Source organism: Flavobacterium caeni, from assembly GCF_900101895.1.
In the GTDB taxonomy this organism is placed as follows: Bacteria; Bacteroidota; Bacteroidia; order Flavobacteriales; family Flavobacteriaceae; genus Flavobacterium; species Flavobacterium caeni.
Genome location: NZ_FMVF01000014.1, coordinates 34305 through 91975, shown reverse-complemented (window position 1 = coordinate 91975; position 57671 = coordinate 34305). Strand labels below are relative to the sequence as shown.

52 protein-coding genes (1 of these 52 only partly in view) are annotated in these 57671 nt (G+C 50.3%); 19 read left to right on the top strand and 33 right to left on the bottom strand.

The window, feature by feature from the left end; translation table 11 throughout:
- The 5 genes from BLP55_RS13335 to BLP55_RS13315 form a co-directional block, all read right to left on the bottom strand.
- Positions 1 to 115: the 5' portion of a hypothetical protein gene (locus BLP55_RS13335; protein WP_091145290.1), read on the bottom strand. Its footprint begins 308 nt before the window's first position; the window shows 115 of its 423 coding nt (coding positions 1-115); the start codon lies at positions 113 to 115; its stop codon lies off the left edge, out of view.
- Between the two features lie 18 nt (positions 116 to 133).
- A complete protein-coding gene (locus tag BLP55_RS13330; protein WP_091145287.1) occupies positions 134 to 1078 on the bottom strand; it encodes an NAD(P)H-dependent flavin oxidoreductase in 945 nt (314 codons plus the stop codon).
- 14 nt (positions 1079 to 1092) lie between these two features.
- On the bottom strand, positions 1093 to 2700 hold the full coding sequence (locus tag BLP55_RS13325) for a S8 family serine peptidase (protein WP_091145285.1): 1608 nt from the start codon (positions 2698 to 2700) through the stop codon (positions 1093 to 1095).
- A 93-nt stretch (positions 2701 to 2793) separates the two neighbouring features.
- Positions 2794 to 3984 (bottom strand): tRNA 2-thiouridine(34) synthase MnmA, encoded by a 1191-nt coding sequence (gene mnmA / locus BLP55_RS13320; RefSeq protein ID WP_091145282.1) that lies wholly within the window; start codon positions 3982 to 3984, stop codon positions 2794 to 2796.
- Between the two features lie 317 nt (positions 3985 to 4301).
- Positions 4302 to 5045 (bottom strand): toxin-antitoxin system YwqK family antitoxin, encoded by a 744-nt coding sequence (locus tag BLP55_RS13315; protein ID WP_091145327.1) that lies wholly within the window; start codon positions 5043 to 5045, stop codon positions 4302 to 4304.
- 115 nt (positions 5046 to 5160) lie between these two features.
- Here BLP55_RS13315 and BLP55_RS13310 point away from each other — a divergent pair, with 115 nt between their 5' ends.
- Positions 5161 to 6537: an alpha/beta hydrolase-fold protein gene (locus tag BLP55_RS13310; protein WP_170826872.1), complete on the top strand. Its 1377-nt coding sequence runs from the start codon at positions 5161 to 5163 to the stop codon at positions 6535 to 6537.
- Between the two features lie 38 nt (positions 6538 to 6575).
- On the opposite strand, the gene yidC is transcribed toward BLP55_RS13310, so the two are convergent.
- The 7 genes from yidC to guaA all read right to left on the bottom strand — a co-directional run bounded on the left by yidC (position 6576) and on the right by guaA (position 15510).
- Entirely contained in the window at positions 6576 to 8483 is a 1908-nt protein-coding gene (gene yidC / locus BLP55_RS13305; protein WP_091145275.1) for a membrane protein insertase YidC, read from the bottom strand.
- Positions 8484 to 8516: 33 nt separating this feature from the next.
- Positions 8517 to 10130: a CTP synthase gene (locus tag BLP55_RS13300; protein ID WP_091145270.1), complete on the bottom strand. Its 1614-nt coding sequence runs from the start codon at positions 10128 to 10130 to the stop codon at positions 8517 to 8519.
- Between the two features lie 158 nt (positions 10131 to 10288).
- Entirely contained in the window at positions 10289 to 10519 is a 231-nt protein-coding gene (locus tag BLP55_RS13295) for a DUF3820 family protein (RefSeq protein WP_091145266.1), read from the bottom strand.
- 212 nt (positions 10520 to 10731) lie between these two features.
- Positions 10732 to 11133, bottom strand: coding sequence for an OsmC family protein (locus tag BLP55_RS13290; protein WP_091145263.1), 402 nt, complete (start codon positions 11131 to 11133; stop codon positions 10732 to 10734).
- A complete protein-coding gene (locus BLP55_RS13285; RefSeq protein WP_091145260.1) occupies positions 11133 to 13160 on the bottom strand; it encodes a PBP1 and LysM peptidoglycan-binding domain-containing protein in 2028 nt (675 codons plus the stop codon). Before BLP55_RS13285 ends, BLP55_RS13290 begins: the two co-directional genes overlap by 1 nt.
- A 28-nt stretch (positions 13161 to 13188) precedes the next feature.
- A complete protein-coding gene (locus BLP55_RS13280) occupies positions 13189 to 13965 on the bottom strand; it encodes a LysM peptidoglycan-binding domain-containing protein (RefSeq protein WP_091145256.1) in 777 nt (258 codons plus the stop codon).
- Positions 13966 to 13980: 15 nt separating this feature from the next.
- The gene (gene guaA / locus BLP55_RS13275) at positions 13981 to 15510 is read right to left on the bottom strand and encodes a glutamine-hydrolyzing GMP synthase (RefSeq protein ID WP_091145254.1); all 1530 of its coding nucleotides are present in this window, start codon (positions 15508 to 15510) and stop codon (positions 13981 to 13983) included.
- A 203-nt stretch (positions 15511 to 15713) separates the two neighbouring features.
- Here guaA and BLP55_RS13270 point away from each other — a divergent pair, with 203 nt between their 5' ends.
- The 7 genes from BLP55_RS13270 to BLP55_RS13240 all read left to right on the top strand — a co-directional run bounded on the left by BLP55_RS13270 (position 15714) and on the right by BLP55_RS13240 (position 21522).
- Positions 15714 to 16439, top strand: coding sequence for a MotA/TolQ/ExbB proton channel family protein (locus tag BLP55_RS13270; protein WP_091145250.1), 726 nt, complete (start codon positions 15714 to 15716; stop codon positions 16437 to 16439).
- Positions 16429 to 16821 carry an ExbD/TolR family protein gene (locus BLP55_RS13265; protein ID WP_091145246.1) on the top strand — a complete coding sequence of 131 codons (393 nt, stop codon included), beginning with the start codon at positions 16429 to 16431 and terminating at the stop codon, positions 16819 to 16821. Before BLP55_RS13270 ends, BLP55_RS13265 begins: the two co-directional genes overlap by 11 nt.
- A 73-nt stretch (positions 16822 to 16894) precedes the next feature.
- Positions 16895 to 17266, top strand: a complete 372-nt coding sequence (gene crcB / locus BLP55_RS13260) for a fluoride efflux transporter CrcB (protein ID WP_091145243.1) — start codon at positions 16895 to 16897, stop codon at positions 17264 to 17266.
- A 263-nt stretch (positions 17267 to 17529) separates the two neighbouring features.
- Entirely contained in the window at positions 17530 to 18555 is a 1026-nt protein-coding gene (locus tag BLP55_RS13255; RefSeq protein WP_091145240.1) for a DHH family phosphoesterase, read from the top strand.
- Positions 18552 to 19124, top strand: a complete 573-nt coding sequence (gene gldI, locus BLP55_RS13250; RefSeq protein ID WP_091145236.1) for a gliding motility-associated peptidyl-prolyl isomerase GldI — start codon at positions 18552 to 18554, stop codon at positions 19122 to 19124. Before BLP55_RS13255 ends, gldI begins: the two co-directional genes overlap by 4 nt.
- The gene (locus tag BLP55_RS13245) at positions 19124 to 20239 is read left to right on the top strand and encodes a peptidylprolyl isomerase (protein WP_091145233.1); all 1116 of its coding nucleotides are present in this window, start codon (positions 19124 to 19126) and stop codon (positions 20237 to 20239) included. Before gldI ends, BLP55_RS13245 begins: the two co-directional genes overlap by 1 nt.
- A 29-nt stretch (positions 20240 to 20268) precedes the next feature.
- A complete protein-coding gene (locus BLP55_RS13240; RefSeq protein ID WP_091145228.1) occupies positions 20269 to 21522 on the top strand; it encodes a peptidylprolyl isomerase in 1254 nt (417 codons plus the stop codon).
- Between the two features lie 27 nt (positions 21523 to 21549).
- Here the strand turns inward: BLP55_RS13240 and BLP55_RS13235 are convergent, their stop codons facing one another.
- Positions 21550 to 21990 (bottom strand): hypothetical protein, encoded by a 441-nt coding sequence (locus BLP55_RS13235; protein WP_091145323.1) that lies wholly within the window; start codon positions 21988 to 21990, stop codon positions 21550 to 21552.
- Positions 21991 to 22073: 83 nt separating this feature from the next.
- On the opposite strand from BLP55_RS13235, the gene BLP55_RS13230 reads away from it, so the two are divergent.
- Positions 22074 to 22541, top strand: coding sequence for a GldL-related protein (locus BLP55_RS13230; RefSeq protein WP_091145224.1), 468 nt, complete (start codon positions 22074 to 22076; stop codon positions 22539 to 22541).
- Here BLP55_RS13230 and BLP55_RS13225 read toward each other — a convergent pair.
- Together BLP55_RS13225 and BLP55_RS13220 are read right to left on the bottom strand one after the other, a co-directional pair.
- Positions 22504 to 23094, bottom strand: coding sequence for a GNAT family N-acetyltransferase (locus BLP55_RS13225; RefSeq protein ID WP_091145220.1), 591 nt, complete (start codon positions 23092 to 23094; stop codon positions 22504 to 22506). The genes BLP55_RS13230 and BLP55_RS13225 overlap by 38 nt on opposite strands.
- Positions 23095 to 23235: 141 nt before the next feature.
- Positions 23236 to 24414 carry an AIR synthase related protein gene (locus tag BLP55_RS13220; RefSeq protein ID WP_091145215.1) on the bottom strand — a complete coding sequence of 393 codons (1179 nt, stop codon included), beginning with the start codon at positions 24412 to 24414 and terminating at the stop codon, positions 23236 to 23238.
- Positions 24415 to 24991: 577 nt separating this feature from the next.
- Between BLP55_RS13220 and BLP55_RS13215 the strand changes: the two genes are divergently transcribed.
- Together BLP55_RS13215 and BLP55_RS13210 are read left to right on the top strand one after the other, a co-directional pair.
- The gene (locus tag BLP55_RS13215) at positions 24992 to 25561 is read left to right on the top strand and encodes a YdeI/OmpD-associated family protein (protein ID WP_091145211.1); all 570 of its coding nucleotides are present in this window, start codon (positions 24992 to 24994) and stop codon (positions 25559 to 25561) included.
- A 17-nt stretch (positions 25562 to 25578) separates the two neighbouring features.
- On the top strand, positions 25579 to 25935 hold the full coding sequence (locus BLP55_RS13210) for a DUF2200 domain-containing protein (protein WP_091145208.1): 357 nt from the start codon (positions 25579 to 25581) through the stop codon (positions 25933 to 25935).
- Here the strand turns inward: BLP55_RS13210 and BLP55_RS13205 are convergent, their stop codons facing one another.
- The 3 genes from BLP55_RS13205 to BLP55_RS13195 form a co-directional block, all read right to left on the bottom strand.
- Entirely contained in the window at positions 25936 to 26724 is a 789-nt protein-coding gene (locus BLP55_RS13205) for an OmpA family protein (RefSeq protein ID WP_091145204.1), read from the bottom strand.
- Between the two features lies 1 nt (position 26725).
- On the bottom strand, positions 26726 to 27610 hold the full coding sequence (locus BLP55_RS13200) for an OmpA family protein (protein WP_091145200.1): 885 nt from the start codon (positions 27608 to 27610) through the stop codon (positions 26726 to 26728).
- 95 nt (positions 27611 to 27705) lie between these two features.
- Positions 27706 to 29892, bottom strand: coding sequence for a glutamine synthetase III family protein (locus tag BLP55_RS13195; protein ID WP_091145194.1), 2187 nt, complete (start codon positions 29890 to 29892; stop codon positions 27706 to 27708).
- A 199-nt stretch (positions 29893 to 30091) separates the two neighbouring features.
- Between BLP55_RS13195 and BLP55_RS13190 the strand changes: the two genes are divergently transcribed.
- From BLP55_RS13190 to BLP55_RS13180, 3 genes are all read left to right on the top strand, one after another.
- Complete coding sequence (locus BLP55_RS13190; protein WP_091145188.1) at positions 30092 to 31051, top strand: TerC family protein; 960 nt, start codon at positions 30092 to 30094, stop codon at positions 31049 to 31051.
- Between the two features lie 106 nt (positions 31052 to 31157).
- Entirely contained in the window at positions 31158 to 32165 is a 1008-nt protein-coding gene (locus BLP55_RS13185; protein WP_091145184.1) for a glycoside hydrolase family 130 protein, read from the top strand.
- Positions 32166 to 32180: 15 nt separating this feature from the next.
- Positions 32181 to 34538, top strand: a complete 2358-nt coding sequence (locus BLP55_RS13180; protein ID WP_091145182.1) for a glycosyltransferase — start codon at positions 32181 to 32183, stop codon at positions 34536 to 34538.
- A gap of 28 nt (positions 34539 to 34566) precedes the next feature.
- On the opposite strand, the gene BLP55_RS13175 is transcribed toward BLP55_RS13180, so the two are convergent.
- A complete protein-coding gene (locus tag BLP55_RS13175) occupies positions 34567 to 35082 on the bottom strand; it encodes a hypothetical protein (RefSeq protein WP_091145179.1) in 516 nt (171 codons plus the stop codon).
- Between the two features lie 126 nt (positions 35083 to 35208).
- On the opposite strand from BLP55_RS13175, the gene BLP55_RS13170 reads away from it, so the two are divergent.
- On the top strand, positions 35209 to 35697 hold the full coding sequence (locus tag BLP55_RS13170; RefSeq protein WP_091145176.1) for a low affinity iron permease family protein: 489 nt from the start codon (positions 35209 to 35211) through the stop codon (positions 35695 to 35697).
- 14 nt (positions 35698 to 35711) lie between these two features.
- Here the strand turns inward: BLP55_RS13170 and BLP55_RS13165 are convergent, their stop codons facing one another.
- Complete coding sequence (locus tag BLP55_RS13165) at positions 35712 to 35954, bottom strand: hypothetical protein (protein WP_091145173.1); 243 nt, start codon at positions 35952 to 35954, stop codon at positions 35712 to 35714.
- A 191-nt stretch (positions 35955 to 36145) separates the two neighbouring features.
- On the opposite strand from BLP55_RS13165, the gene trhA reads away from it, so the two are divergent.
- Positions 36146 to 36838 (top strand): PAQR family membrane homeostasis protein TrhA, encoded by a 693-nt coding sequence (gene trhA / locus BLP55_RS13160; protein WP_170826871.1) that lies wholly within the window; start codon positions 36146 to 36148, stop codon positions 36836 to 36838.
- A 35-nt stretch (positions 36839 to 36873) separates the two neighbouring features.
- Here trhA and BLP55_RS13155 read toward each other — a convergent pair whose 3' ends face one another.
- The 3 genes from BLP55_RS13155 to BLP55_RS13145 form a co-directional block, all read right to left on the bottom strand.
- Positions 36874 to 37179: a hypothetical protein gene (locus BLP55_RS13155; protein WP_091145167.1), complete on the bottom strand. Its 306-nt coding sequence runs from the start codon at positions 37177 to 37179 to the stop codon at positions 36874 to 36876.
- Positions 37180 to 37303: 124 nt separating this feature from the next.
- A complete protein-coding gene (locus BLP55_RS13150; protein WP_170826870.1) occupies positions 37304 to 37708 on the bottom strand; it encodes a response regulator in 405 nt (134 codons plus the stop codon).
- An 88-nt stretch (positions 37709 to 37796) separates the two neighbouring features.
- Entirely contained in the window at positions 37797 to 38480 is a 684-nt protein-coding gene (locus tag BLP55_RS13145) for an alpha/beta fold hydrolase (protein WP_091145162.1), read from the bottom strand.
- Positions 38481 to 38602: 122 nt separating this feature from the next.
- Here BLP55_RS13145 and BLP55_RS13140 point away from each other — a divergent pair, with 122 nt between their 5' ends.
- Positions 38603 to 39604 (top strand): LLM class flavin-dependent oxidoreductase, encoded by a 1002-nt coding sequence (locus tag BLP55_RS13140; protein ID WP_091145158.1) that lies wholly within the window; start codon positions 38603 to 38605, stop codon positions 39602 to 39604.
- Between the two features lie 5 nt (positions 39605 to 39609).
- Here BLP55_RS13140 and BLP55_RS13135 read toward each other — a convergent pair whose 3' ends face one another.
- Positions 39610 to 39906: a winged helix-turn-helix transcriptional regulator gene (locus tag BLP55_RS13135; RefSeq protein WP_091145154.1), complete on the bottom strand. Its 297-nt coding sequence runs from the start codon at positions 39904 to 39906 to the stop codon at positions 39610 to 39612.
- Positions 39907 to 40058: 152 nt separating this feature from the next.
- On the opposite strand from BLP55_RS13135, the gene BLP55_RS13130 reads away from it, so the two are divergent.
- A complete protein-coding gene (locus BLP55_RS13130) occupies positions 40059 to 40964 on the top strand; it encodes a ClpXP adapter SpxH family protein (protein WP_091145319.1) in 906 nt (301 codons plus the stop codon).
- A gap of 113 nt (positions 40965 to 41077) precedes the next feature.
- Here the strand turns inward: BLP55_RS13130 and BLP55_RS13125 are convergent, their stop codons facing one another.
- The 5 genes from BLP55_RS13125 to BLP55_RS13105 all read right to left on the bottom strand — a co-directional run bounded on the left by BLP55_RS13125 (position 41078) and on the right by BLP55_RS13105 (position 49708).
- Entirely contained in the window at positions 41078 to 44470 is a 3393-nt protein-coding gene (locus tag BLP55_RS13125) for a T9SS type A sorting domain-containing protein (protein WP_091145150.1), read from the bottom strand.
- Between the two features lie 171 nt (positions 44471 to 44641).
- Entirely contained in the window at positions 44642 to 45370 is a 729-nt protein-coding gene (locus tag BLP55_RS13120) for a helix-turn-helix domain-containing protein (RefSeq protein WP_170826869.1), read from the bottom strand.
- A 15-nt stretch (positions 45371 to 45385) separates the two neighbouring features.
- Complete coding sequence (locus BLP55_RS13115) at positions 45386 to 45646, bottom strand: hypothetical protein (protein ID WP_091145142.1); 261 nt, start codon at positions 45644 to 45646, stop codon at positions 45386 to 45388.
- A gap of 66 nt (positions 45647 to 45712) precedes the next feature.
- Positions 45713 to 46237: a hypothetical protein gene (locus BLP55_RS13110; protein WP_139149673.1), complete on the bottom strand. Its 525-nt coding sequence runs from the start codon at positions 46235 to 46237 to the stop codon at positions 45713 to 45715.
- Positions 46238 to 46288: 51 nt separating this feature from the next.
- Entirely contained in the window at positions 46289 to 49708 is a 3420-nt protein-coding gene (locus tag BLP55_RS13105) for a methylmalonyl-CoA mutase family protein (RefSeq protein ID WP_091145136.1), read from the bottom strand.
- Between the two features lie 245 nt (positions 49709 to 49953).
- Between BLP55_RS13105 and BLP55_RS13100 the strand changes: the two genes are divergently transcribed.
- A complete protein-coding gene (locus tag BLP55_RS13100) occupies positions 49954 to 51249 on the top strand; it encodes a TIGR00341 family protein (protein ID WP_091145133.1) in 1296 nt (431 codons plus the stop codon).
- Positions 51250 to 51326: 77 nt separating this feature from the next.
- Here BLP55_RS13100 and BLP55_RS13095 read toward each other — a convergent pair whose 3' ends face one another.
- The 4 genes from BLP55_RS13095 to BLP55_RS13080 form a co-directional block, all read right to left on the bottom strand.
- Positions 51327 to 51836 carry a helix-turn-helix domain-containing protein gene (locus BLP55_RS13095; protein ID WP_139149672.1) on the bottom strand — a complete coding sequence of 170 codons (510 nt, stop codon included), beginning with the start codon at positions 51834 to 51836 and terminating at the stop codon, positions 51327 to 51329.
- Between the two features lie 114 nt (positions 51837 to 51950).
- Positions 51951 to 54350 carry an EcoAI/FtnUII family type I restriction enzme subunit R gene (gene hsdR, locus BLP55_RS13090; protein WP_091145128.1) on the bottom strand — a complete coding sequence of 800 codons (2400 nt, stop codon included), beginning with the start codon at positions 54348 to 54350 and terminating at the stop codon, positions 51951 to 51953.
- Entirely contained in the window at positions 54347 to 55591 is a 1245-nt protein-coding gene (locus BLP55_RS13085; protein WP_170826868.1) for a restriction endonuclease subunit S, read from the bottom strand. The genes hsdR and BLP55_RS13085 overlap by 4 nt, the downstream gene beginning before the upstream one ends.
- The gene (locus BLP55_RS13080) at positions 55591 to 57048 is read right to left on the bottom strand and encodes a type I restriction-modification system subunit M (protein ID WP_091145315.1); all 1458 of its coding nucleotides are present in this window, start codon (positions 57046 to 57048) and stop codon (positions 55591 to 55593) included. Before BLP55_RS13080 ends, BLP55_RS13085 begins: the two co-directional genes overlap by 1 nt.
- Between the last annotated feature and the right edge of the window lie 623 nt (positions 57049 to 57671).

Below are 57671 nucleotides of genomic sequence, written 5' to 3'. Positions count from 1 at the left end.
CGTTGGCATCTTTTTCCATGACACTAAAACCGGTGGTCATGAATTTATAGGTTTGGGCTTGGCTTTGCAGCGCAAATGCAATCAACAGTACCGCTAGAAATTTGAGTTTAGACATAGTTTTCGCTTGGATAAATTAGACTTCGAGTTGCAGCAATTCCTTTCGCGCCGCTTCAAACTCGGCGATGACGTCTTCGATGATTTGGGCCGCAGGTTTGATGTCGCGGATCAAGCCCGCAATTTGCCCGATCTCGAGTTCACCCTCGACCAAATCGCCCTCAAACATGCCGCGTTTGGCCCGGGCCCGCCCGAGCAACTGTTGCAGCGATTCGACCGTAGCGCCCTGGGCATACAGCGCCTGGACATCGTGGTAAAATTTGTTCTTGATGAGCCGCACGGGCGCCAATTCCTTGAGTGTGACATGGGTTTCGCCTTCGCCCAAAGAAACTACGGTTTGTTTGAACGCGTCGTGCGCCGACGATTCGACCGAAGCCGCAAACCGACTGCCCATCTGGACACCGTCGGCACCAAGGGCCATTGCCGCCAACATGCCTCTTCCCGTAGCAATACCGCCCGCCGCGATCAGCGGAATCTGTATTTTTTCGCGCACCATCGGGATCAACGTAAGTGTTGTGCTTTCTTCGCGTCCGTTGTGTCCGCCGGCTTCGAAACCTTCGGCCACTACTGCATCTACACCAGCTTCCTCGGCCTTGAGTGCAAATTTCGAACTGCTCACCACATGCACCACGGTGATGCCGTTGCTCTTGAGGAATTCGGTCCAGGTCTTGGGATTGCCCGCCGACGTGAACACGATTTTGACGCGCTCGGCCACGATGATGTCCATGATCTCCTGGATGTTCGGATACAACATCGGCACGTTAACGCCAAACGGTTTGTCGGTGGCTTTTTGGCATTTTTGGATGTGCTCGCGCAAAACATCTGGATACATCGAGCCCGCGCCAATCAGCCCCAAGCCCCCAGCGTTGCTTACTGCGCTCGCCAATTTGTAGCCACTGTTCCAGATCATCCCGCCTTGGACAATCGGATAGCGGATACCGAAGAGCTGCTTAATCGAATTCATCAATAGGTTTGGATTTATTTTTTGAGCAGTTTGCCGCGTTGCGAGAAACCGTTCGATTCGAGTTGGTAAAAATAGACGCCCGATTCGAGTTGCCCCAATCCGATAACGTCTTTGTCGGCAATGTATTGTTGCAACACCTGTTGGCCGATGCTGTTGTACAGCGTAAGTTGCGCCATGGCGGGCAACCGGACGTGCAGGTCGCTGCCCACGGGATTCGGATAAAGCGCCACTACATTTTGTTTCGGAAACACCTGCGTACCCAACGCTTCTTCGAGCGCATCGGCAAAATTGGGGATGCCGTAACCGATGTCGTCATTCGGATTGTTGTAGATGCTCGCCGACTGTTTGACATACTGCACCAACTGGGCGTTGGTCATTTGCGGCACGGCCTGCCAGAAACTGGCCACCATACCTGCAATGATCGGACAAGCGAACGATGTTCCGTTGGCCGTGGAAATATCGCCCAATACGTTTGACACCACGGCAAAACGTCCCTGCGCCGAAACATCGGGTTTGACACGACCATCGAACGAAGGCCCGTGCGAACTAAATGTCACGTAGTCGCCTTCCGGATCGACAGCACCAACCGCCAACGCATGGGTTGCATCGGCTGGCGCGGTGATGTAGTACCAGTCGTTGTTCCCCGAATTCCCCGCCGAAACAACACATACGATCCCGCGGCTGAACGCAAAATTGACGCCTTGCGAAATAAACGCGGTGACCCCGTCCATTTCTTCGTACGTATGGTTGTAATCGGCATTGTCGAAATTGGAATAGCCCAACGAAGTCGTGATGATGTCGACCCCCAAACGATCGGCCTCTTCGGCAGCTTCGACCCACAACGATTCCTCGAGCGGACCTTCGTTGTTGCCGTCTTCGGTGATGTACAAATAGTAACCTGCGTCGGGTGCTGTGCCCACCAATTCGCCTTCCTGATAGCCCCCCATCGTAGACAGCACGAGCGTCCCGTGCGAAATACCGGTGTAAAAATCAGGGTTGCGGTTTACGTAGTCGTAGCCGCCCAGGATCAAGCCGTTTTCACGCAACCGTTCGAAAGGCAAGGCCGTATCGACACCTGGAAAACCGCCGTCCATGACCGCGATGATCTTGCCCGCACCCGTATAGTCCTCTTGGTGCAGCAAATGGCCGTTGAGCATTTCGATTTGGTTGCCCGATTCTCCGTAATCGAAATCGACCGTGGTATCGAACGTCTTGTTGACCCTTTGTGCATTCGAATAAGCCGGTGCCACGCGATCGCCTACATTAAGCGATGGATTGGCGTAGCGGATGTGGTCGACAAACGCCAGATTGGACAGCGCCGCGATTTGCGGTTGCGCGCCGCGTACGTGCACCGCATTGTACCATTTGGACTTGGCCATGACCTCTATGCCTGTCGCATTTTCGACCTGATCGATGTAGGGTTGGTGTACCGGAACATCGAGAAAATCGACCGCAATCCCTTGCGCCGTACGCCGGTCGAGCGACCTTTGCGTAAGCATCGAAAGCGGGTTGCTCAAATAGGTGGCCGATTCGGGTTTGGCGTTAAAAAACACCCAGGCGTCTTCCTGCGCCCACGCCGGCAACGAGGCCCATACCAACAAAAAAAGGACTGTTTTTTTCATGGTTCCAATATTTTAGTCGTAAAGCTACAAAAATAGTTGGTAACCGATTCCATGCTCGGGAAGCAATTTTTTCGGCTTGGTTTTTCCCGCTGTTTATTCGGAAATGACACCCGAACCTACGAGCTCATCACCTACATACCAGGCGCAGAATTGCCCCTCGGTAATGGCCGATTGCGGCTCGTCGAAGGCCACGTACAAACCATTTTCAAATTGGTGCAGCGTCGCATCCTGCAATTCCTGGCGGTAGCGGATACGCGCCTTGACCCGCATCGTTTGCCCGCTGGCGAGTGTCAGGTCCTGGCGCACCCAATGCACTTCTGGTCCGTCGATGTAAAGCGCCTTGCGGAACAACCCCGGATGATGGTGGCCCTGCCCTGTATAGATGGTGTTGGTCTCGACGTCGGTGGCGATGACAAAAAGTGCTTCGGGGGTACCGCCCACGTTGAGGCCTTTGCGTTGGCCGTTGGTAAAATAGTGTGCGCCCTGGTGCTTGCCCACCACTTTTCCCATACTCTCGGAATAACGAATCGGAGCGGCCTGGACGGCCAATTGCTCCTGGATTGACCCCTCGGCTGGTTGGTCGTTTGTATATACAGGCTGGTTCGCATCGACTTCTACGATCAAACCATCCTTGGGTCGTAATTTTTGTTGCAGGAATTCGGGCAGACGCACCTTACCGATAAAGCACAACCCTTGCGAGTCTTTCTTTTCGGCGGTCACCAAGTCCATTTCGGCGGCAATCGCGCGCACCTCGGGTTTGGTCAGTCCGCCGATCGGGAACAACGCTTTGGACAGCTGTTCTTGTGAAAGCTGACATAGAAAGTACGATTGGTCTTTGTTCTTGTCGATGCCCGATAGCAATTGATAGACAGGCTTGCCATCGACTTCAATCTCGCCTTTTCTGCAATAATGCCCCGTGGCCACATAGTCTGCACCCAGCGACAACGCAATTTTCATGAACACATCGAATTTGATCTCGCGGTTGCACAACACATCGGGGTTGGGCGTACGTCCTTTCTCGTATTCGGCGAACATGTAATCGACGATGCGCTCTTTGTACTGCTCGCTCAAATCGACCGTCTGGAACGGGATGCCTAATTTCTCGGCCACGAGCAGGGCGTCGTTGCTGTCTTCGAGCCACGGACATTCGTTGGAAATGGTAACCGAATCGTCATGCCAGTTCTTCATGAACAGCCCGATGACCTCATACCCTTGTTGTTGCAACAGATAGGCCGCAACGCTTGAATCTACACCTCCCGAAAGTCCGACGACTACTCTTTTCATTTTGGAATTGAACGATTTAAAGATAAAAAGATTGAAAGATGGCTTTAAATCGGCACAAAGGTAGTCGAATATTTAAAAGCGAAAAGTTAAGGCGATCGTAATTTTAAATGGCGCGATCAATAGCAAAGGCTCATCGGCTCATACGGACGCCATCAAAACTTTAACAAAATGTACAGAAAATCTGCTTGCATGGTATTCCTAAATTCCGTTGGGGTATACTTCCAATGCCCCCTTCCCTAGAGCTAAGATACCATATACACCAATAAGTCCCTTACAGAAAATCTATAATTCTCACTAGAAACACCGTAGCCAAAAAATCACTGTGTCGGATCTTTTTTCGGCCGGCTCGGTTTGCGGCGCTTCTTAATCACATCCATGTTGTCTTTCTTGACGAGTTTGCCGTCTTTGTAAAATTCCCAATACCCAATCTTTTTTCCATCCTTGAAAACGCCTTTCGAGACCAACTTTCCCAACGGATCAAAATAAGAAGCCGGCCCGTCGAGTTGCCCTTTTTTGTAGTTGGAGTCCTCGAGCAATGTACCTTTCATCGTATAGGATTTGTACGGCCCGTCTTTGAGGCCGTTGATGTAGTGCGCTTCTTCGGCCAGATTCTCTTCGCCTGGGACCCCCGATCCGCGATAGTAAACTGTGCGCTTGCCGTGCAATTTTCCCGCCTTGTAGTTTTCGAGCGTCATGATATCGGGCAGGTTCTCGTGGTAGTATTTCCACTGGCCTTCGTACAATTTATTGACCTCCTTACCTTCGGACACCTTGTATTTGCCATCTTTGTAGAAAATCGTGTAGGCCGATCCGTCTGGTTTGAATTCGCGTGTGGCCACGACGGTTCCCGCCTTGGTATCGTCAAAGAACTTAAACGTGCCTACTTCCTTGCCGTGCTCGAACGTGCCTTCATAACGTGGACGCTTCGACTCGGCATAGGTGCCTTTCCAAAGACCGTGTTTTTTGCCTTGGGCATCGTTTTGGTTTACCTGTTGCGCCGATACAGAAACGGCAAATAAAAACAAAACGATGGCGGCCAGTCCCTTGCTATGCTTGATCATACTAGATGTTTGCTTCGGATTTTTGACAAATTTACATTTTTTGTCGGGCGACATTCACTTGTTAACGGCGTTTTAGCAAACAAATTATCGTAACTTTATGCAAAACCTTCAGAAAATGAAACAGCTCTATGTATCGTTTGCCGTCCTGTTTACAGCGTTGTGCGCCGCGCAGGTCACGTTACGCGTCACGTCGATCCCGTCGAATACACCCGATGGCGCTTCGATTTACCTCGCGGGAACCATGAACTCCTGGAACCCCGGGAATGCCTCCTACATTTTGCAGCCCGATGGTCTGGGCGCCTATCAGTTTACGATTCCAGAAGGTACCGGAACGGCGTTGTACAAATTTACGCGCGGTTCGTGGGCCACGGTCGAAGGCAACGCCTCGGGCGGATTCTTGCCCGACCGGAGTTTTACGTTCAACGGCGCGCCGCAAACCATCGACCTGACCATCCTTTCGTGGGAAGACCTTGGCGCGACTTCGGGCAGTACGGCGGCACCGAATGTGCAAATCCTGAGCAATTCGTTCTTTATACCGCAGCTCAACACCTCGCGCAAAATCTGGCTTTATCTTCCGCCCGATTATGATTCGACCACCAAGCACTACCCCGTTTTGTACATGCACGACGGCCAAAACCTGTTCGACAATGTGACGTCGTTTTCGGGCGAATGGGAAGTCGATGAAACACTCAACACCTTGTTCAACGCAGGCGATTATGGCGCAATAGTCGTCGGGATCGACAACGGAGGCGGCGCACGGCTCGACGAATATTCGCCTTGGGTCAACGCACAATACAATGAAGGCGGTGATGGCGAAGCCTACATGCAATTTCTGGCCGAAACGCTCAAACCTTACATCGATGCCAACTTCAGGACGCGTCCCGAACCGCAATTCAACGCACTGATCGGTAGCTCGATGGGCGCGCTGATCTCGATGTACGGCGCCTGCGAATACCCCGAGCTGTTCGAAAAAGCGGGCTTGTTCAGTCCGGCCTTTTGGTTCGCACAAACCGAGCTGGCCAATTTTATCGCAAACGAGGCCACTGGCTTTTCGGGTATGCGCGCCTATTTTGTATGCGGACAAAACGAATCGGCGACGATGGTTTCGAACATGGACGCGATCCGCAGCAGCTTGATTGCCGAAGGCGTAACCGCATCCGAAACCTTTTCGCTTGTCGATCCGGCGGGTACCCATTCGGAAAGTTTTTGGCGGGCCAAGTTTGGTGCGGCCTACCAATGGTTGTTTGCCGATACGGTTTTGTCTGCACCACAACATACGATCGATACTATCTCGATGCGCCAACTGGCCAACGGGATCGTTTTTGCCAAAGGGCTGGATGCGCCAATCCAATGTACGCTGCTCAACACGGCAGGCCAACAGGTTGGATCGCTACGGGTTGAAAACGGCAAAAATGAACTACCCGAGCTGTCTTCGGGCCTCTATCTGCTAAAGCCCGAACACGGAAAGCCTTTGAAAGTTTTTGTGAGATAAGACAATAAAAAAATGCCTCCGCGTTGGAGGCATTTTCTTTACTTTTTCTTTTGGTTTTGTTGGGCCTTTTGCGTTTCGGCCTGTTCCATCAACTCCTGCATCTTCTTTTGGAACTTGCTCTGCTTTTGCGGCTTTTGCTTGTTTTCCTGAATCTGCGCATGGATCTTTTGCTCGTCTACCACATATTTTTTGATGACGATCATCACGGCGATGGTCACCAGGTTCGAGATAAAGTTGTACAAACTCAAGCCCGATCCGTAGTTGTTGAAGAAGAACAACATCATCAACGGAGAAATGTAAATCATGATTTTCATGATCTTGCCCATGTCGGGCATGCCTTCCTGCGGCGGCTGGCTCATGGCTTGGTCGCCCGTGGTCATCTTCATGTAGAAGAAAATCGCGACGGCCGCCAAAATCGGGAACAACGACACGTGGTTGCCATAGAACGGGATGTAGAATGGCAAATGCGCCACGGCATCGAATGACGACAAATCGTCGGCCCAAAGGAAGCTCTTCTGGCGCAATTCGATCGCGGCCGGGAAAAACTGGAACGATGCATACATGAAAGGCAACTGGATCAGCGCCGGGATACAACCCGCCATCGGGTTCACGCCCGCCTTGTTGTAAAGCTTCATAGTTTCCTGTTGCTTTTTCATCGGATCTTTGGCAAACTTCTCGTTAAGCTCCATGATCTCTGGGCGCAACACCTTCATCTTGGCCTGCGACAGGAACGATTTGTACGTGATGGGCGACATGGCAATCTTGATCAGGATCGTAAAGATGATGATTGCGATACCGTAGGCGATGAACGAGCTCAGGAACCCGAACAACGGCACAAAGATGAATTTGTTGATCCACCCAAAAATACCCCATCCAAGCGGAATGATTTCGTCGAGGTTGCGGTCGTATTTGTTGAGCAATTGATAGTCGGCCGGGCCGTAGAACCAGTTCATCTGGTAGTTGATCTCGCCTGTGTTGTTGAACGCCAGCGGCACCTTGGCCTTGAATTGCTTGGTGTAGGTCGTATCGACCTGGCTGTCGTTGACCAAATCGTTCGAACGGAATTCGGCGGTTTCAAACGGCGTCTTGGTCAACAAAATCGATGCAAAGAAGTGTTGCTTGAACGCCACATAACTCACCTTGTCGGCCGTCGAATGTTTGTCCTTGCCCTGCCCTACGTAGTCGTCCTTGCCTTCTCCGTATTCGTAGACAATTTCGGTGTAGCGGTTTTCGTAATCGACGCTCGGCTCGTTGCGCGTGGTTTTCAAATCCCATTCGAGATCGACCGGTTTGGAAACGTTGAGCACCTTGCCGAGTCCGTGCGACGAGATGTCAAAGTCCATCATGTAATCGTTTGGCTTGAGCACATACTTGTACTCGAGGTATTGCTCAGGCCCCGCCTTGAGTCGCATCGTCAGGACTTGGTTCTCGCCCACTTTCGAAAGCATCGGTTCGAAATAAAGGTTCTTGGTCTCGAGCGTACGGTTGTCGGCCGTTTGCAAGCGGATGTTGAAATCGGCGTTGTTTTTCTCGACCAAGGCCACCAATTCGCCAGAACCTTTCTTGAACTTTTCGAACTGTTTGAGTTTGGCCTCGGCGATGTACCCGCCTTTGTTCGAAATCTTGAGGCTTACGAGTTCGTTTTCGATGGTCGTGAAGCTTGGCTTGGCCGATGGCAACGTAGCCGAATAGGCAAATTCGCCCAACGTTCCGCGCAATTTCGCGATGGCTGCCGAATCGCCCGCCGTGGCATCGATCTTGGCCACTTCGAGTTGTTTGGCCGCAGCGGCGTGGTTTTTCTTGGCCGCCTCGATTTTCTCTTTTTGCGCTTTCTCTGCCTTGATTTCTTGTTCGCTCGGCGCATTCTGGTACATGATCCAGATCAGGATCCCAAAAATGAGGATAAAACCGATAATCGAATTAAAGTCTAACTTTTTTTCTTCCATTGTATAAAGGGCTGTTTGTTTGGCCCGTATTAATTACTTGTGTTTGGCCTTGACCGTGGCCGCGACGAAATGCACGAACAACGGGTGCGGATTGGCCACCGTACTCTTGTATTCGGGGTGGTATTGTACGCCCAAAAAGAACGGATGGTTTTCGATCTCTACAATCTCGACCAGGCCGGTATCGGGGTTGATGCCCGAAGCCTTGAGGCCTGCCTTTTCGAGCTTTTCGAAAAAATCACCGTTGTATTCGTAGCGGTGGCGGTGGCGCTCCTCGATTTGTTTTTTGTTGTAAATCTTCATCGCGAGCGTGCCTTCCTTGAGGTCGCATTTCCATGCCCCAAGACGCATCGTGCCGCCTTTGTCGGTGATGGTTTTTTGCTCTTCCATCAAATCGATGACCGGATGTGCGGTGCCTTCGTTCATTTCGGTAGAATTGGCATCGGACAACCCGAGCACGTTGCGCGAATATTCGATGACCGACATCTGCATGCCCAAGCAAATCCCAAAGAATGGCAAGCCCTTTTCACGCGCATAGCGCACAGCCTCGATCTTTCCTTCGATCCCGCGTTCACCGAATCCCGGCGCCACGAGTATGCCGTCGAGCCCAGACAGTTTGTCGGCCACGTTCTCGGCATCGATGTATTCCGAATGTACCGACACCACGTTGACCTTGGTCTCGTTGGCCGCGCCGGCATGGATAAAGGCTTCAAGGATCGACTTGTAGGAATCCTGCAATTCGACATATTTGCCGATGAGCCCGATGTTGACCACGTGCTTTGGATTCTTCAAATGCTGCAAGAACACGTTCCAATTCTTGAGATCGGGCGTGTTCTTCTTGGGTAAATTGAGTTTTTTGAGCGCCACCTTGTCGAGTCCTTCCTCGAGCATCAGGTTCGGCACTTCGTATATCGTAGACGCGTCGATCGATTGGATGACCGACTCGCGCGTGACGTTGCAAAATTGTGCGAGCTTCGAACGCAATTCGTCCGAAAGTTCGTGTTCGGTCCTGCAAACCAGGATATCGGCTTGGATTCCCGATTCCATCAACGTTTTGACCGAGTGCTGCGTAGGCTTGGTCTTGAGTTCGCCCGCCGCGGCCAGATAAGGCACCAGCGTGAGGTGCACGACAATCGCATTTTCCTTGCCCAGGTCCCACAACAACTGGCGTACCGATTCGATGTACGGCAACGACTCGATGTCGCCCACAGTTCCGCCAATCTCGGTAATCACAATGTCGTAATCGCCCGAATTGCCCAAAAGCTGCATGCGCTCCTTGATCTCGTTGGTGATGTGCGGCACCACCTGGACGGTCTTGCCCAAGAATTCGCCGCGTCTCTCCTTTTCGATGACCGACAAATACACACGGCCCGTGGTGACGTTGTTGGCCTGCGACGTCGGTACGTTCAAGAAACGTTCGTAATGGCCCAAATCGAGGTCGGTTTCGGCGCCGTCGTCGGTCACAAAACACTCGCCGTGTTCATACGGGTTGAGCGTTCCGGGATCGACATTGATGTACGGGTCAAATTTCTGGATGGTGGTGCGGTAGCCGCGCGCCTGCAATAATTTCGCCAGCGACGCCGCTATAATCCCCTTTCCCAAGGAAGACGTCACACCGCCGGTAACAAAAATATACTTCGTTTGATTCATTGTAGGTTGTTGTTGTGTTGTCTGTAAAAAAACGTGGCAAAAGTACAATTATAATCCCAATTTGGAAATGAATCAATTTGAAAATTTGAAAATTAACGCGTCTTTAAATTATCGGCATAGCGGTCATTTTCAAATTTCCAAATTTCCAAATTTTCAAATTATCCCGGCTTCGGAAATTGCCTTTTGATGTTGCGTACCAACTCCTCGAGCCCGTTGAGTTTGAGCTCATACACCAATTGCAACTGCTGGCCCAACGTACCTTTCGGGAAACCCTTGTTGTGGTACCAAACCACGTAATATTCGGGCAGATCAATGAGGTAGCGGCCTTCGTATTTGCCGAACGGCATTTTGGCGTGCGCGAGTTGGATGAGGAATTGCTGGTCGGTCATTTTAGTCGAAAGTCGAAAGAACTAGTCGATGGCGACGAACTTCATTTTGAGCGGTGTTCTTTAGTATTTTAATTAAGTCGGAAGAAAAAAATTGATACCGACATAATTTCCAAAACAATACGGAAAGTAGCAGCCTGTGGTCATTTTCATCGCCAATCTTTTGTCGCCTATCATCTTGACATTCGACTTTTGACTTTTGACTTTTGACTAAACTACTTCCAAGTAAAAGTCACGACTTTCTCGATATCGGGATGCAAGCTCAAAAACACCGGACAGGTCATGGCCGCGCGTTCGAGTATCGTCCTGGTTTTTTCGTCGGCTTCGACAATCATTTGGACGTCGGCCACAATTTTTGCGATCCGACGCGGCTCCGACTGCATGATCTTGGTGATCTCGACCGTAGACCCGATCAAATCGACCTGTAAATCGCGCGCCTTGATGCCCATGATCGACAGCATGCAACTGCCCAAGGCGTTGGCGACGGTATCGGTAGGCGAAAAAGCCTCGCCCTTGCCATGGTTGTCCTTGGGCGCGTCCGATAAAATCTCGGCACCCGATTCGATATGCACAGACGACGTTCTCAAATCGCCCAGATAAGTTACTTTAGAGGTCATCAGTTATTGACTTGTTTGACAGATAAATCTTCTTGGTATTCGAGGATGTACACGCCTTTATTGGTATAACCGTCTCCCGGTTTCTTGGCGTATTCGAATTTGCTTTCCACCTGTTGCGTCTTGTCCTGGTCGGCCGATTCGGCAAAGGTCTTGCCTTGCGACAAACGGAGCATGGTATCGAAAGTCACATCGAATCCGCGCACCGCAAATTGGCTCGGAAAAATCTTGTTCTTGTTCTTGTAGCTGTTTTCAAACAATTGGCCTTCGGGCGTGTTGTTCTCGTAGGTCAGCGACGGATACAACAACTTGAGGAGCGTCAGTCGTTTCATCGACACTTCCTCGAAATCGAGCGTTTCGTTCGGTTCGATGATCGCGATCTGGATCTGGAAATTCGGCATCTCGGCCAGCAACGTATTGGTCGAACTCAGGATCATACCGGTTTTCTCGGTATCGAGCACAACATAGTTGACTTTGTCCTTGACGAGCAACGATTTGAGGTTTTCCATGTCGACGGCACCCGTCTCGGATACGGTCACAAATTTGGCCTCGGCATAATTCTTTGTGATGAACTCTTTGTTCGACTGGCGCTTAGGATCGCTCACCACCAACACATTCCCTGCCTTTTGACGCAGGAAATCCATCATCGCGCCCTTGGTGAAATCGCTTGGCGGCATGGCCTGGTACAAATTCGGAAACGGCTTGCCGGTCTCCTTAGAAAGCGGCGAAATCACAGGTACGTTGGCCCCTTGGAGCATCTCGGCTACCTTTTCGACATACTGCTGGTAGAATGGCCCAATCACGGCATCTGCCTTGGCCACGTTGTTTTTCTCGATTACGGCCGCCACATTCGAAGACAGCTTGCTCTCTTCTGAATCAAAAATCTTCACATCGATGTTGAGTCCTATGGCTTTGGCCGAATCGATCGCCATGAGCGCACCCGAATAAAAATCGAGCGTCATGTTCAAGAACGCATCTTTTTTCAAACGCGTCGACAGGTTCTTGACCGTATCCCCTTGGATCTTGGCCGCGTTGAACGGCAGCAACAACACCAATTGTTTCTTTTCGGTTGCTTTAATCGACTTCGTCAAATCGGCAAAACGTCCGTTCGAAACCGCCGATTCTATCTTGGTGATCGAACCCTTGCCCGGCACTTTGAGGATCATGCCTACTTTGACGCCATCCTTGAGCGTCGGGTTGAGCATCAGGAGCTCCTCCTGTGTGATGTCGAACATTTGCGACAAACTGAACAGCGTTTCCTTGGGCTTGACTTCGTAGTTCGCAAACCCCGAGAACTTGGTGGTTTTGACCACTTCGGTTGTTGCGGTAGTAGTCGCGGCGGCCGGAACGTCGTGTACGGTTGGTTTTGGTTTTTCGACGGGTTCCTGCTTGGCCGTAGCGCCAGAAATGGTCAGTTTGTAACCAATCGGCAAATTCGCGACAATATCTGGATTTTTGCGCTCGAGTTCGGCCACGGTGATGCCGTACTTTTTCGCGATTCCAAATTTGGTTTCCTTGGGCTGCACCACGTGGTAAACGCCGGCCGACGAAGCCGGGCGCGGTTGCTCGTTGGCTTTTGGGGTCGTGATAACCTGTGGTTTGGATTCGACGGCTACCGTAGGCGGATGCCCCGATCCCGGAATCTTGATGGTTTGCCCGATCTTGATCCCGTCTTTGAAAGCCTCTGGGTTGGCAGCCTGCAAGTCGGGAACACCCACGCCGTATTTGCGCGAAATGCTGTACCAGGTTTCCTTGGGCTCGGCCACATGGGTTTTGGCCGACGTGTTCTTGACGCCGGATTCGACGGGTTTGGCCAAGGTCGAACCGGGCACCAAAATCACGTCGTTTTCCTTGATCCCGCCTTGCGAATCAGGATTGAGTCGGTAAATATCGTAAGGGGTCACTTTGTATTTGGCCGCAATCTGCGTGACGGTTTCGCCGCGCACCACCGTGTGTTTGGTGTAATTTTGCGCAAAAGCGGCGGTAGACATCGATACGAGCAGACAAAGGGCAATAAATAGTCGGTTCATCGGGTTTGGATTAGCGGCCCATTCGGGTTCAATTTTTTCGGATGGTTATCGTTTGGCCCACTTGCAGCCCTTTTTGGGCCACATCGGGATTTTGGTTTTTGATGTCGTCTACGGTAACCCCGTATTTTTTAGACAAGCTATACAAGGTTTCTTTGGGTGCGACCTGGTGCGAAACCACTTCGCCTTCGCCGGTAGAAACCACTTCTGAAGGCTGTACCGGAGTATCGTTGGCGGCCCTTTTTGGCGGCGGGCTTCCGCCCAAGGACGATTCTTCCTCATTGAGCGTTCGGGTCGACGGAATCTTGACCACCTGCCCTACCTGCAACCCTTTTTTGAGACCGTTGTTGTTGCTTTTGATTTCATCGACAGATATCCCATACTTGCGCGAAAGGCTGTACAATGTTTCGCCCGATTCGACCACATGCTCGGTTTCACCTTCGCGACTGATCACCGTTGGCGGCGCTTTCTTGGCTTTTTGCGGTTTCGGGGTTTCGGCCACGGCTTCCTGCACGGTCTCCTGTGGCACTTCCTGCTGGACTTCTTCGGTCGGGGTTTCCTCGACGATTGCGGGTTCTTTACGCGGCACCGGAATCTGCAGCACCATCCCTTGCCGGATGCCATCTATCGCAAATTTATTGAGCTTGTAGATCTCGGCGGGATTGACGAGGTATTTTTGGGAAAGCATGCGGACGGTTTCGCCCAGCTGCACTTGGTGGCTGATGATGTCTACCTCTTGGCTTTTGTCTTGCGCATAACCCATCTGCAGCCATCCCAGCATCGCGAAAATCAAAACCAACTTTCTCATACCCGTTGTTTTTAGTTACTCCCACTCGATCGTGGCCGGCGGCTTCGAACTGATGTCATACACCACACGGTTCACGCCTTTGACCTTGTTGATGATCTCGTTTGAGACCTTCATCAGGAACTCGTAAGGCAAATGCACCCAGTCGGCGGTCATCCCATCGGTGGATTCTACGGCGCGCAAAGCAACTACTTTTTCGTACGTGCGTTCGTCACCCATGACCCCTACACTGTTGACAGGCAGCAAAATAGCACCGGCCTGCCACACTTTGTCGTACAGTCCCCAAGACTTCAATCCGTCTATGAACACGGCGTCAACCTCTTGCAAGATACGAACTTTTTCTTTAGTTATATCACCCAAGATGCGGATTGACAATCCTGGCCCCGGAAACGGGTGACGGCCGAGCAGCTCTGGATCGATGCCCAAGGTCGCACCCACCCGTCGCACTTCGTCCTTGAACAACATGCGCAAAGGCTCGACAATCTTGAGTTTCATGTAGTCGGGCAACCCGCCCACGTTGTGGTGTGATTTGATGGTAGCCGATGGCCCTTTGACCGAAACCGATTCGATGACATCGGGGTAAATGGTGCCCTGGGCGAGCCATTTGACATCAGTGAGCAGATGCGCCTCGTCGTCGAACACCTCGATAAAAGTTTTGCCGATGGCCTTGCGCTTGGCTTCGGGATCTTCGAGGCCGGCGAGCGCCGTCATGAACCGGTCGGTGGCATCGACGCCCTTGACATTGAGCCCCATCCCTTTGTATTGGTCGAGTACGTTCTGGAATTCGTTCTTGCGCAAAAGTCCGTTGTTGACAAAAATACAATACAGGTTTTTGCCGATGGCCTTGTTGAGCAAGACCGCCGCCACCGTCGAATCGACGCCACCCGAGAGCCCGAGCACGACCTTATCGTCTTGGAGCTTCTCTTTCAATTCGGCCACCTGGTCGTCGACAAAGGCGTTGGGTGTAAAATTCTGCGGCACGTGCGCGATCCCTACGAGGAAATTTTCGAGGATCCGCTTGCCGTCGGTTGAATGGTAAACTTCTGGGTGAAATTGGATGGCATAGGTGGGCTCGCCTTCGATACGGTAGGCCGCGTTCTCTACGTCATGCGTGCTCGCCAGCCGCACACCGCCGGTTGGAAGCGCCTTGATGGTGTCGGAATGTGACATCCAAACCTGCGAATTGTGCGAAACGCCCGAGAAAAAATCTTCGCCGCTTTTGATGAACGACAAATTGGCGCGTCCGTACTCGCGGGTGTTCGACGGCGCGACCTCGCCACCCGAAAAATGCGCAAGGTATTGCGCTCCATAGCACACGGCCAGCAGCGGCATCTTGCCACGGATTTGCGACAAATCGGGATGCGGTGCATCGTCGCCCCTTACCGAAAAAGGGCTACCCGATAAAATGACGGCTTTATAACTCGATAAATCACCCGGAACGTGATTGTAGGGGAAAATTTCGCAAAAGATGTTGAGTTCGCGAACCCTTCTCGCAATGAGCTGTGTGTATTGCGATCCGAAATCTAAGATAAGTACGTTGTGTTGCATGCGCAAAAGTACTGCTATTATTCTAAAATTAAAATTTGAAAATTTAATTTATTCAGAATAATATTTACTACGGGAATACTTATTATCGCAATTTGTCGTTATCCACAAAAAGCGCCAAATCCTGTTCATAAAAAATAACCGAAGCGGTCGGGGCTTTTGAAAAATTGCGCCAATTTTGTAAAAATCCTTATTCCGAAAATTGTATGTTTTTGAATTTCCTGTTGCAAGCCGCACCCGTTACCGATAGCCTCGCCAACGCCGCCAATACCGCTGCCGCCGCGACAACCGATGTGAGCGTTACCGAAAATGTGTCTTACCTTGACTTCTTGCTCAAGGGCGGGATCATGATCTATCCGCTGATCGCGTTGTTGTTCTTTTGCGTGTATGTGATCATCGAACGCTACCTGTCGATCAAGAAAACGACCAAAACCGACCCGAATATGCTGTCTGAGATCAAGATGCAACTCAAAACGGGCCGTATCGACAACGCGCTGATGTTGTGTAGCCGCGAAAACACTGCTTCGGCCAATGTGTTGCGCAGCGGGATTTCGATCATCGGACGCCCCATCGGCGAAATCGAATCGGTGATGGAACAAACCGCCAACGTAGAGATCGCGCAAATGGAAAAAGGCCTTGGCTACCTAGGTTTGATTTCGGGCGTGGCGCCGATTTTGGGTTTCATCGGAACCATTTCGGGTGTTATCAAGATTTTCCACACCATTTCGACCACGGGTAATTTGAACATCCAAACCATTTCGGGCGGATTGTACGAAAAGATGATTTCATCGGGCGCAGGCCTTGTAGTGGGTGTCATCGCCTATTGCGGCTACCATTTGTTCAACATGATGGTCGACCGTTTTACGCTGCAGGCGCAACGCCAGACACTCGAACTGATCAACGTAATCCAAGACCCTGGCCATGGCAATTAAAAGAAACAGACGGTTCCACCCCGAGATCCCGACGTCGTCCATGAGCGACATCATGTTCTTTTTGTTCCTGTTCTTCTTGATCATCTCGACGCTGGCCAATCCGAATGTCATCAAACTGACACTGCCCAAGGCAACGAGCAACGAAACCACGAACAAAGACCACATCTCTATTTCGGTGACCGAAGACGGACGGTACTTTTTGAACAAAGAGGAACTTCCGTTCGATCAACTGGAACAGGCCGTCTTTAACGAAACAACGATGCGCAACGACAAAGTGGTCGTGGTTCGCGTGCCTGCCGACAACAAGGTGCAGGATTTGGTCGACTTGATGCAGATGGGCGTCAAGCTCAAGCTCAATTTCGTGATCGCGACGCAGAAATAATCGATCTTAAACAAGCAAACAGACGACTTCATGATTATCTTCGTGAAGTCGTTTCTTTTTAACCGATATTGATATGGCAAAAACAATACTTTTGGTTGCATTGGGCGGTGCCGTGGGTAGCGTACTGCGGTACTTGACTGCGGTTGTCGTGCAAAAATACTGCGCAATGGTCTTTCCGTGGGCCACTTGGATCGCCAACGTGATTGGGTGTTTGCTGATTGGCGCTTTTGTGGGGTGGCTGTCTAAAAACCACGTTTCGGATTCGAACCTGAAATGGCTTTTGGTCAACGGATTTTGTGGCGGCTATACGACGTTTTCGGCGTTCGGGCTCGAGAATGTGAACCTGTTGCAAAATGGCCATTCGGGCGCGGCGTTGTTGTACATTGCTTCGAGCGTTGTAGTGGGTTTGGCGGCAGTTTACGCTGGGCTTTTGATTGCCCGATAATCGTCACAACGCGCTTTGACGTATAAGTCAAAATCTACAGTTTTTCTGTAGCAGATGCATTTAAAGAAAACGTATTTTTACCGTAGGGAAGGGGGCTATGAAGGTATCCCCAACGAAATTAAAAGATACCGCGCAAGCAGATTTTCTGTACATTTTGTTAAAGTTTCACCGCAATCCAAAAAACCCCTAAAAAAGTAAATTCACGTTGGTAAGATGTTGTTAAATTGTTTCGTATTAGCAAAAAAAATGTAACTTCGCACGCTATGACAAACGCCTATATTCAAGGGCTTGCGCAGTTGCTCGACGCACCCAAGAAAATCGCCATCATCCCGCACCGCAGTCCCGATGGCGATGCGATGGGTTCTACCTTGGCGCTGTACCATTTTCTGCGAAAAGGCGGACATACTCCCGTAGTCATTGCGCCCAACGAATTTCCCGAATTTCTGGCATGGCTCCCTGATTCGGAAACTGTTTTGGTTTATGAAAAAGACAAGGAAAATGTCGCCCGTATCCTGCAAGAACAGGAACTGATTTTCACGCTCGATTTCAATGCCCTGCACCGCACCGGCGAAATGGAGCATGTACTGGCCAAATTGACCGCCCCGTTTGTCATGATCGACCACCACGAACGCCCGGACGGTTATGCACAGCTCACCTATTCCGACACCGCTTTTGGATCGACCTGCGAAATGGTCTACAATGTCATCGTAGGACTCGGCAAACGCGACTGGATCGACAAGACCATCGCCACCTGCATCTATACCGGTATTTTAACCGATTCGGGGTCGTTCAAATTCCCAAAGACCACCGGCACAACGCACCGCATCGTGGCCGAACTGATCGATTTGGGCGTCGACAATTCCGAAATCCCGGCGCTGTTGTACGACAACGGTTCGTTTGACAGCCTGCAATTGTTGGGTCGGGCGTTGCAAAACATGAAGGTTTTTCCCGAATTTGGCATTTCCTACACGACTTTGAGCCAAGCCGAACTCGACGCACACCATTACGCCAAAGGCGATACCGAAGGCATCGTCAACTACGGGCTTTCGATCAAAGGCATCACGTTTACGGCCATTTTCATCGAACATACCGACGAAAAAATCATCAAGATATCGTTTAGATCGCAAGGCGCTTTCGATGTCAACCAATTTGCACGCGACCATTTCAATGGCGGCGGACACATCAACGCCGCGGGCGGAAAATCAACGCAAACGCTGGCCGAAACCGTCGCACGGTTCGAACGCATCGTGCGCGAGTACCATCCCAACCTACAAAAACAAGTATCATGATCAAAAAAATAGCCGTCATCATCCTTATTATTTTGATGTGCGCCGCGCTCATCCTCGGATGCTCGCAACAGCAGGCCCGACAACCCGTCAACCGAGCCAGCGGCAGCTTTATGAAGGAATCGATCGCGCGCAACAAAAAACTCATCGCAGGCGAAGAAGCCAAGATCGATTCAATCATCAAAAGCAATCCGAAAGTCCAGTACATTGCCTCGAACAAAGGCTATTGGTACCGTTACGACGTGCGCAACACCCGCGACACATTGCGTCCGCGCAAAGGCGATGTGGCCAATTTTAACTACGAAGTCAAAGACCTCAACGGCAACATCATCTATACCGAACTCGAGCTGCGTCCGCAAACGTATTATGTAGACAAGGAGCAAAAAATCATCATCGGGCTGCGGCATGGCATCAAACTGATGCGCAAGAACGAAACGGTGACCTTCCTGTTCCCGTCGCATCTCGCGCACGGCTACCATGGCGACGACCGACGCATCGGCCACAACGAACCGCTCATGGTGACCGTCAACCTGACCGATTTTAAACCAGAATCCAAAACCACCACCGAATAATGATCAGACGAATTGGCCTATTGCTGACGCTTGTTTTGCTAAGCGCCTGCCAGAACGAACACCACAACCTGGCCGATGGCCTGTATGCCGACATCGAAACGAGCAAAGGCAACATTACGGTTGAACTCGAATTCGAAAAAACGCCGATTACAGTGGCCAACTTCGTGAGTTTGGCCGAAGGAAAAAATGCGTTTGTTTCGCCGCAATACAAAGGAAAGCCGTTGTACGACGGCCTGAAATTTCACCGTGTAGAACCCAATTTCGTCATCCAGGGCGGCGATCCGCTGGGCGATGGTACGGGCGATGCGGGTTATCGTTTTCGCGATGAGATTGTCGAAGGGCTACAGTTCGACAAAGGCGGGCTACTTGCAATGGCCAACTCGGGGCCGGGCACCAATGGCACGCAGTTTTTCATCACCCACGTTCCTACCCCGTTCCTCAACGGCAGGCATACGATTTTTGGCCATGTGGCCGACGAGGCGTCGATGGACGTCGTGAACCAAATCGAACCAGGTGACGAAATCGTATCGGTCAAAATCATCCGCAAAGGAGAAGCGGCCAAGAAGTTCAACGCCGCCAAGGTGTTTTCAGATTTCTTCAAGCAAGAGGCCGAAATCCAGAAAAAACAAGCGGCCATCGAAGCCGAAGCCAAGCGCGCGCACGAAGCCAAGTACAAAGCGGTCAAGGACGCCAAGGTAGCCGAATGGGCCGAAATCAAGAAGACGGCCAAAACCACGCGCTCAGGGCTCAAATATGTGATGCTGGCCAAGGGCAACGGCAAACCCAACAAAGGCGATGTGTTGCAACTCAATTATTCGGGATGGCTCGAGAACGGGCATCTGGTAGACAGCAACGTCGCGGCCGTGGCCGAGAAATTCGGTAAGTACAACGAGCGCGATGCACAGTATGGCAAATACCGTTCTATCGAATTCCCCGCGGGGCGCAAGGACGGCATGATTCCGGGATTCATCGAAGGAATCGAAGCCTTGCAATACGGTGGCAAGATTTTGGTGTTCATCCCATCGAACCTCGCCTTCGGGCCGCAGGGTGCCGGTGGCGAAGTACCGCCCAACGCCAACATGATTTTCGAGATCGAACTCGTATCCACTAAATAATAATCAATAACAATAAACAACAATAAACGATGAAATTTAAGATTGTCCTTTTATTCTTTATGGGATTGTTGGCCGTTCAGGCGCAAACCAAAAAACCTGCCGCCAAAAAGCCTGTAGCCAAAAAAGCCGCTCCGGCCAAGGCCGCTACCGCATCGGCCGATGGGATGTACGCCATTTTTGAAACTTCAAAAGGCAACATCACCGTCAAACTCGAATACCAAAAAGCGCCGGTCACGGTGGCCAACTTTGTATCGCTTGTCGAAGGCACGAACGCCTCGGTAGCCGATGCCAAACTCAAAGGAAAACCCTACTACGACGGGCTCAAATTTCACCGCGTGATCAAGGATTTCATGATCCAGGGTGGTGATCCGCAAGGCACGGGACAAGGTGGCCCCGGCTATGCGTTCAAGGACGAATTCGTTCCCGATTTCAAGTTCGACAAAGGCGGCATCCTCGCGATGGCCAATTCGGGCCCGGCCACCAACGGCAGCCAGTTCTTCATCACGCACAAGGAAACCCCTTGGCTCACGAACAAACACACCATTTTTGGGTATGTGACTTCGGGTCAGGATGTGGTGAACAAAATCGAACAAAACGATGTGATGACCAAGGTGCGTATCGAACGCAAGGGTGCCGAAGCCAAAAAATTTGACGCCAACAAGATTTTCGCCGATTACATGGTGGGCAAGCCCGAAGAAGACCGCAAAATGGCCGAACAAAAAGCCAAGGAACAGGCCGACCGCGAAGAAGCACGTAAAAAACAAGCCGCGCTCGATGCCGAAAACAAACGCATCTACGACGAAAAATATGCACCGGTCAAGGCCGCCAAGGTTAAGGAACTGGCCGACATCCGAAAAAATGCTAAAAAATCGGATACCGGATTCGAATTTGCGTCGCTCAAACCGGGCAACGGCACCAAGCCTGCCGATGGACAAACAATCTATTTCTCGTATGCAGGATACCTCGAAGACGGTACGTTGTTCGACAGCAGCTATGAGGACATCGCCAAGGAATACGGCAAATGGGACGAAGGCCGCGCCAAGCAAAACGGTTACAACGCGTTTCCGTACCAAATCGGGAACAAGAGCGGTTTGATCGCTGGTTTTATCGAAGGACTCGGCAACATGTCGTTCAACGAGCGCGCTGCATTTTTCATCCCCGCCAATCTGGGCTACGGGGCGCAGGGTGCCGGCGGCGTGATTCCGCCCAACTCGAACATTATCTTCATTGTCGAGATGTTCGAAGCCATGCCGGCCACACCGCCGGTTTTCGGAACAAAATAGTAAAACAAAGGCCGCAATCGCGGCCTTTTATTTTGTCTTGAATTTCCAGTCGAATTCGTCCTTGTCGTTGATGATGGCGCCGAGTTCTACCTTGACGATTTCGTCGAACTCGGTTTGCAGGACAAGCCAATGGTCTTCGTTGAACCAGTTTTCGTAGGTATCATAACCTTCCTTGGTCCATTTTTGGAGGCCTTGTTCGTGCAATTCGTTTTTTACCGCTGCGTGCGATCGGCCGATGATCTTGTTGCCGAACAATTCGAGAGTGGCATCCGAAGCGATGATGTATCCCAATCGAAAATCTTCTTCCATGTAGAAAGTCAGGCGCATTTTGCTTTGATTGAAAAGCGCAATCGCATTCTCATCCTCGTCTTTGTATTGCTTGTCGGGTTGGCCGTAAATGGCTATGACATCGGGCAATCTCATGCCAAAGAGCAATTGGTCGATACCGTTTTTAGGATTCACTTTCATTGTGTTGTTGTTTTTTGCAAATTTAGTGATTTGGATTCCAAAATAAATACTGTTAATTTGGTAGACCATCCAACCAAACCAGTATGAAAACAGAAAAAATACTCGGAAGCATTTTTATCCTCGGCCTTTTATTCAAGCTCCTACACTGGCCTGGCGGGAGCTTCTTCATTATCATTTCGTTGGGTATCCTGATGATGGTTTACTTTCCGTTCGGGTTTTACTTCCTGTCGGGAAAGACTATCAAGGACCAAAACGCGGCCGCATCGATTTTTGCGGGCATGTTCTTGTCGACGCCCGTGGTCGGGATCCTGTTCGCATTGATGCATTGGCCCGGCGCAATGATGATGCTCATGATCGGTTTGATGGGTGCCGTTCCGTTGACGATCGTCGTCTTCATCCTCAGAAGCCAGAAAAACAAACCCGAGCTCGATGACTACTACAACAAACTCTTTCTTCGTTGCGTGGTCATCACCGCAATCGCGTTGCTGATTTGGACGTCACAACTGATGGGATTTAAAGTTTTTTCTGCAGATTTGCCTTCGCCCCGTTAAACCACTCTTCCTTCAAGATGCTCAAAACAATACTGTCGCGGCGGCCACCCTCGGCCGTGGGCATGTTGCTGCGCAGTATGCCGTCTACGGTACAACCGATGCTTTTCATAGCGGCGATGCTTCGCGCATTTTGGGCATCGGCGCGAAACTCGACGCGTTCCATGCCGAGCGTTTCGAACGCGTATTGCAGCAACAGGAATTTGCAGCGTTTGTTGAGTTTTGTACCGCGGAACTCCTCGGCATACCAGGTATAACCCAGCTGCAAGGTCTTGAATGCGAAGTTGATGTCGTAAAAACGCGTGCTGCCCGCGTATTTCCCCGATGTTTTGTCGATGACCACAAACGGGAATTCGGTGCCTTGCGCACGTGCGGCAAGCGCAAGACCGATGTAGTGTTCCAGATTGGCCCTACCCGCCGCGCGAACCAGCGAATAATGCCACGTATCGGGTTGGGTTTCGGAAATATACAACAGGTTTTCGACGTCCGATTGCTGCAGCGGACGCAACAACACGTGGTCGTCTTCAAGAATGAGGTTGGGATCGATGGTTGGCATGAAGGCAGGATTGAACGCGGTTTGAAACGACTAATTTTAAATGGACGCGGATGCCCTAGCCCCGATAGAAGTGGAAATCCTTTTGCGGCCACAGCGCAGCGGAGGTCGTAAAAGATTGCAACGGATAGCGGGAATCAGCTCCTAATAAACAAACGTCCCAAATTCACTCTCAATCGTCAACTTTTTCACATCGGCGGCTTCTACGCGGCCCACGATTTGCGCGTCGACGCCAAATGATTTCGAGATTTCGATGATTTCGCCAGCAATAGCTTCAGGCACGTACAATTCCATGCGGTGGCCGCAATTGAACACCTGGTACATCTCCTTCCAGTCGGTTTTGGATTGTTCTTGAATGAGCTTGAACAACGGCGGCACCGGGAACAAATTGTCCTTGACGATGTGCAGGTTTTCTACAAAATGCAAGATCTTGGTTTGCGCGCCGCCCGAACAATGCACCATGCCGTGGATGTCTTTTGGGGTATATTTTTCGAGGATTTTTTTGATGATCGGCGCATACGTCCGCGTTGGGGAAAGCACCAATTTCCCGGCGTCGATCGGCGAACCTTCGACCGCATCGGTGAGTTTGACGTTGCCCGAATAGACGAGTTCGTTGGGCACTTGCGCATCGAAACTCTCGGGGTATTTTTCGGCCAGGTATTTCGCGAACACATCGTGGCGTGCCGATGTCAATCCGTTGCTGCCCATCCCGCCGTTGTACGCCGTTTCATAGTTGGCCTGCCCGAAAGACGCAAGCCCGACGATGACATCGCCCGGCGCAATGTTCGCATTGTCGATCACGTCGCTGCGTTTCATCCTGGCCGTCACCGTAGAATCGACGATGATTGTGCGTACCAAATCGCCCACATCGGCCGTTTCGCCACCCGTGGAATGAATGGTCACGCCAAACGATTGGAGTTCGGCGATCAATTCTTCGCTGCCGTTGATAATCGCCGACAATACTTCGCCCGGAATCAGGTTTTTGTTGCGCCCGATGGTGCTCGACAGCATGATGTTGTTGGTAGCGCCCACACACAGCAAATCGTCGATGTTCATGATGAGCGCGTCTTGCGCAATGCCTTTCCAGACGGACAGATCGCCGGTTTCCTTCCAATACATGTACGCAAGCGAAGACTTGGTTCCTGCGCCGTCGGCATGCATCACGAGGCAATAATTCTCGTCGCCCGTCAAATGATCGGGTACGATTTTGCAAAAAGCCTTCGGGAATAGACCTTTGTCGATGTTTTTGATCGCGGCATGTACGTCTTCTTTGGCCGCCGAAACGCCGCGCTGGGCGTATCTTTTGGAAGTATCTGGATTCATAGTGTGTTGTTGTGGGGCAAAGATAGTTTAGAATGGTGAATTTTGAATGATGAATTTTGAATTTTGAATGGTTTTAGGAGCTGGTTCCGGCTGTTCGCTGTATCTTTTTTGTTCCGCTTTGCTTCACAAAAAAGGATGCCGCTGCCCCCGAAGCTTCGGGGCGGGCTAGGGCGATCTGCACCAATCGAACTTTTTCACTAAATTTGAACGACGGCAATCGTGGGTTTGTTTAATCGTTTAATCGGCTATTCGGTTATTCGACGTTCGACTTTATGACTTTTAACTTTACAGTTTTTCTACAGTGAAAACAACGCGACAAATGCTAACTTCGTTCTATGGGAAGGGGGCAATGTAAGGTATTCCCAACGGAATTTAAAATTACCATGCAAGCAGACCCGAGCCCGAAGGGCGAACTGTACGAAGTAATTTTCTGTACTTTTTGTTAAAGTTTGTGGAGTCGGTTAATTGTTTAATCAGTGAATCGGTTATTCGGCGTTCGACTTTATGACTTTATGACTTTATGACTTTATGACTTTATGACTTTATGACTTTATGACTTTACAACATTTATCATAATTTGGAACCACTTTTCTTCAAAGACCAACACGACTTTCGAAACTGGCTCGAACAAAACCACGACAAACAAACCGAACTCATCGTCGGCTTGTACAAAAAAGGCACGAAAAAGGAAAACATGTCTTGGTCGGAACTTGTCGATCAGGTGTTGTGTTTTGGTTGGATCGACGGCCGCAGCAAATCGATCGACGCCGAGCGCTGGTGCATCCGGATCACACCGCGCAAACCCGGCAGTATTTGGAGCGCGGTGAACATCGACAAAGTTGAAAAATTGACGCAGGCAGGGCTCATGCGTCCTGAAGGAATGGCCGCATTCGCCAAACGCCAGGAAAGCAAATCCAAAATCTATTCGCACGAATCGGCACCCAAAATGCTCGACCCCATTTTCGAAAAGCAATTCAAGGCCAACAAACAAGCGTGGGCGTTTTGGGAAAAACAACCGCCGGGCTACCGCAAAACAGTGACACACCTCATCATGACGGCCAAACAAGAAAAAACGCGTTTATCGCGGCTCGAAAGCGTCATTGCCGACAGCGCCCAGGGCAAACGCTGGAAACAGGTTGCGCGTTAAATTCAAAAACTAAACCGATGAACAACAGCAACAACGAACGGGTTTTCAAGATGAGTTTTGCGGGCGTGTACCCGCATTACATCGCCAAAGCCGAGAAAAAAAATCGCACCAAGGCCGAAGTCGACCAAATCATCGAATGGCTCACCGGTTACGACGCCCAAGCCCTGCAAAGAATACTTGACGACAAAACCGATTTCAGGACATTTTTCGGCCAAGCCCAATTGCATCCAAACGCACCCAAGATCACGGGCGTGATTTGCGGCTACCGCATCGAGGAAATCGACGATCCGCTCATGCGGCAAATACGCTACCTCGACAAACTCATCGAAGAATTGGCCAAGGGCAGGCCGATGGAAAAAATCTTGCGTCCATAGCTACTGCTCCACGATCAATACCTCTACGCGCCGGTTCTCGTTTTGCTGTTGCGTATTCTGCTCGGGAATCGGATGGATGGGCTTGGTCACGCCAAAACCGCGGTACGAAAGCCGTTTGCGGTTAATTTTTTTCGAGATCAAGTAGTTGTAGATCGCGCGGGCACGCATCACCGACAAATTGTTGATGTCGCCTTCGAGTTGGCAACAAATATGTCCCTGGATTTCGATACGCAGTTTTGGATTGTCCTGTAACGCGCACAAAAGTTCGTACAAAACGGGTTTGGACTCGGGCAACACGCGCGGCGACATGTTAAAGAATTGGATGTTGTCGAGCGTGATGTAATCGCCGGTCTTGGCGTCCTTGATTTTTTGTTGCAACGTCGGTTGGCTGCGCTGGGTCACGGCCTCTTGCTCGGGCGCATCGGTACGGTACACGATCACCACCTTGCGGTTCTCGCCCTGGTTTTTGGATTGCACGAAATCTTCGCCGAATCCCTTGAACTCATACCCTTCCTTAACCTTGATGTTGTTCTCCCGCAAAAAACCGAGCACCGTTTCTATGCGACGCAACGAAAGCGTATCGTTGTAGCGGTTGCCGCCTTTCCAGTCGCAAAATCCGTAGAGTTTCTCGACCGTGATGTGGTCGTTGTCGGCGATCCACGAATTGAGTTGCTGCAAAGCCGTTTGGTTGATGTCGTGTTTGTTGAAGTCGAAATACACCGTCAACCGCTGCTGTCCCATCGTTGCGACCGAAATCAAAAACGTCAGTATGGATAACGCGGCCCTCATCTCAATTGGCTACGATGGCTATTTCGACGCGCCGGTTGGCCGCACGTTGGGGTTCGTCCTTTTCGGGAATCGGGAAAATCGGTTGGCTGCTGCCGAAACCTTTGTAGGTAATACGTTCGTTGGCGATACCGTTCTTGATCAGGAATTGCTGGATGGCCTTGGCGCGCTTGGTCGACAAATCCTGTTTGTCCGAAGGCATGCAGCACAAATGCCCTTGGATTTCAATTTTCAACGACGGATTTTTCTCCATCACAATCAACAATTCATACAATTTACGCCGCGATTCGGGCACCACCGCAAACGTATTGATGATAAAATTGAGGTTGTCGATCTTGAGCTTCTCGCCCACCTTGGCCTCTCCGACCTGTTTCATGAAGGCCACATCGAGTTGGAATTCGGTTTTGGAACCGTCGGGATTTTCGAGCACAATGTTTTTGGGATAAAACACCGGCGGCTTTTCCTTGACCACGGGCGGTTCGGGCTTGATCCCAAGGATTTCGTTTTCGCGTGGCAGGTCTTTGGCTTCGATGAAATAAATCGTGACCTTGCGGTTTTCGGCCTTGTTCTTCGACAGGTTGTGCTGCTCGCCAAAACTGCGTGTCTTGAAATCGTCGCGTATCTTGACCTTGCCGTGGGTCGCCTTAAAAATGGTGTTCACGCGTTTTTGCGCGAGCGTATCGTTGAATCCCGTCGTGCCGTCTTCGTCGGTATAGCCGTTGATGGCCACGATCTTGTCCTGGGTGTGTGCATCAATCCAGGCCTGGAGTTTGTCGTTTTCGGATTTCTTGAGTTCGAATTTGTTGCTGTCGAAAAAAACCGAAAATTGTTCCTGTGCGGCGATTCCGACAGAAAAAAACAGCGACAAAAATAGCGCAAGTGCTTTCATGCGGGATTTTGTTGGTTATCGAAAGATACGCAAAAAATCCCAAGCACAAAAAAAGCCCGCTCAAAACAGCGGGCTTTTCCATTCAAAATAATCAATTATTTCGTGAACAATAATTCACGGTATTTGGTCAGTGTCCAGATCTCGTCGTCTACAAGCAACTCGAGTTTGTCGCAATGTTCGCGGATGACTTCGAAATAAGGCTTCACTTTTTCGCAGTACGCATCGGCTGTTTTGTGTGCGTCGCCCAAGTTGTTGGCTTTTTTGCGCGCCTCGGTCATTTGATCTACTTTCGAGTTAATGCCTTCGATGTGCGCCGAAATTTCCTTGATGAGCGCGATTTGTTCCTTGGCCACTTTCTCGAAATCCTTACCAAAGATTTCCTTCAAACCTTTGACGTTTTCGATAAGCGTATTCTGGTAACGGATGGCCGTCGGGATCACGTGGTTTCTCGCAATGTCGCCCAATACACGTCCTTCAATCTGGATCTTTTTGGTGTATTCTTCGAGTTCGATCTCGTAACGTGCCTCGACCTCGACGTGGTTCATGATGTTGAGTTCGCCGAACAATTCGAGCGCCTGCTTCGACACCTTGGCCTTCAAAGCGGCCGGCGTGGTCTTGAAGTTGCTCAATCCGCGTTTCTTGGCCTCTTTTTCCCAAGCTTCGCTGTAGCCGTCGCCTTCGAACAAAATATTTTTCGACTGCTTGATGTACTCGCGCAAAACGTTGAACACGGCCTCGTCTTTCTTGAGTCCTTTTTTGTCGATGAGCGCGTCGACTTCTTTCTTGAAATCCTTCAACTGCTTGGCCACGATGGCGTTCAAAGTGGTCATTGCGTTGGCGCAGTTGGCCGATGAACCGACGGCGCGGAATTCGAATTTGTTTCCGGTGAACGCAAACGGCGATGTACGGTTACGGTCGGTATTGTCGAGCAAAACATCTGGAATTTTTCCGACGACGTTGAGTTTCAAATCGGTTTTCTCTGCCGGCGACAATTTGCCGGTCGATACGCCTTCGAGTTCTTCGAGAACTTTGGTCAACTGCTGTCCGATGAATACCGAGATGATCGCAGGCGGCGCTTCGTTGGCACCCAAACGGTGGTCGTTCGATGCCGTAGCGATCGATGCGCGCAACAACGATTCGTATACGTTCACGGCCTTGATCGTGTTGATGAAGAACGTGAGAAATTGCAGGTTGCTCATTGGCGTCTTGCCTGGGCTCAAAAGGTTGATACCCGTATCGGTCGCCATCGACCAGTTGTTGTGTTTGCCCGATCCGTTGACACCCATGAACGGCTTTTCGTGGAACAACACTTTGAAATCGTGACGCTCGGCCACTTTTTGCATGACGTCCATCAAAAGCGAGTTGTGGTCTACGGCCAGGTTGGTCTCTTCGAAGATCGGTGCCAATTCGTACTGGTTGGGCGCGACCTCATTGTGACGCGTCTTGACCGGGATGCCCAAATACATACACTCTTCTTCGAGTTCGCGCATGTAGTTCAAAACGCGCGTCGGGATCGAGCCAAAATAGTGGTCTTCCAACTGCTGTCCTTTGGCCGAGGTGTGTCCCAACAAAGTCCTGCCCGTAAGCAAAATGTCCGGACGTGAGTTGGCAAGCGCCTTGTCGACCAAGAAATATTCTTGCTCCCAACCCAAAGTCGGGGTTACTTTTTTTACATTTTTGTCGAAGTATTTGCACACTTCGGTGGCCGCTTCGTCAATCGCCGAAAGCGCACGCAACAAAGGTGTTTTGTAATCAAGGGCTTCGCCCGTGTACGAAATGAAAACGGTAGGAATACAAAGCGTCGTTCCAAAAATAAACGCCGGCGAAGTCGGATCCCAAGCGGTGTAACCACGCGCCTCGAACGTATTGCGGATGCCGCCGTTCGGGAAACTCGATGCATCGGGTTCTTGCTGCACGAGTTGTCCGCCGCCGAATTTTTCTACCGATCCGCCTTCGAAATCGGTCTCGAAAAACGCATCGTGCTTTTCAGCCGTAGTACCCGTAAGTGGCTGGAACCAGTGGGTGTAATGCGTCACGCCTTTGGCAAGCGCCCACTCCTTCATGCCCATGGCGATGTAATCGGCCAATTTTCTGTCAATCTTGGTACCGTGCTGGACGGCATCCTTTACGCCTTTGTAGGCATCCGAGGTGAGGAATTTTTTCATCGCCGCGTCGTTGAATACGTTGCTGCCGAAAATCGCGGATTTTTTATCGGCCTCTTCAAATTTTACCGGCTTTCTGCTGGAAGCTTCCTTCAGCGCCTCGGAACGGAATGTTGACATAAATGTTATTTTTAAAATTAAACCCTTTGATTTGATGGGGCAAATATATAACTTTTTATCAAAATAAAATTTATACCCCTATTTTTTCGGGGTAAATTATCATTTTGTCGATTAAATGAAAAAATTATGACAACTTTGGCGATTCGGCACCGCTCGGAGTTTGGTAAAAGGCTATATTTGCGTACCTAATTGATATGCCATGATTGTCTGGATCTTGTTTTTGGCCGCCGTCGTCTTTTTCCTTGCGCTCGATTTGGGCGTGTTTAACCGAACCCCGCACATCATCAGCATGAAAGAAGCCAGCATGTGGACAGGCGTTTGGGTTACACTCTCGTTTATTTTCTCGGGCGTCATCTACTGGCTGTACACTACCGATCACATCCCGAACCCGCTTGCGCTGGAACCGCACGTGGCCGCCGTGAAATACATTACGGGCTACTTGATTGAATTGTCTTTGAGCATCGACAATATTTTTGTGATCGCGATCATCTTTTCGTCGTTCCGTATCCCGCAAAAATACCAGCACCGCATTTTGTTTTGGGGCATCTTGGGCGCTATCGTGTTCCGCGGGCTCATGATTTATTTTGGCGTGATCCTGATCAACAAGTTCAGCTGGATGACGTATTTGTTTGGCGCGTTCCTGATCTTTACGGCGGCCAAGATGCTGTTCAAAAAAGAAAACGACGAGCATTTCGACCCCAAGCACTCGTTCAGCTATCGCCTGCTGCACAAAATCATCCCGATCACCTCGCACCACGACAAGGAGCACTTTTTTGTGAGAATCAAGGACAAACTGCACGCCACGCCTTTGTTTGTTGCACTCGTGGTCATCGAAGTGATGGATGTGCTTTTTGCGCTCGACAGCGTTCCGGCCATCCTGGCCATCACCTCGGATCCATTTATCGTGTTCAGTTCGAACATCTTTGCGATCCTCGGACTCAGGTCGATGTATTTTTTCCTGGCGAACATGCTCGAGAAATTCAGTTATCTCGAATACAGCCTGGTCGCGATCCTGACTTTTGTAGGCGTAAAGATGCTCATCCACGACTATGTCCAATTTCCCGAATGGGTGTCGCTCGGGTTTATCGCCTTGTCACTTACCGTAGGGATTCTGGTATCGATGAACCAATCAAAAAAGCAAACGCCAACCGGGATTTAAGCCGCGTTAAATTGTTTTAACAACCAATCCTATAAACTTTTAGGGGTATCGTGTAAGCGGTTGAAATGGGTATTTTGGAATTTTATCCAACCTAAATTCCAACGCCATGGTAGCTGTACAAAAACACGGGATCGTACTCGAAAAACGCGAGGTGGATTTCGAAATAGAAGGGGTACTTAACCCTGCCGTGATCATGGAAGACGGCGAAATCCATATGTTTTACCGGGCCGTCGCCAAAGGAAACCGCTCGACCATCGGCTATTGCCGGCTCAGCGATCCGCTCACCGTAGCCGAGCGGCTTGACTACCCGATCATGTCGCCCGAGTACTTTTACGAAAACCACGGCGTCGAGGACCCGCGCATCGTCAAAATAGAAGACACCTATTACATGTCGTATTGCGCATACGACGGCATTAACGCGTTTGGTGCGGTGGCGACTTCCAAAGACCGCAAACGATTCGAAAAACAGGGCATCTTGGTCCCGCAGGTCGAAGGCGACCAATTTCGCGAATGGTTGCACTTTTCGGGCAACATCAACCTCAAATATTTCAGGCTCAACATGGGCAACAATTACGTGTGGGACAAGAACCTGATTTTTTTTCCGCGACGCATTTACGGCCAATTGTTCTTCTTGCACCGCATCAAGCCGGGTATACAGATGGCTTCGGTGGATACGCTCAAAGACCTGACACCCGCTTACTGGGAGGACTACCTGCAAAATCTTGAGGACTACATCGTGCTCGACCCCAAATATGAACACGAGCTCTCTTACATCGGGAACGGCTGTCCGCCGATTGAAACCGAACACGGCTGGCTGCTCATTTACCACGGCGTGCACGATGTGGTGTCGGGTTATATGTATACGGCCTGCGCGGCGCTGCTGGACAAAGACAACCCGGCCAAGGAAATCGGACGGCTGCCCTACCCATTGTTCATCCCCGAGGCCGAATGGGAACTCAAGGGTTACGTCAACAACGTGGTATTCCCGTCTGGCGCCGTGGTCCTCGAAGACGATTTGTACATCTACTATGGCGCGGCCGACGAACGGATCGCGGTTGCTTCGTGCAAAATGAGCGAGCTCCTGCAGGAATTGCTGTTACACAAAACCATTTAGCGATCGAATACGGACATGAAAAAATACACTTCCCAAAAATCTGCCAGCCTGCTGCCCGTGGCCATCCAAAAACGTTCGTACCGAACAGACGGCCATGCTTTGCCCGAAATTTTGTTCCTGACCACTTATCCGCCGCGTGAGTGTGGCATCGCGACCTACTCCGAAGATTTGATCCAGGCGTTGAAAAAACAGTTCGTCTATTCGTTCGATCTCAAGGTCTGTGCGATAGAATCCGACCAGGAGCAACACGATTATCCGAACCCCATCGTCAAATACAAACTCAATACGTCGCAACCGGCCTCCTACGAGAACTTGACCAACCGCATCAACGCCGACGACAACCTCAAGATTGTTTTGATCCAGCACGAATTTGGTCTGTTTGCCGAAACCACGGTGGCGTTCAACACATTCGTGGCACGTATCAAAAAACCGATCGTCTTTGTGTTCCACACCGTGCTCCCGCGCCCCGATGCCGTATTCAAACAAAATGTGCAACATTTGCTCGACCGCGCCGACGGGCTCATCGTGATGACGCACGGCGCGCGCGAGATCCTTCTCAGGGATTATACGACAGACGACCAAAAAATCACCGTAATCCCGCACGGCACGCACCTGGTACCGCATCTCGACAAAAAAACACTCAAACAAAAATACGGGCTTGCGCGCAGAAAAGTGCTGTCTACGTTCGGGTTGCTCAGTTCGGGCAAGGGCATCGAAACGACACTGGAAGCGTTGCCGTCCATCGTTAAAAGCACGCCCGAAGTAACTTTTTTGATCATCGGCAAGACGCATCCCACCGTGGCCCTGCGCGAGGGCGAAGTTTACCGCGAACAACTGCAGCGCCGCATTGCCGAACTTGGCCTGGAAGACCACGTTTTGTTCATCAACAAATATTTGCCGTTGGATGAACTGCTCGACTATTTACAGCTCACCGATGTCTATTTGTTCACCTCCAAGGACCCGAACCAAGCCGTGAGCGGTACTTTTTCGTATGCGCTCAGTTGCGGTTGCCCGGTGGTTTCGACCCCCATCCCGCATGCCCGTGAGGTATTGGCCGGCGACAGCGGATTGCTGTTTGATTTTGGCGATGCCGGTCAATTGGCCCAAGCCGTCAACCGACTGCTGGGCGACAAGGATTTAAGGACCCGCATCGTGCTCAACGCGCTGCACAAGATCACGTGTACGGCTTGGGAAAATTCGGCGGTGGCGCACGCCAAGTTCCTGCAACGCATAGCACGCAAACGGATCGAACTGCACTACCGCAATCCCGAAATCAACCTCGATCATTTCAAGAAGCTGACCACCGATTTCGGGATGCTGCAATTTTCGGTGCTCAACCGGCCCGATACAGGCTCTGGCTATACGCTCGACGACAACGCACGCGCGCTCATCGCTCTATGCCAGCATTACAAGCTAACCCGCGACGCGACCGATTTGCCTTATCTTCAAATCTACCTCGATTTTATCTGTTTTTGTGAAAGGCCCGGCGGCTTGTTCATCAACTATGTCGATTTTCACCGGAATGTCACCGGGCAAAACCAAACCGTCAACCTCCAGGACGCGACCGGGCGTGCGATTTGGGCACTCGGCTATCTGGTCTCGCTTTCGCATTTGCTGCCGTATACGATGATTGCCCAAGCCGAACAGCTTTTCGGGCGTGCGATACGGTGTGCCTACGACATCCATTCGCCACGTGCGATGGCGTTCATTATCAAAGGACTGTATTACCACAACCGCGCGGCAAGCATCAACGAAACACTGGAACTGTCGACGGTTTTGGCCAACCGTTTGGTCCAGATGTACCGCCATGAGGCGTCCGAAGACTGGCGTTGGTTCGAAAGCTATTTGACCTATGCCAACAGCCTGCTGCCCGAGGCGTTGTTGTGCGCCTACACCCTTACGGACAACGAGGTCTATCAAAACATCGCCAAGCGGTCGTTCGATTTTTTGATCGAAAAAACGTTCGACCAGGATTGCATCAAAGTAGTATCAAACAAGACCTGGCATTACAAAGGCACGCTGTGCGGACAGTACGGCGAACAGCCTATCGACGTGGCCTACACGGTGATTGCGCTGCGTAAATTCCACGACATTTTTAAGGAGAAACATTACTTGGAGAAGATGGAAATGGCGTTCAATTGGTTCCTCGGCAACAACCACCTCGAACAGGTGATTTACAATCCGTGCACGGGCGGTTGCTTTGATGGTTTGGAAGAACACAACGTCAACCTCAACCAAGGCGCCGAATCGACCGTGAGCTATTTGATGGCGCGGCTGATGAGTTACAAGTATTTTGGCAACGAAACCGACAGTTATGCACAACGGAAACGCCACAAATCAATGAAAACCCCACAAAAAAAGGGAACCGATTGATTCCCTTTGTTGTTTATAAAAACGCCGCTTAGTTTTTGGTCAGCTGCGTGAAATCGGCGTCGGATATTTTGAGTGCGCGTGTAACGCTGTCGTAGTCGGTCGCGCCCACCTTGTTGCTCAAATAGCCCGGTATGATCACCACCCTGAACACCTGGTTTTGCGTGTAGGCCGGTGTTAACACCGATTCGCTGGTGTAGCCCAGGTAGATGCTGATGTCCCTGCGGGTAAAGTCGAAATCGTAATCGAGTTCTTCGCCGTTCGGGAAATAGATCGTTTCGGGGATGGTTTCCCAAATGTCGAGGCCGTCGTTGGTGACGCCTGCCAGACGGTAGACCAAAACCATGTCTGAGTTGAGGATTTCGGGGTTCAATTCGTAGAGGATGCCGTAATATCCGTTGGCATCGCCAAAGAAATCTACATCGCGGATTTCAAAATTTTCGCTCTCGACGCTGTAACCCGTCGGACCTTGCGGACCTTGCGGACCTTCGCAACTTGTCAAAATTGTCCCGGCCACTACGGCCAACAGTAAAAATATCTTTTTCATGGTATTGGAATTTATTTGTTCATAAATGTATTCCCAAAAACAAGACCAAAAAAATTTTTTAAGCTAATTTTAGTAAAAAAGCAACCGACCAATGCGCCGTAAATCAACCTCAAACACCTTTAAGACATGAATTTAGAACCCAGAAAAAACAAGAATGCCTTTGAACATTTTGCGGGCCATGCCGCCAAAGCCACAGGAAGTACCACCGCGTTCAGTTTGGCGCTGGTTGCCGTGATCGTCTGGGCGTGTACGGGGCCTATTTTCAATTTCTCCGAGACGTGGCAGCTTGTCATCAACACCGGCACCACCATCGTCACGTTCCTGATGGTGTTCCTGATCCAAAAAGCGCAAAACAAGGATTCACTGGCCATACAACTCAAACTCAACGAATTGGTCGCCTCGCATGAATTTGCAAGCAACCGTCTGGTAGACATCGAAGAGATGACCGAAGAAGAAATGGAAACGATAAAAAAATACTACAAACACCTCAGCAAGATTGCACTCCTGCGCGACGAGAGCCTGCAGTGCTCCCATTCGATCGAAGAGGCCGAGGAACTGTACGAATACAAAGCGCAGAAAAAGAAAACGCGCGATGCATCGTCGGCAGCAAAATAAAAAGTGATTTCAGGTTATCGGCGCGTCTCCGACATCATTTGCAAGATGTTCACGATTTGTTTCTCCATGATCGCCAATTGCGATAATGTGATGGCGGTCAATTCCTTTGGCGACGCGTAAGTGGCAATCTGGGGCAGGAATTCTTCGAGCTCTTTTTTGTGCCAGTACACATCGAGTAACCGCTCTTCGGAATCATTGAGGGGTAAGAATCCCAAATGCGACAATTCGTCTGGGAGGGTAGGCTTCCGGTTTTTCATTTCTTTTGGAGACTTTAGGGACTACAAAGATACGGATGGGCGTTCGCACTTTGTTATATAATTCGAAGAATCGGTTTACAAAATTGACAGAATAGCCCTTCTATTTATCCACATTTAGGCTATTTTTGTTGAAAAGAATGTGTCCTTCGCCAAAGTGCAACAAATGCGAAATCACACCTCCAAAAAATATCATGAATCCAACCGATATCCTACCAAACCCGACACCTGTCAAAACCATGGTGCGACGTAAGCGCAATAGAAAACGGGAAGAATTTTTCAATGTCGTCACGCATGGTGCAGGGGTTGTGCTTTCGGCCGTCGCATTGGCCTTGATGACCCATTTGTCGGCAACACGCGGTACGACTTTGCAGTTGTTTGTTTCGGTGGTGTTTGGGTCGAGCCTGGTGTTGCTCTATGCGGCGTCTACGTTGTACCATGCCATGAGCCGTTTGCGGTGGAAGCGCCGTTTTCAAATCATCGACCACCTGTGCATCTACGTCTTGATCGCCGGAACCTACACGCCCGTGGCATTGCTTGGACTGAAAGGAAACTGGGGCTGGACGATTTTTGCGCTCATTTGGATTTTTGCAGGGATCGGCTTTGTCTTTAAACTCTCGCCGTTGCGCAAACGCGAAAAATTGTCGTTGCTGCTCTATTTGGCTATGGGTTGGCTGATCGTGATTGCTTTGGGGCCGTTGCTCAAAAACATGGCCACCGAACCGTTGCTGTTGTTGCTTATGGGCGGGGTTTGCTACACGGGCGGCGTGTATTTTTTTGTCAAGGAGCGCGTGCCCTACTACCATGCGGTTTGGCATGTGTTTGTGCTGGCCGGCAGCGCATTTCACTTTTTTGGGATTTTCCTGTACCTGCTTCCTACGGCTTAACTCCCACAGACGGCAACTTTTGATGCGTTGCTCCGTTAATAGTATTTTTCCTTGATGTGTTTGAGTTCTTGCGTAACACCCTTGGCGATTTGTTCGGGAGTGGGATCGGTGCGGTATTTGACCGAGATGTGCAGTTGCGATTCGTCGTCCACCAACGTGTGTTTGGTGATTACGCCGTACAGATTCGAGGCGATGCTGCTCGTGATGCGCGCCACATCGACCGATATTTCCTGAAGGTTAGGAATGTGGTTCAGCAAATCCTCCTCGCTTCTTTTGATGATGTTGTACAATTCGGTGTAGTGATCCTTGTTTTCGTGATTTGTATTGATGACGACTTTCATGTGGTTACAAATTGGTTGACAATGACTGGCTTCCGATTGTTTGGTATAGCAAAATTAGCGCATCGATCTGTTTGAAAATTACATAATACGTTACGGTAGTTTTAAGATTTCTACGCCGACGCGATCAACAATAGGCGCGAAACGACTTCCAGTCGATGGCCAGCACGCGCTCGACGGTGGTACGCAAGTCGGTTACATCCAAAGGTTTCTTCATCAAATAATTGGCCCCCGATTCGAGGTATTTGCCCACAGCCGACTTGGCATACGCACCCGAAATCAGCACCACGGGAATGTGGCTCCACTTGGGCGACTTCTTGATGATGTCTAGGATTTGCTCGCCGTTGAACACCGGCATGATGATGTCGAGAAAGATGATATCGGGCAGTTGCTTCTCTTTTTCGAGCGACCGCAACATCAGGTTCCCGCTGACGAACGGCTTGATTTGATGCCCCAACGTTTCGACCGCCTCGCTAAAAAAGTGCAGGTCGTCGGTATCGTCGTCGAGGTAGTAGATGAATTGCGTTTTCATGGCCTTGATTTGGAAATCCAAATTAGCAATCAGCCGATGCGCGCGATTATACGATTCTCGAAAAAAATTACATTTAACGTCCTTCGTCCTATTTGAAAAACGACAGGATTTCACTTTGCAACAGTCGTACATCGGCTTTTTCGATGGGATGCGGGGTTTGCGGCAGCACGGTCAAACGCGCATTGGGCAACCGATTCAATACCGCTTCGGTTTCGGCCCGAGTGACCATGGTGTCGCTGTCGCCAAGGCCCAAAAGAACGGGCAGGTCGATGCCTGAAAAATCATCCAAAACCAACGGATTGGCGCGTCCGAGACCCATCATCATGTCGGCCGTTTTCGACAGTACCTGCTTCCAATCGTTGGGTGCGTGTCTCTTTTCGAGCGCGGCGGCAAAAACGGGTATTTTTTCGGCAATGATTTCAGGATTGAGCATTTTGGTTTCGCGCGCGGCGATGTCGGGCGTCCATTCGAATTTGGTGCCCAGCGTAAAAATACGGCGCACCCGATGCGGATACATCTTGGCCAGATACAGCGCCACATATCCGCCCATGCTGTAGCCAAAGATGTCCACGCGGTCTATTTGTTGGTTGTCGAGGTACCGCATCACCTGCTCAGCAAAAATGTCGATCGCGAACGGGCCGGTCATCGGTTGCCCGCCATGCCCGGCAAAATTGAGCCTATCTAACAAAAAGTCATCCGACAAAGCCTGCGCCAAAGGTTCGAGCTGGTCTTGCGCACCAATGGCGCCGTGGAGCAATAAAAGGTGTGTCATTACCGTCGTATTTTACGATGCAAATTAACGAATCGTTGTGGCTTTGCAAAAATTCACGGTCGATTTCCAAACCTCGCGTTAAAGTGCTTTCGCCACCTTGCGATTGTGGTTAATTTTGGGGTATGACAATCCCTATCCCCTATTCGGTCCTCGATTTGGCCATGGTCACCGAGGGCAACACCCCAACCGACGCATTCCGCAACTCCGTTTCGCTCGCGCAACATACCGAACAGCTCGGCTACAGGCGTTACTGGCTGGCCGAACACCACAACATGGAAGGCGTTGCGAGCACAGCAACCGTGGTACTGATGGCCCACCTGGCCAACCAAACCAAGACGCTGCGCATCGGCTCGGGCGGGATCATGCTGCCCAACCACGCGCCGCTGGTCGTGGCCGAACAATTCGGGACGCTGGCCACGTTGCACCCGCACCGTATCGATCTGGGATTGGGCCGTGCGCCGGGCACCGATCAGCTGACAGCCAATGCGCTGCGCCGCGACATGAAAGCCGTGATGGATTTCGAGGGCAATGTCAAACAAGTGCAGCAGTTCCTTTCAAAAAGCAACCAAAAGAGCGCCGTTCGTGCCATCCCGGGCGAAGGGCTCGACATTCCCATCTGGATTCTGGGATCGAGTGTAGAAAGCGCCTACATCGCGGCCTCGCTGGGGTTACCCTACGTTTTTGCGAGCCATTTTGCACCCGCGCAACTGTTCGAGGCCGCGGCCATTTACCGCGAACACTTTACGCCTTCTGCCCAATTGGACAAGCCTTATTTCATGCCGTGCGTCAACGTGATTGCGGCCGACACGACATACGATGCGAGAAAACTCGCGACCTCTTTCAAAAAATTGTTTTTGGGTATCTTGACCGGCAAACGACAAAAAATGCAACCGCCCGTCGATCCCGATTCGGGGTACATCGATCCGCTCGAAGAGGCCGCGCTGCAGCAAATGATCAAATTTTCGTTTGTGGGCGATGCCGAGAAGATTGCGGGTGAACTCGAGATTTTCCTGCGACGTGTCGGGGCCGATGAAATCATGATCACCACGCCGGTTTACCACCACCAGGACAGGCTACGGTCTTATGAAATCGCCGCTTCGGTGCTGCAATCGATGACGGTTTGATGGCGTTATCCCAGCCTCTCGAGTTGCTTGAAGATCGGTACGACCGACGCACCGTATGGGGTCAGATGGTATTCAATATGCAACGGTTTTTGACGTACAATAACTTTTTCGAGCAACCCGATTTCCTCCAATTCGCGCAGCGCTACCGAAAGGGTTTGCTTGTTGGCGCCTTCGATCTCGCGTAACAGACGGCTGAACCGCAACGGACCGTTTACGGCAAGCCTAAAAATCTCTGGTTTCCATTTGCCCGACAACTGTTTGAGCAGGGCTTGCGCCGGACAGGTTTCTTTTGGGGTGGTCATAAAAAACTGACTTATTGCATGCGTCGGGATTTAGGCCGAACTTTGCAAAAATAATACAATCGGAAACGATGGCCAATTCTGCAAAAACAACTGCGGCCTTGTTGCTGACCCTGCTGTCGGGCAGCGGCTGCCAATCACAAAACAACAAACCTATGGAAAACAACCCGCTGTTGTGTAATCCCGAAAAAGGATTATGCGAAATCCCCGGTACGCCAACACAAAATTCAACTACGGCTGTTCAAGCAGTCGAGAAACCCATTAAGGTGGTGTATTTTACCGACCCGATTTGCTCCTCCTGCTGGGGCATCGAACCGCAATTGCGCAAGTTAAAACTCGAATACGGCCAGTCCATCGACATCGAATACCGCATGGGCGGATTGTTGCCCGACTGGAGCTATAACAGCGGCGGCATCAGCAAACCGTCGGATGTGGCGCACCATTGGGACGAGGTCAGCGCCTACTACGACATGCCCATCGACGGCGACGTTTGGCTCGAAGATCCGCTTGATTCTTCGTATCCGCCCAGCATCGCATTCAAGGCCGCGCAATTGCAGGACCAGCAAAAAGCGCTACTATTTTTGCGCGAAATCCGCGAAATGGTATTCCTGCAAAAAAAGAACATCGCCAAACGGGACAACCTAGCGCTTGCCGCACGAAAAGTCGGATTGGACATTACGCAGTTCAAAACCGACTTCGAAGGTCGCGCCAAACTACTTTTTGAAGAAGACCTCAAACTGGGACGTGCCATGGGCGTACGCGGATTTCCGACGATGATCTTCTCGAACACCGACGGCAAAAACGCAACGGTTTACGGTTCCAAGCCTTATGGCGATTACGAGCAGGCGATCAAAAGTTTGCATCCATTGGCCGCAAAAGCAACATACGACCAAAACTGGCAGGCTGTGTTTGCAAAGTACACGACATTGACCGCAAGGGAATTTGCCGAACTCACCCAAACACCTAGAGCGAATGCCGAAAAAACACTGAACGAACTCACTGCAAACGGCGCACTCGAGAAACAAACCACCAAGAACGGTTCGATCTGGAAACGGCGTTGAGCCATTGCTTCCTTGCCCAAAAATCCATTCCCTCTATCGGTCATCACGCCGGTATAAATGCAAAAAGTGCCTTGGGGATTCCCAAAGCACTTTTTCAACTGGTTGTGTTGTGGTTATTGGACCACGATCTTAAAACTTTGTTTTTCGTTCGCGGTATCGGCTTTCAAGATATAAACGCCTTTGGCCAAATGCGACAAATCCAATTGGAGCGTCGTCGCGTCGAAGGTTTGCGCATATACTTTTTGTCCGTTCATGTTGTAAATGTCCACGTGTTTGATCGACTCGGTATTTTTGATGTTCAACACCGATTGGGTTGGATTCGGATACAACTGGAAGTTGCTCGCGCTGAACTGCGTGCTGGCCAACGTATCGGTCGTGAACGGGATTGGTCCTTCCCAGGCGCTCATGTTGTTGCCACAATTCGAGCGTACGTAAATCTCATAATCAGTATTTGCCGACAGGTCTGAAACACTTCCCGAAGTCTCGGCGGTTTGTGTCCCCGTCTGGCTGCCAGGATACCCTAAACTCGCGTTCTGCACCACGTAGTAATAGCCGCTTGGTGCCGGGTCGGGTGCCGTCCATGCAAAGGCTGCACTTGTTGTTGACGGAATCACGTCGATGGACGTTGGCCTGGCACATGGCGTTGTTGGGTCGTAGGCCGAAATCTGGAAATCTCCGAATTGTCTTGCCCAACCCCACGCGCGGATGATCACAACCGTACCCGGTTCTTTGTCGGTGAAACGAATTCCCGCAAAAGGGTTGCCGCCGATGACAAACTGCTCATTACAATAAGCGGTCCCCAGATTTGGTGGCGCGACCTGGTAGTAAAACGGAAGCAATGTATTGGTTCCGCACGATCCCGTGTAGGTTTCGATGATCGTATCGGTCAACAAAGACCCCGGTGCGAATCGCGTTTCAATCCATAACGTACCAGACTCAGGAACGACTGCTGTAAACCAAACATCGCGTCCGTGCAGGCTGAACTCAAGGGTTCCGCAAGAAGGGTAATTTGAATTGGTGGCGTTGACCGTAGCCGAAGTCGTGTTTCCGATGATGACGTGATCCTCAAATGTCGTCCCCACGGTCAGGGCAATCGGGGCATCGCAATTGTCGTTGACAGGTGGGGGCGGCGATGGGTAAACGCACATGGTAAAATACACGGGCAACGAAACGCCTTCGCTTGTCGAAATGCTGGCGTAGTAGGTTTGACCTGCGGTCAGGTTTGCGAGAACCAAGTTTGTGGTACAGGTTTCGCTTCCGATGGCCGTTAAACTACCCGGAGTGCCACTGTACACCGTAAGGCGCGTTGGCGTAGAGCCGTTGAGCATGTACTTCCTAAAAGTGTATTCCCTTGTTTCAGGGGCCATAAAGGTATACCATACATCCACTTGCTGCGACGGACAGAATGAATCCGAAGAGTGTGTTGCCGATCCGGTATTGCCCTCGATCCCGTTTACACAGTTGAAATCAGGCGACTCGATGAGTGCCGTTGCGTTGGCGATTTCGTCGTTATCAGGCGCGTCAGGGAATTTGTAGATGCACAATCTGAATTCGACCGCAGGATCGGCCGCCGCGATTGAAATGTAATATGTCGTACCCGCGGCCAACGTTTGCGAGGTAAAATTGGTCGAACATCCGCCCGGAATAACCGCAAGGTTACCCGGAGTTCCCGTGAACATATAGAGACTGGTGACGCCTATCAGTCCGTTTGTAGGTGTCCCGGTAATCGAATACAGTCCAGATTCGGTTGGGGTAAATTTATACCAAAGGTCGTTGCGGTCGGCATAAAGCGGGCTCTGGCATGGAAATTCAGGGGACTGTGTGGCGCCTTCGAAAGTGGCGATGATCTGATTGTCGCATGTGTAATCGGTAGAAGCTTCGATCACGTGGGCATCGGCGGCTTCATCGTTGAGGATCATGGCCGGATTCAACTCATAGGTAAACTCATCCATGAACACATTTTGTATCGGTCCGGTTCCGGAATGCTGCGGTTTAAACGCAATGTATTTGTGTCCCAAGTTGTCGTTGTAGTTGGTCAGGTCTATGGTGAATTCAGTCCATGGACCGGCAATGATTGACGCTTGGTTCAACGTCGTGCCGTCGAGCAATTCGAACGACGCCATGTCGGTTGGGCTCGCCACAGTTCCAATCAGAATGTTCATGTTGGCTTCCTGTCCGCTTCTTTTGTTCATCTTAAAACGGATGCGCTTGTTGACGCCAAGATCCGAAAATTCAGGTGAAACCAACACCAGACTTTCGACCGGCGTGTTCGGTTGAAAATAGAATCTGAGTTGCAAAGCACCTTCTACCGGCGAAACGCCGAAAGACAGTCCAAAAGTTTTCAAATCGCCACTGCCGGTATCGTAAACAGACCAGCATGGTTTTACTTCTTCGGTGGCTACGTTCGCACCTTGGAAACCTTCGGCAAATGGTGCCGCGAAAGCACTACAAGGCGTGGTGAACGCAACCGGGCCGGTCCAGGCACCAAATCCGTTGCCGTCGCAGTTGGCCCGTACATAAATGGAATAAGCGGTGTTTGGCGTCAGGTCTGAAACCAGATTGGACAGTTCAGACGTTGGCGTGCCCGAGGTCAAATCTGTTGGTGCTGCATTGGTCGATGGCTGTACGATGTATTCCCACGCCGTTTCGGCCGAAGCACTCGCAGTCCAGATAGCCGTAACGGTTGATGATGTAACATCGTCTGCCGCAATGCCCGGAACTTCAAGACATGCCGGAATGTTCTCAATACAAACCGTATTGATGTAAATGTGCTTTCCGGTAGCACCACTGTGTTTAAAATAGTAGTGCGCGTTTCCGTTGTTTGGAAGGTTCACCAAGTATTCTGCGTTTCTGTCGGTAGAAAGTGTCAGGCTCGTGATGGCCACAAAGTTTCCGATGCCATCAACCGTACCCACCTCCAACAGGTCGGCAGTATTGTCGGTTGCACCCGCCGTAAAACGCAAACGGTGCAAACCATCGGTGGCATACGCAATGTTTGGCGAGGTCGCGCTGATGGTACCCGATGCCGATACCGGGTAGTACAAGTCGAACATGTTCTTTTGGTAAGACGCCTGGTAAATCACCTTGGCCACGCCGCCCGATCCGCCGCCCGCGTTGGCCGACCAGCAAAAAGGAACGGTATTGGTCAACGTGCTGACAAAATCTTCGCAGTAGTTTGCCGTCACATCGTCACACAAAGTTCTGATGGTTGCGCCCAAAACCCATTCGCCAAAACTGGTTTCGCCACATTTCGCACGGACATAAACTTCGTACAATGTGTTGGAAAGCAATCCGTTTACGGTAAGCGATGGTGTGGCGCTCGCCTGGCTGTAATCGGTACCGTCGGCTGTGGGAACGCCGGTTCCGGCCGGTTGCACGACATATTGCCAGTCGGTTTCGGCCGAACCGCTTTGGTTCCAGGTCAAATCGATCGAATTGATACCCGGATTCGAAGCGACCACACGGCTTGCCTTGGGCTTGTTTGTAGTAACGCAATCCGTCTGCAATTGCCTTTTCGGGGTTGTTGTAAACCAGCATATTGGTTTCGCCCAGCAGGCTTTCCAAGCTTTTTTGGGGTTGCGCCCACGCGATTGGCGCGAGCGATACCGCAGCAAACAACACCATTATTTTAAATCAGATTTTCATAGCCCCGAATACAACCACAAGTTAGCGAAAGTTTACTGTTTTTCGTTTTTCTTTTTGAGAAAAGAAACAAACTGCTTGGGTGTCAAATCGGTGACCGATTTAAAGACGCTGCTGAACGCGCTGTGCGACGAAAAGCCACAGGTTTCGGCCAGATAGCTCACTTTGTAATTGAGGAACCTCGCATCGGATGTCATCATTTTGATGATGTAATTGATCCGGAGTTCGTTGATGTAGGTATTAAAGTTCTTGCACTTGTGGACATGGATCGTCTCGGACAGGTACTTGGTGTTCGTATTGAGCTTCTTGGCCAACGATTGCAACGAAATGCCGGGGTTGTTAAAATAGGTGGTCTTTTCAAATTCGGCCAGCTTGTCCAAGATGAACTGCTCGGTCTTTTCGGGAATCGCAATGCCTTTGTACACCGTTTCCTGGATGCTGTAGGCGGCGTCCCGTACGGGTTTGATCTGGCCTTCCGATGCGATTTTTTGCAACAACGATTCAAAATGCGCGTACTCGCGGTTTAATTTTCTATTGTAAAAAAAGTAGATCCCAAACGAAAGCAACAAAACCGACACCAGGCCCACAATCACAAAATCGTAACTGCTTTTCTCGGTTTCCAACAAAAGCTGCTGCTCTGTTTCGATTTGCTGCAGCAATGCATTGCGCGACTGGCGTTCGGAGGCTACTGTCTCGTCGGTCAGGGTTTGGTATTGCTGGTAAAAAGAATGTCGTTTTTCGTTATCGTTTTTCAGGTGTGCCACCTCCGACAATTCTTTTTAGGTCGATGCCTTGGTATACCGATCGACCAACGGAAACGACAACACCTGGTTGAACATCGTTTCGGCCAAACCATACTTTCTTTGCTGTAACGCGACCATCCCTTTCCCGTGAAGCGCTTCGGCCGCGATGGTCGATTGTTCCAATTGGTTGCGCTGTAAAATCGTCCATGCCGCATCGTAGTTTTTGTCGGCATCCGTGTAGCGCGCTTGTGTAGTTTGAATGGCGGCGGTAGCCAGATGGATCTTGGCCAGCAACACTGGGAAATTTTGTAGATCGCCCGCCAAGACCGCTTTGGCTTCATCGAGTTTGTTTAACGCTTGGTCCTAGGCTTGATTGTGCAGCAGTATGTAGGCTTGATTGAGCAGCAGTATGTAGGCTTGATTGAGCAGGACTGTCGCGTGGCATCCGTTTTTTTCGGTTCCCTTTGCAAGGCCGTTGAGCAATCCCGAAGCACGGTCGAGATAAGCGTCCGACTTGTCTTGTACGCCAAAAATCCGGCATCGCGACGAAATCGATGCCAGTACGAAGACTTTTAACGCCGCGCCTTCATCGGCTTTAAGCAATTGATTGGTTTCGAACAAACGCGCGATGCTTTCGCTGTAATTTCCGAGCACAAAGTTGCTTTCAGACAGCAAATACAAACCTTCGGCTTTGCTTTGTGGAGTATTGGAATGTTCCAGATACGATGCGACCTTGCGCACCTGCTCCGGATCCTGGTAAACCAGATTGCTGTTTTTGATAAAAATAGGGCTGAGCGAATGGCTTTGCGCCCACGACGCCGAAACCACAAAAAACAACATCCAAAAAAAAGGAAAATAACGGCCTAGCATCGTTTTGTCTTTCGACAAAGATACACAATTTACAACGCCCATCAAGGCTTACGGCAAACCCGGTAACGGTTACATGTTTCTGCGGTACTGCCCGCCCACCTCGAACAACGCGCTCGTGATTTGACCCAGCGAACACACTTTGGTGGCTTCCATGAGCTGCTCGAAAATGTTCTTGTTCTGGATGGCGGCTTCCTGTACGGCGGCAAGCAATTCGTCTTCCTTGCCTGCATGCGTTTTGTGTAACGCATCGAGCATGTCGATCTGGTATTGCTTTTCTTCTTCGGTCGCGCGGATGACCTCGGCAGGAACCACCGTCGGCGAACCTTTCGAGCTCAAGAAAGTGTTGACGCCGATGATCGGGAAGTCGCCGTTGTGTTTCAAAGTTTCATAATACAATGATTCCTCCTGGATTTTCGAACGTTGGTACATCGTCTCCATCGCACCAAGTACGCCGCCGCGTTCGGTGATACGGTCGAATTCCTGCAACACGGCCTCTTCGACCAAGTCGGTCAATTCTTCGATGATGAACGAGCCCTGGATCGGGTTTTCGTTCTTGGCCAGTCCGAGTTCTTTGTTGATGATGAGCTGGATGGCCATCGCACGGCGTACCGATTCTTCGGTAGGCGTCGTGATCGCTTCGTCGTAGGCGTTGGTGTGCAACGAGTTGCAGTTGTCGTAAATCGCATACAACGCTTGCAACGTCGTGCGGATGTCGTTAAAGTCGATTTCCTGCGCGTGCAGCGAACGACCCGAAGTTTGGATATGGTACTTGAGCATTTGCGCACGCTCGTTCGCACCGTATTTGTTCTTCAACGCTTTGGCCCAAATCTTACGCGCCACACGGCCAATCACCGCATATTCGGGATCGATACCGTTCGAGAAAAAGAACGACAGGTTGGGCCCGAAATCGTTGATGTTCATGCCGCGGCTCAAATAGTATTCGACATACGTGAAGCCGTTGGCCAGCGTAAAGGCCAGCTGCGTGATCGGGTTGGCGCCGGCTTCGGCAATGTGGTAGCCCGAGATGGACACCGAATAAAAGTTGCGTACGTTTTTGTGGATGAAATACTCCTGCACATCGCCCATCAGACGCAATGCAAATTCGGTCGAAAAAATACAGGTATTCTGCGCCTGGTCTTCCTTCAAAATATCGGCCTGTACCGTTCCGCGCACTTGCGAAAGTGTCCTGGCCTTGATGTTGGCATACACATCGGAAGGCAACACCATGTCGCCGGTGACGCCCAAAAGCATCAAGCCCAAGCCGTTGTTGCCGTCGGGCAATTTGCCCTGGTACTGCGGACGCTGGGTTTTTGATTTTTTGTAAATCTCGTCGATTTTGGCCTGCACCTCATCGACCAGGTTGTTTTCCTTGATGTAGATTTCGCACTGTTGGTCGATGGCCGCGTTCATGAAAAACCCGAGCAGCATTGGCGCCGGACCGTTGATCGTCATCGAAACCGACGTCATCGGATGTACGAGATCGAATCCCGAATACAACTTCTTGGCGTCGTCCAGACAGCAAATCGAAACCCCAGCATTACCGATTTTTCCGTAAATATCGGGGCGCAAATGCGGATCGTTGCCATACAACGTCACCGAGTCGAACGCCGTAGACAAACGCTTGGCCGGCATGCCTTGCGAGACATAGTGGAATCGTTTGTTGGTACGCTCTGGTCCGCCCTCGCCTGCAAACATACGGCTTGGGTCTTCGCCTTCGCGCTTGAACGGATAAAGCCCCGATGCAAACGGGAATTCGCCCGGTACGTTCTCCTGCAAACACCAGCGCAAAATGTCGCCCCACGCTTCGTATTTTGGAAGCGCGACTTTCGGAATCTGGCTGTGCGACAACGATTCGGTGTGCGTCGCGATCTTGATTTCCTTGTCGCGTACCTTGAAACTGTAAACCGGATTTTTGTACTTGGTGACTTTTTCGCCCCAGGTTTGGATGATTTCCCAGTTGTACGGGTCGAGGTTGAGTTTGACGCGGTCGAATTCGGCCAATAATAATTTTATTAATTCTTTATTGCTATTATTTATTGCTTCGCTATCCAAACCGAATTTGGTCAAGCCGATATTTTGGCCTGCGACCGATTCGATCGTTTTGTAGATGCCGTAGAGCGTTTGGGCGACTTTTTGCTGCGCCGACGCCGTTTGGTCGTATTTGCGGTTGTTCTCGGCGATTTCACTCAGGTAGCGCGTACGGTGTGGCGGAATCACGAAAATTTTCTCGCTCATCTCTTTCGAAATGTGGAAATCCGATTGGAGGTCGGATTGCGTTTTCTCGTGGATTTTGTCCATCACCGATTTGTAGAGCGTGTTCATGCCCGGGTCGTTGAACTGCGATGCGATCGTCCCGAAAACCGGCAGCGTATCCAAGTCGGCGTCCCAAAGCTGGTGGTTGCGTTGGTATTGTTTTTTGACGTCGCGCAACGCATCGAGCGAGCCGCGTTTGTCGAATTTGTTGATGGCCACGAGGTCGGCAAAATCGAGCATGTCGATTTTTTCGAGCTGCGTCGCGGCGCCGAATTCGGGTGTCATCACATACAACGACACATCGGAATGGTCCATGATTTCGGTATCCGATTGGCCGATTCCAGAAGTTTCGAGGATGATTAAATCGTATTTGGCCGCCTTCAACACTTCAATCGCTTCGGCTACATATTTGGAAAGCGCAAGGTTCGATTGACGTGTGGCGAGTGAACGCATGTAGACGCGCGGGTTGTTGATTGCGTTCATACGGATACGGTCGCCCAAAAGCGCGCCGCCTGTTTTTCTTTTCGACGGATCGACCGATATCAATCCTATGGTTTTTTCTGGGAAATCGATCAAAAATCTGCGGACCACCTCATCGACAAGCGATGATTTTCCCGCGCCACCCGTTCCGGTAATGCCGAGTACAGGCGTTTTGGAATCCTTGTTTTTTTTGTGGATGGCGTCCATGGCATCTTTGGCGACTTCGGGGAAGTTCTCGGCCGATGAAATCACGCGCGCAATCGCCGTCGGATTCTTGTCTTCAAGATGGTTGACCTCGCCGTTGAGTTTGTCGCCAACGGGAAAATCGGAACGCTTTACGAGATCATTGATCATGCCTTGCAAACCGAGCTCGCGGCCGTCGTCGGGCGAGTAGATGCGCTCGATGCCGTATTCGTGCAATTCCGAGATTTCGCTCGGCAAAATAACACCGCCGCCGCCGCCGAAAATTTTGATGTGGCCCGCACCTTTTTCCTTGAGCAAATCGTACATGTATTTGAAATACTCGTTGTGGCCGCCTTGGTAAGACGTCATCGCGATCGCGTTGGCATCTTCCTGGATGGCCGTGTTGACAACCTCCTCGACCGAACGGTCGTGCCCGAGGTGGATGACCTCGACGCCCGTGGCCTGGATGATGCGGCGCATGATGTTGATCGCGGCATCGTGCCCATCGAATAGCGAGGCAGCCGTGACGATTCGTACTTTGTTGACAGGAGTATAAGGTGCTACGGGTTCCATAGGGTGTTTTTAAAAAGTGGTGCAAGTTACGAAATCGTTGGAGAATTTGAAAGGTGAATGACGGATGATGAAAGTCGTAAAGTCATAAAGTCGTAAAGTCATAAAGTCATAAAGTCGAACGACGAATAACCAAATAACCAATTCAACGATTCAACGATTAAACGATTAACCGACTCAACGAATAAACGATTAAACAACAATCCGTCGCCTAAAATTAAATCCTTATATTTGAGAAAACACACCGCATGAACAAAATCCTCAACTTTATCGACCTCACCTTGGGCGAGGACAGCAAGGAAGTCGTACTCGAAAACGTCAAATCGAACATCTCGTTCCGTGGGGCCAACCTTTGGATTTTGGCGTGCGCAATCGTGATTGCGTCGGTGGGGCTGAATGTCAATTCGACGGCGGTAATTATCGGCGCGATGTTGATCTCTCCGCTCATGGGGCCTATCATTGGCGCGGGTTTTTCGCTGGGCATCTACGATTTCGAGTTGTTCAAGAAGTCGCTTAAGAATTTGCTGATCGCGACGGTGGTGAGCCTTACCGTATCGACATTGTATTTTTACCTGAGTCCGTTCAAGGAAACCCAATCGGAACTTTTGGCGCGCACCTCGCCCAACATTTACGACATTTTGATCGCTTTTTTTGGCGGCCTGGTGGGCGTGATTGCCATTACGCGCAAAGAGAAAGGCAACCCGATTCCGGGCGTTGCCATCGCCACGGCGCTCATGCCGCCTTTGTGTACGGCGGGTTACGGGTTGGCCGTCGGGAATTTGAAGTTTTTTGGCGGGGCTATTTATTTGTACATCATCAACTGTGTGTTCATTTGCGTGGCCACGTTCTTGATCGTCAAATTCCTCAAATACCCGCGCCATATGCAATTTGAGAAAAAACGCGAAAAACAAATCACTTACCTCATCACCGCGCTCATTTTTGTATTGCTCGTACCAAGCATCTATTTTGGTTATACGTTGTTTGAGGAGCGCAAATTCGAACAAAAGGTCAATACCTTTCTGCAAAACGAATTGACCGACAAGGGGTACACCATCATCTACAAAAAAACGCGGTACCAGACGCGGCCGAGCATCGAGCTCGCGCTGTTGACCAAGCGGTTTTCGGCGGCCGAGACCCAAGAACTCGAATCGCGCATGAAAACCTATGACCTGCAAAATGTACGGCTGAAGATCAGACAGGACACGACCAACCTCAAACAGGACATCCTGAACCAGATCAAGAGCGAACGCGCCGTGGTAGACCAAAAAGATGCGGTGATTGCAGCCCTGCGCAAGGAAATCGCCGACGGCCAATTCGACAACCGATCGCTATTGGCCGAAGCCAAAGTGCTGTTCCCGACGCTGACCGATGTGTCGGTCTCGAACCATCCGTTTGGCGTGGCCAACGAAAAGGAATCGGTGGTGCCGGTATTGATCTATGCGAGCGAAAAACCGTTGGGCAAAGCCGACACCGACAAACTGGCCGCGTGGGCCAAGACACGGTTGAAGAAGGGCGTGGTGAAGGTGTTTTGGGAAGGGGTGTAAGCAAAGCGCTTGCGCGCCCACCCTGGCGCAAATATACCTTATTACTTACTTACTACATTACATAAAATCTACCGAAATCACCCCAACCCAGCCATTTTATCATGCAACCATTTTCGTTCAAACTCGAGCAACGCCGCTCTGCGTTCGAGCGCCAGACGTTCTAAAGACGCTTGTACGGCGTCCGGCTGCCTGCCCTTCGGCAATCGCTTGACCGCCATCGGCAATTCGTCTTTTGCCGGTTGGTACGTACTTAAAAATCGCTGTACTTTTTCTTTCCTGGCCGCCGCATCGGATTTCTTGTCGTATACCGCTATTTGCCTGGCGATGGCTTGCCGGCCGTAATCGTTCTCGCGCGCCCATTGGTCGAGTTGGTGTTTTTGTCGGTCGGTAACCGTTACATTAGCGGGCTTGGCATCGGGCGACTGGACAGCCGCGATCAACTGCGCCAAACGCGGCAAGGTGTGGCCAGGGAGCTCGCGCAGCCCCGATTCATACATCGACCAGCGGCTTACAGTGACACCCAAAAGCATGGACATTTCACGTTGGGTCACGCCCAATTGTTGTCGGAGGGAAGATTTTGGTTTCATGGTTTTTTTTGTGTGCAAATGGATTAGACATTCTACTTTGCACACCGTTTTGTGTGCAGTTTTGGTTTTTTTGGAGTTTTGCACACAAGATGTATGCCGAAAACCAACCCAGGACTACACTGCATCGTAAAGATGGGATTGAAAATCAATAAACGATTTTCTGATGGTAGGAATCTCACCTAATTCTTTTTTGGCATCTGAAATAGCATGGTACTTCAATACCAACAAGTCCGCAATTTTGGAATCGTCCAGCTCGTCGCTCCCCCGCGCAACATATTGTTTGAGTACAAAGTCAAGAAACTGTTGTTGGTTGTGGTTGTAATCTTTCAGATAAATTCTTGCCCTTTCCGCTCGCGTTTGCCGTTTTTCTATCGAAGCATGGAACGCAATATAAGCGAGCACGTCATAAAGGTCACTTTCCTGTGCACCAAGCATCGATTGGAATTCGACCAGTTGGCTTTTGGGAAAACCCTTTTCAGTCAGTTCTTCGAGCAGCTTGCTTCGCGTTTGCGGATCACTCCACAGTTTGCGCAGCTCGGTTTCATTCTTGAAGAATTCGGGAAGCGTCCCAAACAGACTTTGCAGGAACTCCTCGCCCGATATCGGCTTGCCATCCGGGCTCCAGAACGTCGTCTTGAACATGTGCTGGAATTCGCGCACTTTCCCGTCGGCAAGTTTCACTTTCGTCATTTTACGTTTCCCGGCTTCGCATCGGCAATATTCATAACCACATTCAGGACACGGCTCGCCCGGATCTTTCAAACAGGTACATGGGGTTTGGCCGCACTCCGTGCAAGGTTTCCCGTCGACCGGGGTTTTGGGTAGCGGTTCCACAGGATCAAGTGGCTCGCCATCCCATTCCGGGTCGCTGAAATGCAGGTAGGCCTTCACAAAATCGTATATGGTAAAATAGTCCTTACCGTCAAACAATCGCGTTCCGCGCCCAACGATTTGCTTGAACTCGATCATTGAATTGACCGGGCGCAACAACACGATGTTTTTGATTTCGGGCGCATCGACCCCCGTACTCAATTTTTGGGAGGTGGTCAATACCGTCGGGATGCGCTTTTCGTTGTTTTGGAAGTCACGCAGGTGTTGTTCGCCGAGCGTACCGTCGTTGGCGGTAACACGTTGGCAGTAGTTCGGATTTTTGCTATCAGAAATTTGATTGATCAAATCGCGTACGGCGGCGGCATGGTCCTGCGTGGCGCAAAAAACCAGCGTCTTTTCATTCTGGTTCATCATTTCCATGAAAATCTTGACACGGTATTCTTCGCGCGCCTTGATTTCGATGATGCGGTTCATGTCGGCCTCGGTGTAACGGCGGCCTTCTTCAATCTCGCCTTCGATGACCGTATCGTCCGAGGTAAACACATAGTCGTCGATGGTCGTGTCGATTTGCTTAACGCGGAACGGTGTCAGGAAGCCGTCGTTGATGCCATCCTTGAGCGAATAAGTGTACACCGGTTTGCCGAAATAGTCATACGTATCGGCGTTGATGGTGCGCTTGGGCGTGGCGGTCAACCCCAATTGAACGGCCGGCGAGAAATAATCGAGAATGGTACGCCACGAACTTTCATCTTTCGCGCCGCCGCGGTGGCATTCGTCGATGATGATGAAGTCGAAAAAATCTTTGGGGTATTGCCCGAAGTTTGATTTTCCGTCCACTTCAGAAACGAATGTCTGGAAAATCGTAAAGAAGATTCCGGCATTGGTGGGCACCTTGCCTTCTTTCTTGATTTCCGACGGCTTGATGCGTTTGAACACATCTTCCTCGAACGCGTTGTATTCGTTGAACGACGTGAGCGCCTGATCGGCCAAGAGGTTGCGATCGGCCAAAAATAAAATGCGCGGGCTGCGCTCGTAAAAGCCTTCGGTATGCGCCGACAGGTTCCACTTGGTTTGGAACAATTTCCACGCAATGTGGAACGCCGTGGCGGTTTTGCCCGTTCCGGTGGCCAATGTGAGCAAGATTCTTTTTTGTTCAGAGGCCAGCGCTTCGAGTACATTGTTCACCGAATTCACCTGATAATACCGCGGCGGCTTTTGTCCGCTTTTGGTTTCAAACGGAACGGCATCGAACTTTTGCGTCCACAGTTCCTTTTGCGGCTCGCTGCGTTCTTCGCGCCCGAAGGTCATTTCCCAGAGTTCATCGGGCGAAGGAAATTGCAGGACATCGCCTTCAACGCCTTCCTGCATGTCAATCTGGTAATGTTGTTTCCCGTTGGTGGCAAACGCAAACCGGATCTGCAGTTTTTCAGCATAGGCTTTGGCCTGACCCACGCCATCGGTGTAGTATTTGGTCGCGGCCTTGGCTTCGATGACGGCCAGGTTGCGGTTTTTGTAACGCAAAATGTAATCGGCTTTGTCTGGGTTGGCGCGGCGGTTTTGCCCGATCAGTCGGCCTTTGTTGATGGGAAACTCCATAAGCAACCTACTCGCGGGAACGACATCCCAACCCGCAGCCTTTAAAGCCGGGTCTATGAGTTCGTAGCGCGTTTGGGTTTCGTTCATGCGGTTACTTCTTTATTGGTGAGTTGGCCGGTGAAGGCTTTTTGCAGGATGGCTTTTTTGAGTTGTTCGAGGTTTTGGAGTTTTTGGGTGTAGTTAAATTTAAGTCGATTTGAGTAATTTTCAATTTCTTTCAGTTTGCTAACTACGTCTTCTTGTTTGCGTAAATCGTTTGGAAAATGAATCTCAAATTCCTCCAATTGTGCTTTGGTAATAGCTTGTCTAGTCGACCCTTTTTCTCCAGTTGACAGAATCTGCTTCTTGTACGGTTCTGCGATTAGCAGTAAATTTAAAAATGCAGGGGTCAACAAATCTTTCTTTGTTCTAATAATAGAAACGTGTTGATTGACTCTTGCTGGAATTATTTCATCTGGAACAATACAGGTTCTTGCAATTGATGCCCCTGTGATATTTAAAAGTACATCATCTTTTTCTATTACAACGTTATTCAAATCATTTGCTTGTTTGCTGTCGATAAAAGCCAAATTCTTTCTCACGAAAACGCCGTCGTGAACATTCATGCTTCTGACGAGGGAAATTCCTTCATCTTTATAATTTTCCTTTCCTCCACGAGGCGTTGCTCCGCTTCCTATTTTGGTTGTAACGCTTTTTAAAGTCTTCTCCTCCCAATCATCCCCTTTCTCCCTAAAAACCCGATCCAATTCACTCTGAAATAAATCTTTTGCGTTTTGCAGGTTCTTTTCAAGATTGGATTTGGCGCGGTCGATGGCGGTGAAGGCTTGGTTGAGGATGGAAACGATGTGATGTTGCTCGTTTATTGAAGGATAAACAATTTGGATACCTTTAAACTTCACAGATGAAACGCCTCCAATAATCCCCAAAAGGTTTGATGAAAAATTTCTTTGAAACTCTTCAGATAGGTAGAAGTAATATAGATACTTAGGAATTACCTCGCCATATGGAACAACTGCAAAGAGCTTATTGCCAAAGCATACATCCCTATCAACGAATCCGACTTTTCTCCCGGCACTTCCACCTTCAACGCAAATTATTGGCGTATCAGCAGGAGCGACTTTATATCCATAAGTTCTGTAATCTGGTATATTTACCCCATTGTTATAGTCGATGGCACCATCGAATCCAACATCTTTTGTGGCAATGAATGGTGTGCCATTCTTTCCTAGAAAATTATCTCTCTTGAACTGTTCATTAATTGAATTCCCATTGTAAACCTTTCCAATATCTCCAATTTTCTTTACAGTCCAATCTTCTGGTAATTCCATCATCCCACCAATTCTTTAACCTGATTCAACAAAACTTTCGTCTCTTTATCGAGCGCCTGCATTTCCTCCAAAATTTCCATCGGGCTACGCAACGCGGCTTCCTGCGGCTTGTTCGGGTTTTTTACCGAGAGGTCGTAATTGTGTGTCTGAACATCGGCAATAGAAACATTCCAGCTCTTCTCCGTTTCGGGTTGGGTTTTTTGCAATGCCACAAACTCGCGCATATCGTTGTCATTTAGCGGATTGGTCTTGCCCATGCTGCGTCCGGGATCGAGTTGGTAGAACCAGGTTTTTTGCGTCGGTTCGCCTTTGGTAAAAAACAGCACGACGGTTTTGACGCCCGCGCCGAGGAACGTGCCGCCCGGCATGTCGAGTACCGTATGCAGATCGCAGGTTTCCAAAAGGTGTTTGCGCAAAGCCACCGAGGCGTTGTCGGCATTGCTCAAAAACGTATTCTTGATGACGATGGCCGCGCGCCCCCCAGTCTTTAAACTCTTGATGAAGTGTTGCAGGAACAACGATGCGGTTTCGCCGGTGCGGATGTCGAAATTGTGCTGCACCTCGGGGCGTTCCTTACCCCCAAACGGCGGATTGGCCAGGATGACGTGGTAGCGGTCTTTTTCCTGGATTTGGCGGATGTCTTCGCTGAGCGTGTTGGTGTGAATGATGTTCGGCGCTTCGATGCCGTGCAAAATCATGTTCATCGTCCCGATGATGTAGGCGAGGTTTTTCTTTTCCTTGCCGTACAAGGTTTCTTCCTGTAAGATGCGCAGGCTTGAGGTCGATTTGTCCATGCGCTCATACAGATAATCGAAGGCTTCGCAGAGAAACCCGCAGCTGCCACACGCGCCGTCGTAAATCTTTTCGCCGATTTTTGGATCTATGACTTCAATCATGGCGCGGATCAGCGGGCGCGGCGTGTAGTATTGGCCGCCGTTGCGTCCGGCGTTGCCCATGTTTTTGATCTTGGCTTCGTACAGATGGCTGAGCTCGTGTTTTTCGGTCGAACTGCGGAACAGGAGTTCATCGGCCTTTTCAATTACTTCGCGCAGGTTGTAGCCGCTTTTGATTTTGTTGTTGAGCTCGCTGAAAATCTCGCCGATTTTGTATTCGATGGTTTTGGGATTCTCTGTCTTTTGCTTGAACTCGGCCAAATACGGGAACAGTTCCTGATCGACGAATTTCACAAGGTCTTGGCCAGTTTTGGCTTTGTTTTGGTCGAGTTTGCCGTCCTGTCCTTTCGGCATCGCCCAATTGGGCCAGCGGTATGGTTCATCGAGAATGAAAGAATAGGTTTTGCCTTGAAGTTCAGCCTTGTCGTGTTTGTCTTTTTCGAGTTCGTCGAGGTAGCGCAGGAATAAAATCCAAGAAGTCTGTTCGATGTAGTCGAGTTCGCTGTCGGCACCTGCATCTTTGTACAGGATGTCGTCTATATTTTTAAAGGTTTGTTCAAACATGGTATTGTAGTAATGCACCAAATGTAACCAAACTAAGTAAAAAAGCAAAAAGGAGGCACAAAATATAACGGTTAACGGGTGACGGCTATCGATTTGATATAGGTTGATGCAGTTGGTGTGCACTCTTATACGGATATAATTTTTGCACACCAAAACGTGTGCATTTTTAAACATCAATCGATTTTGCACACAAAACAGCCGCGACCCATTGTATAAAAAGCGTTTGTTCAACACTTTGCCACCGACCTTTTTTGTTCGACGTCCCACGTTGGATTTTTGATTTTGCCGTAAATTTGATTTTGGATTTACAGTTTTTCTGCACGAGGTGTATTTGATAAAATGGTATTTTTACCGTAGGGAAGGGGGCATTGGAAGTATACCCCAACGGAATTAAAGAATACCGTGCAAACAGACCCGAGCCCGGAGGGCGAACTGTACGAAGTAATTTTCTGTACTTTTTGTTAAAGTTTGGGCAATCGGCTAGTTGATTAATGGTTATTCGTTGATTTGGTTATTCGTCGTTCGTCGTTCGTCGTTCGTCATTTGACTTTCGACTTTGGCCTTTCTATTTGTGAATTTTCGGATATTCTTCACTTCCACTTTTTACAGATTTTCTGTAGGGC

What these genes read in the sequence shown, in the direction of transcription:
- gldI (WP_091145236.1), top strand. Translation starts at nt 18,552, where the DNA reads ATGATCAAAAAAATAGCCGTCATCATCCTTATTATTTTGATGTGCGCC.
- BLP55_RS13300 (WP_091145270.1), bottom strand. Translation starts at nt 10,130, where the DNA reads ATGAATCAAACGAAGTATATTTTTGTTACCGGCGGTGTGACGTCTTCC.
- BLP55_RS13285 (WP_091145260.1), bottom strand. Translation starts at nt 13,160, where the DNA reads ATGAACCGACTATTTATTGCCCTTTGTCTGCTCGTATCGATGTCTACC.
- BLP55_RS13295 (WP_091145266.1), bottom strand. Translation starts at nt 10,519, where the DNA reads ATGACCGACCAGCAATTCCTCATCCAACTCGCGCACGCCAAAATGCCG.
- yidC (WP_091145275.1), bottom strand. Translation starts at nt 8,483, where the DNA reads ATGGAAGAAAAAAAGTTAGACTTTAATTCGATTATCGGTTTTATCCTC.
- BLP55_RS13165 (WP_091145173.1), bottom strand. Translation starts at nt 35,954, where the DNA reads ATGAAAAACCGGAAGCCTACCCTCCCAGACGAATTGTCGCATTTGGGA.
- BLP55_RS13225 (WP_091145220.1), bottom strand. Translation starts at nt 23,094, where the DNA reads ATGCCAACCATCGATCCCAACCTCATTCTTGAAGACGACCACGTGTTG.
- BLP55_RS13200 (WP_091145200.1), bottom strand. Translation starts at nt 27,610, where the DNA reads ATGAAAGCACTTGCGCTATTTTTGTCGCTGTTTTTTTCTGTCGGAATC.
- hsdR (WP_091145128.1), bottom strand. Translation starts at nt 54,350, where the DNA reads ATGAACGAAACCCAAACGCGCTACGAACTCATAGACCCGGCTTTAAAG.
- guaA (WP_091145254.1), bottom strand. Translation starts at nt 15,510, where the DNA reads ATGCAACACAACGTACTTATCTTAGATTTCGGATCGCAATACACACAG.
- BLP55_RS13185 (WP_091145184.1), top strand. Translation starts at nt 31,158, where the DNA reads ATGGTAGCTGTACAAAAACACGGGATCGTACTCGAAAAACGCGAGGTG.
- BLP55_RS13255 (WP_091145240.1), top strand. Translation starts at nt 17,530, where the DNA reads ATGACAAACGCCTATATTCAAGGGCTTGCGCAGTTGCTCGACGCACCC.
- BLP55_RS13100 (WP_091145133.1), top strand. Translation starts at nt 49,954, where the DNA reads ATGAACAAAATCCTCAACTTTATCGACCTCACCTTGGGCGAGGACAGC.
- BLP55_RS13175 (WP_091145179.1), bottom strand. Translation starts at nt 35,082, where the DNA reads ATGAAAAAGATATTTTTACTGTTGGCCGTAGTGGCCGGGACAATTTTG.
- BLP55_RS13170 (WP_091145176.1), top strand. Translation starts at nt 35,209, where the DNA reads ATGAATTTAGAACCCAGAAAAAACAAGAATGCCTTTGAACATTTTGCG.
- BLP55_RS13330 (WP_091145287.1), bottom strand. Translation starts at nt 1,078, where the DNA reads ATGAATTCGATTAAGCAGCTCTTCGGTATCCGCTATCCGATTGTCCAA.
- BLP55_RS13195 (WP_091145194.1), bottom strand. Translation starts at nt 29,892, where the DNA reads ATGTCAACATTCCGTTCCGAGGCGCTGAAGGAAGCTTCCAGCAGAAAG.
- mnmA (WP_091145282.1), bottom strand. Translation starts at nt 3,984, where the DNA reads ATGAAAAGAGTAGTCGTCGGACTTTCGGGAGGTGTAGATTCAAGCGTT.
- BLP55_RS13180 (WP_091145182.1), top strand. Translation starts at nt 32,181, where the DNA reads ATGAAAAAATACACTTCCCAAAAATCTGCCAGCCTGCTGCCCGTGGCC.
- BLP55_RS13210 (WP_091145208.1), top strand. Translation starts at nt 25,579, where the DNA reads ATGAACAACAGCAACAACGAACGGGTTTTCAAGATGAGTTTTGCGGGC.
- BLP55_RS13245 (WP_091145233.1), top strand. Translation starts at nt 19,124, where the DNA reads ATGATCAGACGAATTGGCCTATTGCTGACGCTTGTTTTGCTAAGCGCC.
- BLP55_RS13190 (WP_091145188.1), top strand. Translation starts at nt 30,092, where the DNA reads ATGATTGTCTGGATCTTGTTTTTGGCCGCCGTCGTCTTTTTCCTTGCG.
- BLP55_RS13145 (WP_091145162.1), bottom strand. Translation starts at nt 38,480, where the DNA reads ATGACACACCTTTTATTGCTCCACGGCGCCATTGGTGCGCAAGACCAG.
- BLP55_RS13205 (WP_091145204.1), bottom strand. Translation starts at nt 26,724, where the DNA reads ATGAGGGCCGCGTTATCCATACTGACGTTTTTGATTTCGGTCGCAACG.
- BLP55_RS13280 (WP_091145256.1), bottom strand. Translation starts at nt 13,965, where the DNA reads ATGAGAAAGTTGGTTTTGATTTTCGCGATGCTGGGATGGCTGCAGATG.
- BLP55_RS13220 (WP_091145215.1), bottom strand. Translation starts at nt 24,414, where the DNA reads ATGAATCCAGATACTTCCAAAAGATACGCCCAGCGCGGCGTTTCGGCG.
- BLP55_RS13240 (WP_091145228.1), top strand. Translation starts at nt 20,269, where the DNA reads ATGAAATTTAAGATTGTCCTTTTATTCTTTATGGGATTGTTGGCCGTT.
- BLP55_RS13085 (WP_170826868.1), bottom strand. Translation starts at nt 55,591, where the DNA reads ATGGAATTACCAGAAGATTGGACTGTAAAGAAAATTGGAGATATTGGA.
- BLP55_RS13080 (WP_091145315.1), bottom strand. Translation starts at nt 57,048, where the DNA reads ATGTTTGAACAAACCTTTAAAAATATAGACGACATCCTGTACAAAGAT.
- BLP55_RS13310 (WP_170826872.1), top strand. Translation starts at nt 5,161, where the DNA reads ATGAAACAGCTCTATGTATCGTTTGCCGTCCTGTTTACAGCGTTGTGC.
- BLP55_RS13290 (WP_091145263.1), bottom strand. Translation starts at nt 11,133, where the DNA reads ATGACCTCTAAAGTAACTTATCTGGGCGATTTGAGAACGTCGTCTGTG.
- BLP55_RS13235 (WP_091145323.1), bottom strand. Translation starts at nt 21,990, where the DNA reads ATGAAAGTGAATCCTAAAAACGGTATCGACCAATTGCTCTTTGGCATG.
- BLP55_RS13105 (WP_091145136.1), bottom strand. Translation starts at nt 49,708, where the DNA reads ATGGAACCCGTAGCACCTTATACTCCTGTCAACAAAGTACGAATCGTC.
- BLP55_RS13140 (WP_091145158.1), top strand. Translation starts at nt 38,603, where the DNA reads ATGACAATCCCTATCCCCTATTCGGTCCTCGATTTGGCCATGGTCACC.
- BLP55_RS13230 (WP_091145224.1), top strand. Translation starts at nt 22,074, where the DNA reads ATGAAAACAGAAAAAATACTCGGAAGCATTTTTATCCTCGGCCTTTTA.
- BLP55_RS13150 (WP_170826870.1), bottom strand. Translation starts at nt 37,708, where the DNA reads ATGAAAACGCAATTCATCTACTACCTCGACGACGATACCGACGACCTG.
- BLP55_RS13155 (WP_091145167.1), bottom strand. Translation starts at nt 37,179, where the DNA reads ATGAAAGTCGTCATCAATACAAATCACGAAAACAAGGATCACTACACC.
- crcB (WP_091145243.1), top strand. Translation starts at nt 16,895, where the DNA reads ATGGCAAAAACAATACTTTTGGTTGCATTGGGCGGTGCCGTGGGTAGC.
- BLP55_RS13325 (WP_091145285.1), bottom strand. Translation starts at nt 2,700, where the DNA reads ATGAAAAAAACAGTCCTTTTTTTGTTGGTATGGGCCTCGTTGCCGGCG.
- BLP55_RS13315 (WP_091145327.1), bottom strand. Translation starts at nt 5,045, where the DNA reads ATGATCAAGCATAGCAAGGGACTGGCCGCCATCGTTTTGTTTTTATTT.
- BLP55_RS13130 (WP_091145319.1), top strand. Translation starts at nt 40,059, where the DNA reads ATGGAAAACAACCCGCTGTTGTGTAATCCCGAAAAAGGATTATGCGAA.
- trhA (WP_170826871.1), top strand. Translation starts at nt 36,146, where the DNA reads ATGAATCCAACCGATATCCTACCAAACCCGACACCTGTCAAAACCATG.
- BLP55_RS13270 (WP_091145250.1), top strand. Translation starts at nt 15,714, where the DNA reads ATGTTTTTGAATTTCCTGTTGCAAGCCGCACCCGTTACCGATAGCCTC.
- BLP55_RS13095 (WP_139149672.1), bottom strand. Translation starts at nt 51,836, where the DNA reads ATGAAACCAAAATCTTCCCTCCGACAACAATTGGGCGTGACCCAACGT.
- BLP55_RS13135 (WP_091145154.1), bottom strand. Translation starts at nt 39,906, where the DNA reads ATGACCACCCCAAAAGAAACCTGTCCGGCGCAAGCCCTGCTCAAACAG.
- BLP55_RS13265 (WP_091145246.1), top strand. Translation starts at nt 16,429, where the DNA reads ATGGCAATTAAAAGAAACAGACGGTTCCACCCCGAGATCCCGACGTCG.